Source organism: Aurantivibrio infirmus (assembly GCF_054767315.1).
Genome location: NZ_BAAFSK010000002.1, coordinates 346,028 through 403,698, shown reverse-complemented (window position 1 = coordinate 403,698; position 57,671 = coordinate 346,028). Strand labels below are relative to the sequence as shown.

Here is a 57,671-nt window from a genome sequence, read left to right as displayed (position 1 = left end):
TTATTCAGTTTGACCTTTGATCATTCTATCTTATTAATTTAGCCTTAATTAGTGAGGTAGAGAGTATAAGCCGCAACTAGATTACAAAATTGGAGTTATCGGCCTAATTTTTTACCACTTGATAAGTGCGTAAAAAAACACACCGAAACTCCAAAGCAATCCGCAATCTAATTATTAATTTCAGGACTCAGCCTTCTCCCGCTTCGAAAAATATTAACTGTTCGAATTAACCTTAAGATTGTTTTCAACAGATTTCACTTCAAAAGTATTTTTTGCAATTTGTTCGACCAAATCTTTTTCGGCGCTAGATTCAACAGATCCGTTCAGAACAACGGCTTTTGCTACTGTGTCAACGTCGATTTCAGTACTGTTGATCTCGGTATTCATCAATAGTTTGGTTGAAATAGCTGTTGTAATTGATACGTCGACAAGCTTCGTCATTGCATCATTGTCTTTTTCATTATTCGCTTTAGCGGATTTCTCTACGAATAGTTGGTTGTCGACTTCTTGAATCCCTTCGATACCTTTAGCGAGTTCACTTACCAAATCTTTTTCTACTTCTGAATCAACTTTTCCGGTAATAACCGCAATTTTATTGGTGACATCGGTCTCTATTTTAAAGGGATTTAAATGCCTGTTTAACAAAATTACCGTATCTAGTTTTCCATCAAGCCAGGCATCATTCATCGGACCATGTGTATCGCTTTCTCCGGCAAAGGCTGGTAATGTTGCAGCCGCAAATACGAGTGGTACTAAATTTTTCTTCATCTTAATATTCATATTGGTATCCTCTATTTAGTTTGTCGGTTGCTTTCACGTATATAACTATTCAACCTTCATGCCAATCCAAGAATCCCGATGTTGCAAGGGGTTGCTGAGTGGCATGGGTAAAATGAAAGCCAGCTTCGGAAACTATTACAGGTTCACTTGTCAAAATTACAACCGATGCCTCGCAGACGCGACAGGTTCACAAAAAGAAGCCCAGCCCTATGCCACAACCCTCACTACTTATATATATCGACGACCGTGATTTAGAAAAACAGTTTTTGGAAAACAAGGTTATACGCCAATTCAACACGCAGCGAATCAGCGAAGACGAATCCTGGATTGACGCACTTATTGATACCTCCCCTAGCGCGGGTATTATCCAGGCGGATAATCTTTCTGAACCAGAACTCACTCGAATTGTTAAGAGTAGCTTGCTTTCCAAAACTGATTTGGTCTTCATTAGTCGTGGTGAACCTAATCCCTATATCGATCAGGCAATGCAGCGTGGCGTCAGTTTGCATTTACGAACACCAATTGATATGGAATTTGTGAACGAATTCCTGAGCGAAATTTATCAAGACGTTAGCCAATCGCAATCTTCTACAGAAGAGGTAGTCGCCAGTGACCTTGCCCAATTTGGACTGCTTGTTGGCTCGTCGACGGCGATGAGACGACTTTATAGGTTGATTCGGAAAGCCGCAGAATCAAATGTAAATGTTTTTATTGTCGGTGAAAGCGGCGCGGGGAAAGAACTAGTCGCGAATACAATTCATTTAACTAGCCCTTCCTCAAATCAACCTTTTGTCGCGATAAACTGCGGAGCCTTGAGCCCAGAACTGATAGAAAGCGAGTTATTTGGCCATGTAAAAGGTGCTTTTACTGGAGCTAACAAAGATCGCGCTGGAGTTTTTGAACAAGCAGAAGGCGGAACTTTGTTTTTAGATGAAGTCACAGAGATGCCAATTGATCATCAGGTCAAGTTATTACGAGTACTTGAAACAGGTGAATTTAAACCCGTAGGTAGCGACCAAACGAAAATTGCAAACGTTAGAGTCGTATCAGCGACCAATAGAGATCCCTCCGAAGCAATACAAGACGAGTTATTCCGAGAAGACCTGTATTTCCGTTTAGCTCACTTTCCAATTTGTGTCCCACCATTACGGGATCGCGATGGTGATATTGTGGGTTTGGCTAAACACTTTCTCGCCTATCGAAATACTGAAGAGCAATTAGCTAAAACAATAAGTAAAGATACCATCAGTATTATTGAGAACCATGAATGGCCGGGGAACGTCCGTGAATTGAAGCATGCCATTGAAAGAGCTTACATTCTTGCCGATGATGTAATTACCAACGAGCATTTGATTATCGAAGAAGTTGCCACCAACCTTTCGGCCAACCAAGAACTACGTGAGACTTTGCCACATGGAATACCTCTGGAGGAAGTCGAAAAGGGCGTAATTATGAAAACGCTGTCTCATAACGATGGTAATAAATCGGAAACTGCCGACCAACTTGGAATTAGCGTTAAAACGCTTTATAACAAACTTGAAAAGTACGAAAAATCCGATTGAAATATTTTTCACATTTAGCATACGCTCGTTATTGGCAATCAAATCCTATACTGACACTAAAAAAGCACGCTTAGCGTGCTTTTTTAGTGCTATGGCTAAACATCTAATTACTGAATCATTTAGTTTAAAATTTAGCAATTAGAGTTTTCAGCGCCTGCCGATTCTTTTACGTCTTCACAGGCATCTTCCACTGCATTGCCGACATCCGTCGTTACCTCATCAATTTTCTCACCCGCTCTTTCAGCTGGGCCATCTTTCTCACATGCCACGATACCCGCACCCATAAATATAAGCGTTAAAAATATAAGTAAATTTTTCATGCTATTCTCCTAAATTTTTTTATTTATAAGATCTTCTCTAATCAGTTATTAAATCTATTTGCGTTCTTGGTTAACAAGATGTTCACTAGAAAATGAACGTTAGCGGCATCCTATAATGGCGGTTTACCTTTTAGCGCTCTAGCCACCATTGCCACTACAAATAAAATCAAGAAAACTAAAAACAATATTTTCGCAATACCCGCCGCAGTGCCGGCAATACCACCAAATCCCAACACAGCTGCGATTAACGCAATGACTAAAAATGCAATTGCCCAACTCAACATAACAATTCCTCCGGTCCTTATAAAATTTAGCTAAAAGATGAAATTTTAGCGTTGGTATTTCTAAACTTTCATTGGAGATAATGCGATTTGCATGCCAAGTACTAAAAACATCCATCAAAGCTTAGTGCGGTGCGGGCTTAACGGTATTTAGGGGAGAATGAATTTTCGAAAAAATATTGCGAGATTGGGAATATGTTGAAATTTTTTCACAACGGTCGGTACTATTTCCATACCTTTTTAGCCTCAATTTATATCGATTTCTTTAAATCCTCAATTTTTCGTTACAGCCAAATTAAATCTTATCTTCTGTTTTATATTGTTGAATACCGCCTCCTTTAACTATTGGTTCATCGTGTAAATTTTACGTATAACTTGCATTTTCTACTCACTTAACCATTTATATATAGTAAGTGTGGAGAAAACGATAAAAATATAAATTTCATAATTTCCACCGTGCACCCCGGAAGACGTGTTCTTTAGCTTAGTTCGTATATTGTGTACCAACGCTTGGCACAGCGCTTGCTTTGATATATTTAGTAGCAAAATATTATTTATTATATTGCGAAAAGTTTAACTTAGAATTTCTATAAACCAACAGGGAGAAATTATGTCTACTTCAACTAACTCAAAGAAAGCAGAACAGGAACTTGAAGATTCCATTAAATGGTCAGCCAAAGCGGCCGCTGTCGCTCACGAGGCCGTGGATAAGGTTGCACTGAAAGCCGCAGCGTCGGAAAAATCGATTCGTGAGGTAGCAGCAAGCTCTACTGACTCTCTGACAAAGAATAAGGACAAGTTGCAGAAACAAGCTCTTACGTCTTTTTCGAAGGCCAAAACGATGGCAAAGAAGAACCCTTTAGCTGCCGCTGGGATTGCGTTCACTGCCGGTGTATTGATAACTGCAATGTTGCGACGAAAATAGTGAGCCTATTGTATCTAGCCAAAATAGGCTCTATTTAGGCCGATAAGTATTGGTCATAACTGTTCCACATGGCCAATACTTCGTATTTTATATAGGACAATTTTTATGATCGATTCTAAACAACCGTACCCCATCCCCGATCAATTCCTCTACATTGACAAAGCCGAATCTGACGATACCGATCAGGATTTTAGTTTTTTAGATGAGGTAACGAATTTACTCGTAAGATATCAGCAACAGTTAAGCTCAGTATTTAAACTTGCAATGCTTGAATGGAAGCTGTCATTAAGAAGTTTGTATTTTGTTCTTCTATTGACTATCTGTTTCGCTCTCGCTTTGGTGGTGATGTGGATTGGTGTAAATCTTCTTATTGGTTTTACATTGGTCAAGCTAGGACTCCCAATCTTTCTGAGCTTGGCTTTAGTCGTAGTAATGCAGACCTTCTTGTTTTTTGGATTATGGGCCAACATTATGAGTTTAACGAAAAAAGTTGGTTTTAACAGAACGCTCTACGCATTGGAACATGCTTACAACACAACAAAACATTAACACGATTGAAAAAATTAAGAGGCAAAGAGCAATGCTGAATCGATTGTTACTTGGTAAACAAACGGACAAGATTGACGAGTTATCTGCGGACATAGAAAAAAATATGATTGGCATAAAAGCGGGTAAACGACGCATAAAGAACTACTTAGCAGAAAGCTTATGTAGCCCCAAAGGCATTGCCGCGAGCTTTAGCGCCGGCTGCTTGGTAGAGTTTACAAGAAACAACGGAGATAGTTCAGAAAAAAATATCCCGTGGTCCGCAATTACTAAAAACTTAATTATGCTCTTATAAACAAAGGGTCAGCTAAATGTTAGCTAGTTTTTATCTGTTTTTTGGATGAAAAAGAAACTGAAAATAATGGGATATTTAGTACTAATAAGCCCGCTATAATTCCTGCCATCCCTTCATAAATATCGTTGTGCCAACCGAGCATTCGCCAGGCTAAAGCGACTATAAGACCTACCACAACAGCAACAACACTGACCACCTGACCCGGCCGCTTACCAAGACATAACATCAGTAGTAAAGGAGCAAATGCGCTAGCCATACCTGACCACGCCATAATAACTAAACTGAAAACACTTTGGCTGTTTAATACGGCCCAGGCTAAGGCGCCTAAGGCAATGGCAACGGTGATAAGTTTAAGCACTACAGTTTTTTCAATCTTAAATGGTAAAAGGTCGTGACTTATGGTTGCTGAGCAACTCAAAATTAATGAATCAGCGGTGGACATCGTCGCCGCAAAAATCCCCGCCAAAATCAATCCTGTAAGCGCAGGTGGCAATAATTGTTGAGCCATCGTCGGTAGCGCAAGTTCAGCATCAAAACTGCCGTTGTCGACCAAGTAAATTCGAGACAATAAACCAACAGCTGCGGCCATCGCATAAAAAACACAATACCAAGAGTAATACCACGCGCGAGCATTGCGCATTTTACCGGCATCATCTAATGCCATAAATCGAACCATGATATGCGGCTGACCAATAATTGAAAAACCCGCAAACATCCAGCCGACAACAAATAATGCAATGCCAGAAATTCCGGGCAGGAGTAAATCTGCAGGAAATACATCAAGAAAACCTTCAACACTTTGCATTTTTTCAACTGCAGCACTGGGCCCACCAAGCGCTTGCGTTGCGACAAATAACAAAATCGCCATCGCTACGATCATAACTAAAGATTGCGCCGCATCCGTCCAAATAGATGCTCGAATACCTCCCGCAACACAGTACAGAATCACCAGTATTGCACTTAAAATCGCACCGGATGCTATAGGCCAACCAAACAAAGCATTCAACGCTTTACTGCCCGCTATCAATTGAGCACCGGCATAAGCCAACAAAAATATAACCGCGACCAGGGCAAGAACGCGTCGTAAAATAATAAATTTATTACCAAACCAGTGGCTAAGAACGCCCGCGTAACTCACTTCGCCTGTGGTTTGCGTGGCTAAACGCAATCGCTTATGAACCATAGTAGAAGCTATATAGTCTCCCGCGATCCACCCGACCATCAGCCACAAAGACGCTAATCCCACGCTGTAGGTATAGCCGATGAGACCAATGAACATATAGCCGCTATTATTCGTCGCGACGGCAGACAAACCAACCAGCGCCGGACTCACTGAATTGCTCGCCAGGTAATAGTCTTTCTTCGTGCCCCGACTTTTAAGCGCAGAGCTAACACCGATGATGACAAATAAACCGAGAAACACTAAGAAACTTAATACCATGAAAGACAGCCTATGAATTATTTTTATTTTAATTAATAACGATTTTTCAAAACGGAGAATTGAACTCGATCAGCTGAAAAAATTAAGCTGCTAAAATATTTTGGCTTAGGAGGTTTTCACCTGAAGGTTTTTCACTACCTCGAAATCTTCAATTGGTTCTAGGGCTGCGTCATTACCAATTTTTTCTCGATAACTATCAGTACGCGCAATGGCTTGTTTCAAATACCCTATTGATTCGTCATAGTGTTTCAGCGCAGCATAGGCGCAAGCCAGCTGATAAAAGGCGTGGCTATTTTCCGAATCAATAGTCAAAGCTTGATGACAAAGATTCGCCGCCCATTGTGGCTCACCCAACTCAAGGACTGCGTCTGCTTTGTAAGTTAGTGCTTCGCAATCATCACCGCGAAGTTTTAGGATTTGATCGTAAACGACAATTTGGTCTGCGGGATTACTTTCCTGCGCCGCCCGTAACCAAAGCGATTGAATTTCTTGAGTTCGTTCGATTTCTTCGCGATTCTCTTCAATATGTTGCGTTTTTTGATTCATTTGCGTTTCGATACTAGCTAAACGCTCTTCATATTCCGAAACCAGCTTCGAAATCTCTTGGTCAGCCAAAGAATGGACACGCTCTTTCATTTCGCGAATAGATGTCCAGCCCACCAAAACAAGTATTGAGCTGGCTGCGGCGATCAAATAAAAGAAATAAGTAATAGCATTGGTCGCGTAGTTAACGCCACGATCGGCTGAATTCAATTCTCTATCCGCTAACTTTTGCAGGAACTCAGCGCGTTGCGCGCCCATATCAGTACGCAACTGTTTTAATTCGTCGAGCACATAGCGCTCTACGAAAGGGTTGTATAGTGGATCAGTTAAAGCATCAACTTGTTGTTGATTAGATTGATCTTGCGCAATTGGAGGTGAAGGTTCCGGTGATTGTTGTGCAATCGCATTTCCCGCGTTAAGGAATGCAATCAAACCTAGAAAAAAAAATACTAAGATGCGAGACATATAGCTCTACCATGATCGTGAACTTCAACCAAACAAGAATGTAAACTTTTAATCGCTTTATCGTAATCTTCTTCGCAGACCATGAATTGCATATCTACCTGGCGCATCGACTGATGAACCGCCAAGACACTAATATTATTTTCTGCCAATGCACCCACGGTCTTCGCTAACAAGCCATGAATCTTCATATCGCTACCGATCGCCGAGACGATTGCTACTTTGCGCTGATTGATTTCAGCATCGGGGAATCGTTTCGCTAAAGCATTGCAAATGCGCTTAACCGTTTTCAAGTTGGTAGATAGATAATGAGTCACGGTATTCGCATTAATATCTTTAGAAATAATGTGCGCTTTAAAACGTCGAATACTAGAAATAATTTCAGTGTCATATTCGTCAATTGATCCAGCCATTTCCTGATCAAATAACTCGAGAGCATATACACCTTTACAACCGGCGATGATTTCAACACAAGGCTCATCGCTAATATAGTTGCCCGTAATCAGGGTGCCATCATGCTCAGGCTGAAAAGTATTTTTCACACGTAATGGGATATCCAGGTGACGTAAACCTTTGGCAGCTTTAGGATGTATCGCTTCCATACCCAGATTGGCTAGTTGATCAGCAACGTCATAGTTCGTCCTACCAATCGGTACAACATTATCTTCGCCAACCAAACGTGGATCTGCACTACTTAAATGAAACTCTTTATGAATTATTGCTTCAACAGCTTCAGTGAGCACCGCTATTCGGCTAAACGTCATTTCGCTATAGCCACGATTAAATGCAGTCATTAGCCCTTCTCGACAGTGAGCGTAACCGGTCACAATAGGTAGTTGCGTTGCCAAATCAATACTCGTGAACGCCGAAGAAATACGTTCATCTAGACTTACCTGCTGCTGAGTTTGCCAAGCGGTTAAATCCGCGAAGCATGCATTTACCCCATCTCGCTGTAGTAACCTCGACATATTCCAAGCACTGTGCGCCTCACCTAAACTCGCCAACATTTCTCGCACACTAGATAAATGCTTTTCTAGAGAAAAATGTCCATGTCGGCACAGGCTTTGTAAATTATCAAGGCAACGCTCAACATCATCTATTCGCGCACCGATAAACTCATCAGCCTCTACGCGTAAATCTTTCTGATCAAACAGCATTGCGTTGATTGAAAAAACCTCTTTCTTATAAGCATGTAATGCTGATCTCCAAGACTCATCCTCTACCGCACCGGCAAACATCGCATAGACACCCGCCTGACCGGTCTTCTTACACTCAAGTAGTTTGTCGGTTAGTCCGCCATAAGCAGATACAACGAAGATACGCTGATACAAAGTATCGCCGTGCACAGGTTTAAGTATGATATTGTCGCGTACCGCTGAATATTGATTCATCGAGGTACCGCCAATTTTTTCAACCGTATGAATAGCCATTACGAAATTTCCTGAATCTCCTGATGTGCCAATAAAACTTTTGATTGTGTATCCAATAGATGCAAAGCTAACTAATCTATAGTTTCTGCATCGAGCTCGTAAGCCCCTTCTGAATTGTGAACTTCCTTGCCGTTTAGCGGAGGATTAAATACACAGGCCATTGTCATTTCCTTAAAAGCGCGCAAAACATGTTTGTCATGCTTATCTAGAATATAAATTGTACCTGGACTTATTGGGTATTTTTTACCGTCAGCCAAGGTCTCTATTTCACCTTCACCAGAAACACAGTAAACCGACTCCAAATGATTTTGATAATGCATTTGAAAATCCGCACCAGCAAATATCGTAGTGATATGGAATGAAAACCCCATGTTGTCATCTTTCAGTAGCAAGCGTGTACTGTCCCAATTTCCATCCGGAGAAACAATATGACGATTACTATTTTTCGCCTCTTTCAACGTTCTAACAATCATGTAAACCTCTAAAATATATTTATTTTTCGCAACTAACGTGCTGCGTTATTGATTCTCACTTCGCCAGTTGCAGACATTTTTTCAGACACAAAATAATCTTTCTCTTCCGGGATTGAATCTTCATTAGCACAAACTTCTCTGATTGCGTTCTCAACAATATCGATGCCTTTTTTCAAATTCACATCACTAATAATCAAGGGACACAGAAATTTAACAACTTGATCATCAGCGCCACTGGTCTCAATCACCATGCCATTTTTAAAAGCGTGGTGCGTAATTTTTCCAGCGATATCACCGTTGACACAATTAATACCCTGAAACATTCCCCGACCGCGAGTTGTAAAATTTCCCTCTCCATATTTATCCACAATACTAGCCAAACGTTTGGAGATATATTGACCTTTACGTACAATTTCTTTTGAAAATTTATCGTCAGACCAATAATGATCAATAGCCGCTTTTGCGGTAACGAAGGCGTGGTTGTTCCCACGGAAAGTGCCATTGTGTTCGCCGGGTTTCCATAAATCATGCTCTGGACGCATTAACACGACCGCAAAAGGCAAACCATAACCGCTGAGAGATTTAGACAAGGTAACGATATCAGGGTAAATGCCTGCGTTTTCAAAACTAAAAAAAGTGCCGGTGCGGCCACAGCCTGCTTGAATATCATCGACGATCAATAACACACCGTGTGTTTTGCAAATGTCAGCAAGATTACGTAACCAATCGAAACTTGCGACGTTAATACCACCCTCGCCTTGCACAGTCTCGACAATTACCGCTGCGGGCTTATCAACACCGCTACTCGAATCACTCAATACTTTGTCGAGATAAGCGGTTGTATCAATATCTTCTCCTAAATATTCGTCGTACGGCATGCGTGAAGTTCCGGTTAGAGAAATTCCTGCTGCACCACGGTGATGGGAATTTCCCGTTGCTGACAAAGACCCTAAACTCACGCCATGAAAACCGTTGGTGAAAGAAATTATATTTTCTCGACCGGTGATATTTCTCGCTAACTTTAGCGCCGCTTCAACGGCGTTGGTTCCGGTGGGCCCGGTGAACTGCATAACGTAATCGAGTTTTCTCGGCTTCAGAATTTTTTCGTTGAACGCATCGAGAAATTCACCTTTCGCCTTAGTATGTAAATCTAAGCCATGAGTAATACCATCATTGCGAATGTAATCAATGAGCTTATCTTGGAACAAGGGGTTGTTATGGCCGTAATTCAGTGTTCCCGCCCCTGCCAAAAAATCTAAATATTCATTGTCTTCTTCGTCGTACAAAAATTCCTTAGTTGCGCGATTAAATACGCGGGGGAAAGCTCGCGCATAACTCATAACTTCGGATTCAATTTCTTCAAATATTTTCATTTAACTTCAACCTGTTTAATTTGTCAGTTCCCTTAAAAAATGCTCTGCAATTTAGTATAAGCACTACCGAAGTGGGCCAATCCGGTACAAAACTTCCGTGTCGTGATGTTTATTAAAATGTGTTTCTGCGTCGAACATCGTGGAGGTTGCTACTTCCGTTTCAAACGTCTTCGCAATGCCTTCAAAAAGTCGTCTAGAGGCGATATTAGATGGCGTAATTGATGTTTCGATAAACAACGCTGATCGATTTATTTTTCTATCTAATAAATTCAAAATCATTTTGGTCGCGAGACCCGTTCCTCGCGCACTCTCTGCCACTGCTACCTGCCAAATAAATAAGGTATCTATGCGAGAGGGGATTTGATAAGCCGATATAAAACCGACTGGATTGGAATCCAGAGATGCAATAACAGAGGTCTCAGCAAAGTGACTACACTGCAACAAATTACAATATCGGGAATTTGTGTCCAATGGAGGACAATTTCGAATCAACTCAAATACCGCAGAACCGTCCTCTGGTACTGGAGGTCTTAATTCAATATCCACTTCTTTAGATCTCTTCATGCCATTAATTAAGAAATATTAATTAAAAAATATAATTACACTTCTATATATTAATTGGGTCATTTGATGCCACCTAAATCAGTTATTCTGCGGATATTTTGACTTTTTGGGGTGCCAGATACAAAAAAACAAGCAATTATTGCTTAGATGTCTAAACATTATAGACTAAAACGCTAACTTCAACAAATGAGCCAATTCACACATTCAAAATGACGCTGAGCCGAACGAGACCATGAGTACGAAAATGACAGGGCAGATTTGTTTAGGTGAGCTTAATAATAGACCGCCGCATCTAGAGGCTTGAATTGACGGTTACATAGATGAGTTTTTACAGCAAAAAACTGTATTTAATAGTTAAACTCTTAACCTATAATGGCCAGCTGAATCAAAAGATAGGAGCGCGGTGATGAATCGCATCGAAGGCGTTCTCGTTGCCCTCAGACGTGTTATTAGAGCAACGGACTTACACTCAAAACATCTTGCTAAAACCACCGGGTTAACGGCACCGCAAATATTGCTACTGCAGGCGATCGAATCTAAAGATCAGGCCACTATTGGCGAACTGGCAAATGATATCAACTTAAGCCAAGCAACCGTCACGACAATAATTGACAGGCTAGAAAAACGTGAGCTTTTGGTACGAGAAAGATCTGCGACAGATAAACGAAAAGTTCACGCACGCTTAACCAAAGCAGGTGTCGCAATTTTGAAAGATGCGCCTATCCCCCTACAAGAACATTTTGCAAAACAATTCGACGAGCTACAGGAGTGGGAGCAAACGGCAATAATTTCTGCCCTGCAACGTGTCGCTTACATGATGGACGCGGAAAATATTGATGCCTCTCCGGTGCTTGATGTTGGTATTTTGGATAGGCAGAATACCGTGGTAGAAAATCAAGACTCTTATTTAGAATTAAAGAAGCCAGTAAAAAATAAGAAAGAAAATCGAAAATAGATTTACTTTTTTTAGTTACCCCTACAAATCTAACTGCTGACTTATTTCACCTACTCTCACTTTCATCGAAGCCGTGAGATCCTTTGTAGTTAAGCGAGAAATTATGTTCCTGAGTACACGCTTTTCGTTTTCATCTACCATGCCGTCTCGCAGTGCGATATCTAAAATTTGGTTTAATTCATCGACATCTAGTCGGCCATCATTGGCAAAACAATCGATACTTCTAAAAGTCATTTCTAAATAATCGTTACCTTCCGTCATTATCGTCTCCTTGAAGTTTACTTAGCTAATAGGAATTGCTTAATAATTTTTTTCTTGCTATGTGAGCGCATCCACTCTTTAAACTGATCAATTTTCTCATAATCATCTTCGCCAAGAATTTCTACATAACGCGCTTTTTGCAAAGTTAGATAGCGTTGCTGACGCAGATCTTTTTGCCACACATCGGTAACAATCCGAGAAAGCTGCAAGTGTATATCTAACTGTTTCAATAGCGACCACTCGCCTTTATCCAGCCAAATTTCATCACAACTGGCACATAGATCAACTTTATTTACATGTTGCAAACCGATTTGGTATTTAATCATTAGGTGATCGCACTTAGGGCAAATTAGAGCATGATCGTTGTCGTCTACGACTGAAGAACTTATGTCACGCGGTTCAACCGTCGGCTCACGATCTACCCAATAACGGTAATTTAATAAGGGCAATAAAACCCCTTCGCAGCTATCGCATGCCGCGGCGACGAGCCCTTTCTCTAATTCTAGGCCTTGTAACGCGGGGCTTTTTTTACACTTCGGGCAATGCATTTTTTTCTCGATTTAAACTATATTGATGACTAGGAATATGTCGACCATAAATCTTCAAACTTTTCTTGAAATATTTTTATTAACTTATCTTCGTTATTAACAACAATATTTTCTTCATTATTTTTAGTCGCGCTACGTGTCCAGTTGAAACTGCCATTAGCTAACCAAAGGCCATCAAAAATCGCGAACTTATGATGCATATGATACGGCGAGGTATCCATCACGATAGGAATGCCTTCTTCAATGAGGTGTTCGACATCACTCCCTAAATCTGAAGACTTATCGTTGTCTGTGACTATTCGAATTTTTATATCACGATTCGCGGCCTTGAGAATTGCCGACGTCAACTTGTCATCGGATATTGTAAACACACATACATCGATAGACTTGCGCGCTTGGTGACACAGATCCATCAACTTATTGCGGCAAGCTGTGCCGGGGCTAAAATGAGCGCTGTGTATAACATTCGCTGATCGCTGGCTTTGATCGATCAGCTTTACGACCTTTTCTAACCAACTTAAGGTTCGCACCGAGTCTTCAGGGTCTTGTTGACGCGAAATTTGCTGTCGCGCAAGGTCAAAGGCGCGATTACGCATAAAACTAGATTTTTCAGCATCAAGACTGCTCGCCAAATCCCTTAGCTCATCTCGCTCTTCGGTCGTTATCTTTATATCCGCGACCACCTCTATTAGCTGCTCAGTAATTTTATTCAAGCTTGCCACGTAAGATCCTTATTTTTCTTTGTTAGGCGAATTCTTCTTAGTCGATTTTCGAGTTGGCTGTTTAGCTGTGGTTTGCTTTTTATTTTTATCGGCTTGAGAATTAACCGTGGCAAATGAAGATTCTAGTAAGCGTAATTGATCGGATACATCCTGCATCTTATCGTGGGTTCGCAAATCTATTTCAAACTTTTTATCCATGGTTTTTATAAGAGGATAAATACTGTTCTCCATTGTCGCGGTTAGTGCCGACAATAGTTTGTCAATTCCGGGAACCGGTTGATTTATTACCTCCACCTTACTTTGGGCTGACTTAATAAGCTTCTCTATGTCAGCCAATGTTTGACTAGAAATATTTAATTCATTTTTAAGCTTATCTTTACTACCACCGCCAGCCTCTGAACGCGAGGCATTTTCCAAACTAGAATTCAAACGCTCAAAACCACTGACCATGTCAACAAGTTGCGCGACAACTTTCCCACCCACATCTTGATCATCTCCTCCCATTGCTTTGTTGCGCATAAAGTCTTTTTTGATGGACTCCCAACGGGCGCTTTGCTCGTCAGTCATAGTACCGCGCAATGCTGCAAGCTTGAGTAGATTATCTTCAGCACCGGTGGTGAGAAGTTGAGCCTCACCCAAATAATGATCGTTTATCATTTGCTGCATTTCAGCGTCATTCATTACTGCGCTAACTTTTTCTGCCATCTTATTCATGTTGCGGTAGCTGCCTTGCAACTTGAACGGTGGCTCCGTTCGGTATTTGTCGTTCTGCGCGGCAGAGGCAATATATTGCTGGTTAATTTTAAGCACTACATCCTGCACGGCAAAAAGTTTTTTCAACACACCAACAATTTCATTGAGTTCCGCGCCGCTGTACTGGTGACTCAAATCTGTCGTAGGAACATTTTCGCCTTTGGCGATCTTCATTAATTTGTAAAGGTCTTCCATCTCTCTTGTCGCTAACGGAGCAAGCACAGAATTCGATGTCATCGAGTTCTCGATATAGCTCATCGCGAATTGTTCATCCATTCCACCGAGAACATCGCCTAAGTTATAAATATCAGCGCGGTTCGCTAACATATCGGGAATTTTAAATAACTCACCTGATTCAGTGTAAGGGTTCCCCGCCATAACCACGCAAAACTTTCGCCCGCGCATGTCGTAGGTTTTGGTTTCACCTTTCCAGACACCTTCAACCCGTCTAGTGCCATCACAAAGCGAAATAAATTTTTGTAAAAACTCTGGATGTGTATGTTGGATATCATCCAAGTACAACATTACGTTGTTGCCCATCTCTAAACCCAAGTTGAGCTTTTCCAATTCTTGTCGGGCCGTCGCATTGGGTGCTTGTGCAGGATCCAACGACAACACATCGTGACCCAAGGACGGGCAATTGATCTTCATAAATACCAAGCCCAGTCGGCTGGCCACATATTCCATCAGGGTTGTCTTACCGTACCCTGGTGGCGAGATCATCATTAGCAAACCCATTAGATCAGTTCGCTTTTCATCCCCCATTGTGCCCATCTGCTTAGCAAGGTTATCGCCAATAATGGGTAGATAAGCATCGTTAATTAATTTGTTTCGAACGAAAGAACTTAGTGGCCGCGCTTTAAATGATTCAAGCCGCAATGCTTTCTTTTCTCTACGAGTAATTTCCTGTCTCAATTCGATATAACGACGATAAGCGGGTAGCACTTCGTGTTTGTGTATCTCTAACCGCTGTAGAAATTCATCTAGCGAAAAGTGCAGGGTTCTATTATTGATCCGAGGATGATCTCCCAATAAGCCCTCAACTGATAACTCTAGATCAACCTCGGTATTTCGCTTGTCTAAGCGCTCTTCACTATTAATTATCGCGCAAGCTTCAGGAATATAACGCGACAAAAACGCGAGTTTTTTATCTTCGACTAGAGCATGCAACCAGGCATGGGTAAGCTTCCAGCGTTCCGCTGGCCAACCGAGCATCTCCTCTAAGGCTTTCTGGTAACGACGCCACGTGACTTCGTCCATTGATTGCTTAAGCTCTTCGGTTAATCGAACAGCATACTTACTGACAATAAATTCAATACGATCACGGCTTAGCTCTGCCACTAAATACTCTGCGGCGGTGCGGATTTCCAAGCTCGACACATTTATCGGATTTGTTTCCAAAAATTGAGTAATAGATTGCTCAATCTCGGATGCGAGTAGTAGCTTAGCTTCCGCGCTCGCGAACACTGATTGCATTTGCTGTGCAGACTGCGCTCTTGCTGGCCAAGTTTTATAAGACAACATCGCGCCACTAACTCGCTCATCGTTATTTTTTTTATCGCTTTTTTGGTTTCGAACTTGCTTTATGGTATTCGCCCAAAATATTTGCGCGATCCCGCGGCTCAGCGGATTAAATGCCAATAAGTCTGCGCTCTGAATCGCAGGAAGCAAGGTGCGCAAGAGCAAATGAGTATCATGATCATGTACGCCTTTTTCATAACCTTCTTTGTAGCGAGGCGCGGAATAATCTTTAACAACATCTAAGAGCTTGTCATCATCCAATACCGCAGTATGCAATAACTCCATGCTAAGATCATTTTTTTCCCTAGCCGCGTCTTCCAAAATCAGTGATGCCAAATATTCAGAACGATAAACATCGTCGGTTTCTGACTCGAGACTCATACCCCAATATTTGTTCAGGCCCGACAATTCCGGATCATCAATTATTTCGTAATAGTCAGTACCCGTTAGATGGACATTCAGCTCACCTTTACGCGGTATCAAGGTTAAATCCAATTCTTGCGTATTGACCGAAAATTTATGTCGCGGTCCCAACTTAATAACTTTACCGCCCTCTTCAAAAATATCTGTTTTATCACGTAAGCCGCGCTGTGCTTGCTCCCGCGCGGCCTTAAATCGCGACTCAATCTCATCTGCTTTTACAGCGCTATCCAGCTGTCGCAATTGCTCAACAAAGTCTCTCGTTTTTAACGCTAAGGCATCGGATGCAAAGTAGGTATTCAGCTCGTCTAATTTAGTAAATTTTAACGAGCGTTTTTCGATGCTCTGTAAAATTCTATCGGCGGCATCGGCAACCGCTTGCGCTTTACGCTGCTGATCATCTAGTAATTGTTGCTTATGAGCTTCAAATGATTCGTAGATTTCCTCTCGCTTATCCATAATATCGTCGAGGAATTGTTCGTAATCACTGAACTGACTTTCTAACTCTTCTAGCTGTACCAATAGGCGAGATAATTGTTCATCACACCGATCCGGCGTGGTCGCCAAACCCAAAGCGTTAGTAATAGTCTGAGAAAATAATTTAAATTGTGCACCGAACTGAGCAATGGCCTCTTCTGAGCCTAAACTTTTTTGTTTGTGTTTCGCTTCGGCTTTGCTTTTATTTAGTTTTGAATATACTTCTGAAATCGAATCGATAATCCGCGTGCGTACGGTTGCATCAGATACCTTGAGCGTCCCCATAAGCTCCGACAACAAATCTAAACCCTCCGAAGTGGTCTCGATAGTTTCCACTAAAGGTTGTAACTCGGCATTGGTATTAACCGCCGCCACTTCAGCGTCCAAGCGAATAATCTTTTCATGATAAGGATCTAAAGCACTTTCTGACGATAAAAACTCAACAGTTTTTTTACTCAGCTCCTCTTCTTCTTTATGTAATTGGTCTTCAAGAACATTAATTCTTGCCAAGTCAATATAGCGATATTCTTTTATCGTGGTGAGGTGCCCACGCTGGCGACGCATGCGACCAAGTGTAGTAACAAACTCTTCTGCCGTATCACCGCTGTTTACCCGTACCGCACGAATAATTTCATCTTGCTCAGCTTCAGCTGCAGCCATAGTCTTTGCCGATTGCTGACGAATACTTTCTACTTTTTCAAATTCGTCTATTACTAGCTCGGCGGTATCTCCAATCTCTCGCAACACATCGGCGATAGCTGAGGCTTCTTTTTCTTCCAACCAAAAGTGAGCATCAAACAATTTTTGCGGACTTTGACTTAGCTCTTCGTATAAGCGAACGGAAACCGATTGATTGTCGATTGCGCGACAAACACTAAATATATCGGAAACGCCACGAACAAGCTCAGCATTGCCGATTCGCCCATAAAAAGTTTGGCTCGCGATTGTTTTACTTGCGACTTCATCACTGAGGTAAGGTGTCTGCCAAATTTGCATCGGGTGAACACGAGTGGGCTCTGGCTCAGCAGAAAATATAACGATATTTCCTTCATCCGATAATGCGTAGCCATGGCCAATGATAGGATTTTGCAAAGACTTATTAATTAAGTTGTATGCAAGCAAAGCGACGACGCCAGCAATTGGATCATAAAATACATACAAAACATCTTCGCCATTCGGGGAGCGAATATGACGCTTGAACTTTAAACCCTTAGCTTCGCCATCAAACGTTTTGTGCTCTCCTGTTTGCAGGTAATAACCACCTGGAAAAATAACACCGTGATCCTCAGGTAACTGAACACAAGATTGACCAATAGCATCGATACGCAATACTTTTTGATTAAAGGAATTGAAGATTAGATAACGCCATTGTTCTTCTCGATACGGCAATATCTTAAGGAGAATTAAGCCACCTACTTTCGCGTACTGAACTTCGACATCGTCAAGTGATTGGGTATCATCTTCGACGGGTTCACGATAAACACCTTGACCATCTTCAGTATTGTTCTCTATTTTTATCGTCAGATCGCCCGCAAGGGTTTCAACAAATACCGTATCAAGTACATTGATATGGGCGTGGCGTCCATGAACGATATCTTCACGCTGAGAGACCTTCCATTCGAAATCGAAAGATGGCGGTAGCTGAATATCTCTTTCGCCACGATTATCGATATATTTAACATCTTTGCCATCGGCGGAAATAGACCAACGAAACACGCGTACATCTTCTGGTCGTTCGCCAATTTGAAAGCCAGCAAGTAACTTTCCATGATTGATAGTAAGTTCAACTAAACGCGTGTGCTTGTAATAACGATACAATTCATCGAAATCACTAACGAAACTTTGATCAGCAAGGAATGTTCCTCCCCGAGGTACGGGCTCCATTTCATAATCATCGCCTTTTTCTTCCAAAGCGAATAAGGCAAAAACATCATCAACTTTGGTTTCTTTTTTAAGGCCGATAAAGACATTGAAACCGAACAGTAAATACGGACCAACCTGAACAATATCTCGTGCAATACAATTATTTTCAGTTCGCACACGAACGCGTGCGAGAACGCTCATATCAGAGCTGCCAAATTCCTCTAGGCGACCTTGATTTAATTGATTCGCTTGCTGCTTGAGCTGCTTACCTTGTTCAACTAATCGCTTGCGAATAATATCGTAGGCGCCGCCCTCCGAGACGGCGTTATCAACTAAGGCATTTGCCTCGCTGATATCGGGCTTTTCCTGTTGTGCCATGATAATTTCCTTCCAGCATTTGAAGACAAAAAATTGGAACGCTAAATTAAAACCTTAACGTTCCGTTTTTGGTTGCTAACTAACTGTCAGCTTCTTCTTTGCTTTTGGTATCGGAATTTGGCATTTGAGTTACTTTATTAACTAAAGCGGCGACGGTGCTACTTTTGTCCGCCAAACCGTCGATGGCTTTACCAATCGATAAGGACTTCGCAAAATTGTTAAAGAAGTGATCTTCACCACCGACGATATCAATCTTCGCTCTTTGCAATGCAGTAGCTAACACTTCTGCATTTTCTTTGGCAATTTCCTTGCCCGCTTCGATTGAAGCTAATACTTCTTTGAGTGCTGTCTCTAAGCCCATTCGATATTCTTCATGCGCTCTAGCGTCGTCACTCATGGTACCCATAGCTTCGAACTTATCCATTAAGCCTTCCGCCTCGGCTTTAAACTGTTCGCGTGTTACGTCAGCACCAGCCATACCAATTTGTTTCTTAGCCTGCGCTTCCGACTCTCCTTTCGCCGCAATAACATCTGCTTCAGAAGTTCCAACCACTCGATGCGCGCTACCTGATGCTTCACCTTTTGCCTGAATCACGTTTGCTTCAGCAATACCTTCTTTCTCAAGAGCATCCGCTTTCGCTTCCTGCACTTTCGCATCCGCAAGTCCAGGAGCAGCACGCTCAGCCTGCACACCTTCTGCATGTTTTTTCATTGCTTCTGCGTCTTTTGCCGTGGCTTCTAGTTTCGCTTGAGCAATCGTAGTTATTTCTACGGCTTTATGTTTAGCAGAGAGCTCTTCTGCCTCCGCTGCCTTCACTTGCTTCACTTTGTCTTCTTCCGCGATGGCTTCCGCATCAATAACTTTTGTTTGTCTAGCTCGATCAGCTTCTGATACCTCGCGAACCTCTTTAATTTTTTCCTCTTCGATAGCAACAGTTTTATCGACCGCAACGCGTTCACGAATCACATTGGCAATTTCTTTTTTCTCGACTTCAATTGCTTTTTCTGCCTCGATAGTTTGTAACTCAACTTCACGCTCTCTGGCGACGATCTCCAGATCCTTCGCTCGCGTAACTTTTTCTACTTCGATAACTACAGCTCGCTGGCGGTTTTGTTCAGCGACTTCAATTTCACGTTTTTGGTTCTCAGTTTGCACGGCAAGATCTTGGTCAACCGATATCGTCGTTGACTCAGCTTTCTTACGCTCTTCTTCTTGAACTTTTATTGTCTCGGCTTCTTCGCGCGCTCGAATGGTTGCTATCTCCCGCTCCTGCCTCGCTTCAGCATCTTTTTGTTGACGCTCTAGCTCCAACATTGCCTCAATGGTTTCAACATTTTTCTTTTTGATTGCCAGCTCTTCGTCACGCTCCAAAATATTGGTGCGAACATTCTGTGTAGCAGTTAATTCAGTAATCTTTTTGATACCCTCGGAATCGAGGATATTACTAGGATCAAGAGAGTGCTTAGGCGTTTGCTCCAAATAATCAATCGCTACATCTTCAAGAACATAACCATTTAAATCGTTGCCGATAACTTCGATAATCTTGTCGCGAAATTCCTGTCGATTTTCAAACAACTGAACAAAATCGATTTGTTTTCCAACAGTTTTTAAGGCTTCTGAAAATTTCGCATTAAACAACTCATTTACGGCATCACGATCAGATGCACGATTGGCTCCCAATGACTTAGCCACTTTCAATACATCTTCTGGTGTTTCATTAACTCGAAGATAGAATGCAACGGTAATATCAGCACGCATATTATCTTTACAGATCAAACCGTCTTTAGCCCTTCGATCGACCTCCATGGTGATCAAAGAAATGCGCATCAATTCTTTTTTGTGAATAACGGGAATTATCCACGATCCGGTAAAGAATACTTTTGGCCGTGTGCTCAGGTCATTTTTAATAAGAGCGACACCTTGCTCTACTTTGACGTAAAACGCTTTAAAAAGCGCCGCCATCACCACCAAGAAAAGAAAAAATCCCCCAACAAAGACTAAAAGCCCCATAAAACTCGGCAAATAATCAGACATAGCACTCTCCTTTTTACATTTTAATTTTTAAATTCTGATTCCGATATTACTTTGTACACATGTTCTTCTTTAACATATTCAATCAGCGCGACTCTATCGCCACGCGCGAAAACTTCATCGCTGTACGAGCGTACCTTAACAATTAAACCCGCACCGCCGTCTTCGACCGAAGCCTCTCCAAAGCCACCGTCAACCCTTGTGGTTCGAACAACAGCTATTTGACCAACTATATTTTTTTCAACTTGCTGGTCCGCTGCCTTGAACATCGGCCGCAAAGGCTTGGCAATCAACGCTGTTATAAATGCTGCGGCATATAAGGTACCGATAAGAATAGGGATTCCCACCAGAAATTCGATAATACCGTCGGGAACGAAGGGGAAAATAAAATAGACCGCGTAATAGCATATGAACCAACCAATCAAGGTAATTAAAAAAATTACGAATGGAATTGGTATGCCATTAAGCTTTAGCTTTACTAACAACCCAGACAATACATTGAGATTAGAAAGATTATCGCCGGCATCTATATCCAAATCGGCTTCGGGAATATCAAAATTAAGAAAATCCAGATCAACTAAACCCAAAACCGCCAAGCATCCATACATAAAACAAAGGATAAGGAAGAAGGAGAAAAATACCGTAGGAAACGACGTTACGTTTTGATAGAACGGATCCATCGCCTCCGTTAAGAAAATTGCAAACATAAGCGCCCCTTTTATTTGTTATCGTTTTTTAAAATGGTCGCCATCCGTGGCGACCTACTTCCCTGATCGTTTTTTCTTTAATCTCTCTAGCACATCACTCGCGCTATGTGCGCCGGCTGCGATACCAGCTTTTTCTAACTTCTGCTGAAGAGAATCTTCTCCATCGGTGTGCGCCAACTCACTTGCTGCATTCATTTTCGCTTCTTTTAACGCCTGCTTTTCTTTTATTCGCTCTAATGAGTCCATCGCAGTACGTAAACTTGAATTGGTGCCGCTATGTCTTTCCGCAACAGCAGCTTGTGCCCTCTGTACATTTTCTGTCGCCTTAACCGTATCTACCTGCTGCTTGAGTCTTTTAATTGTACGCTCAGATTGATGTATGGTTTCGCGAAGCTTGCTAACGTGAGCGGCAAATCCAGAACCGGTTTCTTGCTCGGATTCCAATTGGTTTTCCATATCAGCAATTTTTCTCGCCACATCGTTTGCTAAACCTTCATCACCCATCTCGAGCGCTTTTAATGCGTAACCTTCATGCTCAACGATATCTTTTTTTAAGGTTTTTGATTTTTCTTCCGCAAGCTTTTGTCTAGCCAAAATATTGGCCAAGCTATCCTTGGATTGTTTTAGCTCTTCTGACGCGTCACGAACTTCCTGATCTAAAATTCGTAAAGCTTGACTATCCACAATTGCTTCGCCCGCTTCGTTAGCGCCGCCACGCAATGCAGTCATCATTTTCGCTAAAATATTCATTTCATACTCCTTTAAGCTTCGATCGCTATGTTGAGAAATTCGCTATAGGCCTCTGTCGCCTGAATAACGTTACTGGCGAGAGTTTCAATTTCAAAAATCACGTTTGGCAAAATAGAGGAGGAACTTAAAGCACCAAACATGTGATAGTAATCTTTTCCGTCACCAACAATATCTAGACTAATTGTGGAGAGCGGAAAGTATTTATGGGTTCTCAAAATCGCCTCATTAAAACGATTTACATCGTTAACAGCTGAGACAGACCACAACACCGCCTCGACAATAATTTGCTCCCCCGACACGGTTAGAAATACGGGAAGATCGCCATACTCAAACATCACAATGTGTAGAGCAGGCTCGACACCGTCAATTAATTCCACGGAAGCCTGACCGCTTTTGAACAATTCTGCGTCTTGCAAGGCCCCAAATAAACTTGTTGTTGTCCACACTTCATTGGTCGCTGTCATCGTATTTTCTCCTTTTGGCCATTGTGACCCTCTGGATGTTCTCAGTTCTTTTTCGATTTGAGCCAACTGCTTGGCGTTATCTGGCCGAATCCAAACCTCTTTTTTCACCAGGCCCTGCTCCCGCAATCGCTTGCGGAACTCCCGTTGATAATGTGCTGATGATTTTGGCTTCATGGTGCGAAACTATAATTTGTTACATGTAATCCGTCAACTTATTACATGTAATTTTTTTGGATTTATTTTAACTTATTGTTATTTAAGACATTTATTACAATTTTCGGCGAGCCATATTTAGATTAGCCCAATGTAAACACGCTGGTAAGGTGTAGATACTACGCTAAAACCGCCTGGTCTAAAGGAATAAATACGACAAAAATATCTGATTTTGAGTGGTAAACACTAATTTTTGAGAGGAGGAGGATGAATGTGCACAAATCAACGTAGGCTGTTCAATTCAGTAACAATGCCATACAAAATACCTTACTTATTACTCGCCACCAAGCAAGTCCTTGCTTAAGAGCAATCACTAAACCATATATGCAGTTCCATCCTTGGTTGCCTCGCGCAATTCCTGTCGCTTAGCATCATCAAGATTTTCAACGAAATATTCTTCGCCGAATATTTTTTTATCTTTAGAATTCTTATCGGCCTCAATTTTATTTATGTAATCTTCAACAGACATAATAAATTTTGCCGGATTACCTCCAACTACCGCTCCAGGAGGCACATCTTTAGTCACTATAGAACCTGCCGCAACAACAGAATTTGGGCCGATAGTTACACCAGGCAATACCGTTGAACCTTGCCCGATAAAAGATTTCGTTTTTATATGTATTTTTGCAATTTTCGTGTAACCCAATAAAAATGCTGTGCTCGCATCATGGGCTAACAAAGTTGTATTTGGCGCTAAGGTGCAGAAATCATCAATAGTAATCAAATAACAATGGCCTGGGTCAAGATAGCAATCTTCATGAATGTTAATTTCCTTACCGAGTGTTAAGCCTTTTTTTTCCAAACTGCGAATGTAATGCTGCGTTTTAAATTCGAGTAGCTTCCAATAAATCTCTCGTAGCTTTGATAACATTTTTAATTGTCCAATTATTTAAGATTTATTCTCAAAAACATGCGTATTGATAGGATAGTCGGTGGCTTAATTGACTCTTAACAATACCGATAGAAGGAGCCTTTTCAGCAACGAACTCGGGCACCCAAATTGGGCGCGCATGTTACCACGTATTTCTTAAATATCACCAAGGCAATTGAAGAGATAGCTTCTCGATATTGTCGTATGTGTCTCACTTCACTTTTTCTTTTTGGGAACAGTTACGCCCATGAATGCCAACTCTCACGCAAAATACGCAAGATCTCCGAAAACCTTTCAAATGAAGGTTAATATTGTGAGTTAGATACCGCTGTTATTCTTAGGCACGACTATAAATAACAGAGTATTCGCTAGGTATTTGCACTCGGAGTTTTTTTGAAAATGAAAATCGTTTCTATTATCAGTACAAGTATATTTTTGTTGTCGATCTGGATATCCGCCGCCGCATCGGGAGCAGAATGTGATAATTGGCAGAGCTCACATCCAGAGTGGATCTGGTGCGATGATTTCGAAAGCATGCAAGCCCTAACAACACGCTATGAGGATGTGTCGTCTCTCGGAATGAGCCAGTCAACTGAAGATGCTTACGCAGATCAAAGCTCACTGAAGCAAACCTATACCACAGGGCAGGTCGACGCTGGTTGGGTTATTAAGGTTAACGATGCGGGTTTTCCGGACCATATTTTTTATCGGTTTTACCATAAATTCCCCCAAGGCTACTCGGTATTCCCACCGAAAATGTCGCGCCTTGGTTATCGTCAACGTGGATCCACTTGGCAAGCGATTTTTAGCGTCCAAACCTGGCTTAAAAGTGATGGCGAATTGACGCTGGATGTTCTAGCTAAGAATAGCTCCCAAGCCAACGGCGGTGGCTACTTGGGAGTCAGAAACAGTGGATTGACTTTGGCTGCGTACCTGGATCAGTGGGTAGCAATTGAAGTCGAAGTTAAGCTCAACACACCATCGATGAGCGATGGCGTATACAGGATGTGGGTAGACAACAACCTAGTCATTGAAGCCTTAAACGTCGACTTAAGAGGTAGCACAAACGACAAGATTAATGAGGTAATGCTAGACACCTATTGGAACGACGGGGCAAATGCTCCCTTGAACCGCTATTACGATAATTTTGTTATTTCGACTCAAAGAATCGGGCTGGCTGGCTCACCTCCAGTGGTTGTCACTCCACCTCCAGTCACACCCTCACCGATGTGCTTTATCTCACCGCAAACACCGATCATTCAGCAATCGAATTCATAAGCGTTTTTTTGAATTCGTAGACTGAAACCCAGCAACAGCCTTAGCTATGGGAAACGCTTTGAACCGTTAGAACCTATAAACTCCTGCCTTATCAACAAACTCGCCTTGAACCTGGCTTTGCCGTATGAGGTTCCGCATAATACCCGCCTTAATTTCCTACTCTCAGACATAAAGCCCACGGAATGATCAAAGTATTACACTTACGGAGCAGTAACTCGTTTCTCGGGGCTGAACGTGTCGTTATTGAACTCTCGAAACGGCTCCCTTCCTTAGGGTACGAACCCATTGTCGGCGTGCCGATGGATGAAGGCGACGAGATCCCCGAACTCTACACTGTAGCGCAAGGCTTAGGATTCCAAGCCGAGCTTTTCCGAGGCAAGGGCCCTTATGACTTTTCAGTGATTGGCAAAGTCAGAGATTACGTTAAGCGCGAAGGCATCGGCATCGTTCACTCCCACGGATATAGAGAAGACCTCTACGCGATTGGATCTCGGAAGTACTCGGCTTTATTAGCCACTAATCATCTCTGGAAAAGAACGGACTGGAAGTTAAAACTCTACGCTTTTTTGGATGGGCATCTATTAAAAAGATTTGATTCCGTGGTCGCAGTCTCTCAACCCATTGTTGACGACATGCTTGCAGCGAAAATCAGCGCTAAAAAAATCACCCTAATCCCAAACGGTATCGAAACCGAACGCTACACCGATATCGGCTCGGAAAATTTAAATCTACGTAGTGAATTTAATATCGATAAATCCAAAGTATTGATGGTTACTGTCAGTAGTTTAACCGGCGAAAAAGGTATCACTTATGCAATATCAGCATTGGCGGCAGCGTTAAATTCCAATCCAAACTTGCATTTACTCATCGTTGGTACCGGCGAAGAGAACGATGCCTTACAACAACAAGCGCGAACGCTAGAAGTAGAAAAGAACATTAGTTTTGCTGGACGCCGAAATGACATCGACAAGATACTAAAAAGTAGCGATATTTTTTTATTACCTTCGCTTAACGAAGGTCTCCCCATGGCAATGTTGGAAGCCATGGCCGCAGGCAAGGCAGTCATCGCCACCGATGTAGGTGATGTTGCCCAAGCGCTGGCGAATGAAGCGGGCATTATTATCCCGTCACAAGACGTCGATGCATTAACAAAAAACATATTATTGCTTAGCGGCAACCCCGAATTAATTCAACGCTACGGTGATAAAGCACAGTCAATTGTTGTTGAAAAATATTCTGCACAAAAAATGGCTCAAGAATACGCCAAGCAATATCAACAAATAGCTAGATCGAAAAACTTATGAAGATTTTGTGGATTTCTCATCTCGTTCCTTACCCACCTAAAGCAGGGGTATTGATTCGGAGCCATTATTTAGTTAAAGAACTTGCAAAACATCATGACGTAGACGTAATCGCCTTCAATCAAAGGGGATTAATTGAACCTTACTTTGCTAGTTACGAAGAAGGCACACAAAAATCTATGCAGGTGCTGAAAGAATTTTGTGGCAATGTCGAATTTTTCGATTGCCCGGTCGACAAGTCGTCACTACATCGTTATTGGTGTGCGCTAAAAAGTTTAGTTTCGAGACACCCATACAATATGAACTGGTTAAAAAGTGACGAGTTCCGAAACGCTGTCAATAAACTTCATTCAGACAATCACTACGACTTGATTCATTGTGACACCATTAGCTTGGCTCCTTATATAGATGACATAAAAGACGCCTGTTTAAGTCTCGATCATCATAATGTTGAATCGCATATGCTGATTCGCAGAGCGGATCAAGAAAATAATTTAATTAAGAAATTTTATTTTTGGCAGGAAGGCAAGAGATTAGAAAATATCGAAAAGCACTATTGCCCAATATTTAATACCAATGTTACCTGCTCTGAACTAGACAATGATCGCTTTAGAACTTTTATCGATGATGCCAGATTTGTTTGCATTCCGAACGGTGTCGATACCAGTGTTTTTAAACCAAGTGGCAAAGAACCGTTAAATAGCCGCTTGATTTTCATCGGCACCTTGGATTGGTACCCCAACACTAAAGCAGTTTTATATATTGCGGAAAAAATATGGCCGCTTTTGAAAGCGAAAATACCGGACGTAACCATCGATGTTGTGGGTGCACGCCCTCCCGAAAAACTCATTGCGCTTTCGAAACAAGATCCTAACTTTAGAGTTCATGGTTTCGTCGACGATCTCGACCAATGCTTAAGTGACGCAACCGTTTACGTATGCCCTATTGACGATGGTGGCGGCACCAAATTAAAAATCCTCGATGCCCTCTCGGCAGGGAAAGCGATTGTCGCAAATCCAATAGCCTGCGAGGGCATTATGTGTGAAGACGGCAAGAATGTTTTGTATGCATCCTCGCCTGAGCAATATGTCGAGCACATAGAAAAAATATTTAGCGATCAGGGTTTTCGTAAAGAATTAGAAGTTGCTGCGAGAGAACTCGCCGTTTCACAATATGCTTTTGAATCTATTGGTAAAAAATTATCTGATGAGTTCGAAAATGCACGTGACTTCAAACTCAAAAAGCAATAAACATTGCAATAAAATCTATTCAAAGAACAATCAAAGAATCTACCTATTATGTGTGGAATTGCTGGCCTAGTTGGACTTAATCGACCCGACGATGAATTAGAATCAACGCTCCAAGCGATGGGACAATCGATTGTTCACCGCGGCCCCGATAGCAGCGGCACTTGGATCGACTCCGAAACACGACTTGGATTCGTTCACCAGCGCCTCTCCATCCAAGATCTGAGTCAACTCGGTCATCAACCGATGCATTCCCAGAACGGCCGTTTCACTATTATATTTAATGGTGAGATATTTAATTTTCTTGAATTACGAAAAGAATTAGAAGCGTTAGGGCAGACTTTTAAAGGCCATTCCGATACCGAAGTTCTAGTCGCGGGCATAACTCACTGGGGTCTAGATGACACTTTAAAAAAATGCAAAGGCCAGTTTGCAATTGCACTATTTGATAAAAAAAATAAAACCTTACAGTTGGTCAGAGACAGGCTCGGTGAAAAACCCTTGTACTATGGCTATCTAAACAATGAGTTCATTTTTGCATCCGAATTAAAAGCGATTACCACGGCGCATGCCGGTAGCAAGCCTAAAATTAATTTATCAGCCCTCGGCTCCTATCTTCGTTACGGCTACATAAGTGCTCCACAATCCATTTTTGAAGATATCTATAAGGTTGAGCCCGGTACGATCGTTTGCTTTCGCTTAGACAAACTCTCTGGCCACGAATTCGAAAAATCCCAAAACAGCTTTTGGTCGCTACGCAATACATACTCTGAGTTTTCAGCGCACACAATTCAAGATGACCAAGAAGCAATATCTGAGCTGGACACAACATTAACACGCATTATTAATCAACAAGCAATCGCAGACGTGCCACTCGGTGCTTTTCTTTCCGGCGGCATTGATTCTTCATTGGTATCCGCTTGTTTACAAGCAAACAGTAGCAAGCCAATCGACACTTTTACTATTGGTTTCCACGAAAAAGATTTTAACGAAGCTGAACACGCAAAAAAAATTGCTCAACACATTGGCTCCAAGCATCATGAGCTTTATCTAAACGCGCAAGACACTCTTGATGTGGTACCAAAATTACCAACACTCTACGACGAACCTTTTGCTGACTCCTCTCAAATTCCGATGTACCTGGTAAGTCAGCTCGCCCGCGAAAATGTTACCGTGTGCTTATCTGGTGACGGAGGCGATGAATTATTTGCTGGTTATAACCGTTACATCCAAACTCAAAAAATGTTTGAAAAATTCAAGTCTGTACCCGCACCTATTAAAAAAATAGTTTCTATTGGCTTGAATAGCATCGCACCAGGACAATGGGATAACTTGTATAGTAATGCCAATAAAATATTGGGGCGAAAAGGTGGAGCGAACACTGGCGTAAAGTTACATAAGTTAGGCGCACTACTGTCCAAACCCGATCTAGAATCTTCGTACCAATACCTCTGTGGTTACTGGCAAAACCCACAGGATTTATTACGCCAAGCAATTGACGAACCGAGTTTGACAAGCGAATTAAATTTCAATGAGAAATTTCTTGACGCTGCCATGTATTGGGATCAGCAGTGGTACATTCCAGGTGATAACTTAGTTAAAACTGACCGCGCTAGTATGGGCGTTAGTTTAGAAATGCGTTTACCACTACTCGACAAAGAGTTAGTTGAATTCGCCTGGAGAATCCCTAATTCAATGAAAGTGAAAAATGGCGATTCAAAATGGTTACTACGACAATTACTGTATCAGTATGTACCCCAGTCCTTAATTGACCGCCCAAAGATGGGATTTTCCATTCCTATTGCTCACTGGTTACGAAATGAATTGAGAGACTGGTGTGAAACTCTAATAAATCGAGATTTATTAGAACGGCAAGGGATATTTAACGTTGACGTGTTGATGACGACTTACAATCAACACTTGAGCGGAAAGTTCGATCACGCAAACAAATTATGGACGGTATTGCAGTTTCAAGCTTGGTATTTAGCGATGGGATATTAGCTTCTGCCTGTCTAAGGCATTTTTAGATACGCCAGATTTTTTATGGGCCCTTTAACATTTATACAGGCTTTTGCGTCATGATCACTATCCTTCGTGGAATAGAATCACGATTTAAACATGGAAATAGTAATAAGAAAAACCATTTTTGGGTTTATGTTTACGATGAATATTTCTTAAGTATTAATACCGGTGTCGACACGGGCAATAGTTCACATAATTAGTGGGTTGTTTGGCACAAACTAGAATTTTTGTGGTCTTGTCGTCACCTAAAAAAAGTTATCTAGACTAGTATCAATACTGACAACTGCCCCTAAACCCAGCTTAGTATTCACGGGTGTCGAGCAGATAGTTCAACAATTGCAGCATGTGTTAGAATTTCTCGATTTTGAAGAAATCTCTGTATGCAGGAATTTTAAATGGCGGGTAGTGATAGATAGCTTCTCGCGCTGTATAGATCCTACTTTTACAATCCGAGGGTCATACCACTAGACATTGGTTCTGATGAATGAATAGAAGATTTTTCCTAAAGGGTCTCGCTTACGCAATTACCTGCGGCGTCTACGCTAGACCATTGGCGCAGGCATTTCCGATAACTGGTATTGCCCTACCACTCCTTAATATCCTGCTTCCTACACCTGGAAGAATTGGATTCTATATGGACTATTCGGAGCTTAGCGCGACGGGTGAGCATGTCTTCTTGGTTACTAGAACACACGGCACTAGTGGCGCTGTATCCGTTCAATATAGCTCTCATGGCGACCCTCATGATTCTGTCTCTGGAACATTGTCTTGGGCTAATGGTGATCAATCAGTTCAGTCTATTCGGGTTAATGTACCAAGCAAGTCGCCTGGCGATCATCGAATCTACATGCAACTTTCAAATGCGACAGGCGGCGCAGCCCTGCATTTTTCTAATCATACTCGAGCTTATGGCGTCATTGACGACGGTACGGTCGCAGCAGATTCCGAGGCTGTATTCTTTGATGCCAGTTTGGGCTCAAACGGAGCGGGCACCCAGAGCAGCCCTTTTAATAACATCTACGACGCACTCGCCTCAGTCGGATCTAAACGCTATATCTATGGACGTGGAACCGTCGTACCCGACGGAACAAATTCAAATGCCCCATATGCCATTAGCGGCGTTAGGTCAATCAACGTTCCCGCCTCACGTTCTGACGAAAATTCGCGAGTTTATATACGCAATTGGCCGGGAAGCTCTTTGACCATTAATGGTAATGGCAGCCGTCGAACTGCAGGTTTCTATTCAAATGGGAATGATAGCTATCATACCTACCGAGGAATTAACTTTATAAATTTAGATGCATCTGGAACGGGTGCTGGAGCACCTGGCTTCGGAATTTGGTACCACTACGGCACTGCTTCCGGAATTAACGTAGAGCTCTGTAACTTCAATGGCATTAACGGCAGTGAGAATAATGGTGGTGTCAATTATTACGGGACGACCGGTGGTCGCGTATGGCGTTGTACTTTCGCAAACATCGCTAAAGACGGGGATACTAAAAACGGCAACACTGGTGGTGTTTATAGCTACTCAGGAAACTACATATCAATTCAACGAAGCGAATTTGCCTCTACAATGAGTAAAGGAACTTTTCACAAGCGCACCGATTCGGGAAAAATAAGCTTCAACTGCCGTTTCAATATATATCGTGATTGTGTTTGCTACTACGGACAATCCGGTGGTGGCAATCCTGGTCATTTTGGTATTGTGGTTTCCAACAATGCCTTCATTGGTCCCTTTGCGACCTTTAAGCATTTAGCGATTAGCCCAGTACTTAACCTTGGTCAAAACCAAGTTTCCAACAATTATTTTTATCAGTCTGGCAATAATGTTGAGGGTGCAGTAGCAAATTGGGGCGGAGCTGATCTGCTAATTTTTAACAACGTTTTCGACAATTGTAAATATGTCTACTCTGACGAACAAAGTTCGTTAGCCGATCTACCAGCCTTACTCGACTATAACGTTGTGTATAACACTACGGATTCATTTGCTTCCAATAATTTCGCCTCATACAGTGCCGCGTCTTTCGCCTCAACTTTTAATATAAATTTCTCACAGAATCAACGAACAGGTGATCCGAGACCAGCAAACCCAGGGGCTGAAGATTTTAGCTTGCAAAATGGTTCTTCTGCGATTGCAGCAGGCATAGGTGGTGCAGATGCGGGAATTTACCTTACGGATCTCGAAACGATTGGTGCAAATGCTATTACTATTATTAATCCGAATCCTTTTCCAGCGCCAGGCCCCAATCCATCCCAGTGCACGCCTCCCCAAATAAATAGCGGTCAAAAAATTATTTTTAGCTAATCAAAAATCGTAGTTAAAATTATTTTCTGAATACAAAAAGTAAAAACTTATTGGCATAAATTTTTTGGGTTTTCAATTGATTCAACAATCGGACTCAACCCGGCAAAGAGTCTTTCCGCCATGAGTGCGCTATACAACTCATTGGGATGGCCATCATTTTTAATAATTAGGTTTTCGTTGTAGTAAGTTTTTATTTCATCACCTTGTAATTCGGGTCGAAATTCTTGTGGATGTATTTGAAAAACAAAAACGTTTTCATAGGCATTTGATAGCTCTATTAAGTTACTTAAAAGCGCGCCTCCCGATTTCGTTGCATCAGCATTTCTAACAAAAAATACTAGTTTAAACCTGTTATTCTCTGCTAATTTGACTAATGACAACAAATAGTTTTTTTGATTATCGAAATGCTGTTCAAAACGCGATACCGCTTCGCTTAGTGGCAACCCCTCATCGACGTGGGTACGCTGATATTTTTGCTTAAGCGACTGCAATAAATACATTGTTTTTCTTAATGAATATGAAATAAAATTATCGAAGTTAAGCAACTTCTTTTTCGCTGCATCTCTATCAACCCAAGCTGCGCGCTCCCCATCATCTATTGTCACGGGATAAAATGTGAAATCGCCGAATGATAACGGAATCAAAATCACGTCAGGATTGAATTTGACAGAGTTTAACTCAACAAAATTAAACCAATGATAGGGACCCCAGCCTGGATTTGCTGAATTAAAAACCTCCGCGTCGACCCCCTCGCTAATGAATTTCCGATTTAACAGTGAAGACCATACCTCTTCGTCCTTCAATCCTGACCCAAATGTGCTGGAGCTCCCCGTAGCCAAAATCCTGACCTTGTCACAAGATAATTGCTGATCTTTTTGCCGAGTTCCTATGCTACTGATATGTACCTTGTTTGAGCGGCGGCTCATGCCATTGGTCCAGACATAGCCTTCTTGATCGCTTTCCATTTTAAAAAACAATACTTCATGGGTACTTTCATGTAGCACAGTTCCAGAATGCAAAATCGAAAAGTCAATCTTTCCAATAACAAAAAAAATAACCCCGATAATACATAAGTGTCCAAACAATTTAGCTATCATCGTAATGCCTAAAATTGAAAATATATAAATCCCTGTGATTCACTAGCGCCATAAACAAATATCAAATACACAATTATTGCAATTATTACATCTCTCACATAGACAGGGAAATCAAAGATAAAAAGCAGGTTGTTTTTGAAATATTGCCATATCTGGAATACGACGATCGGCCACACGTACATTAAAAGCTCGCCGCCATCGCTTAGCAATATTTTTGATTCCACCGTCCAATTGGAAGCCAGGTTTTTAGTCAAAATCGTAATCTGACTTAATGAGTCAGCCCTGAAAATTAACCAGCCATAACACGCAAAAATATACATGCACAATATCGAAATAGTGACCCAGAATATGTTGCTTTTATTTGGAAGAAAACGACTAAAATACCGGTGAGCACAAAGTAGTGATCCCTGATAAAATCCCCAGACGACAAAATTCCAGGCGGCGCCATGCCACAATCCACCTAGGACCATAGTTGCCATTAAATTACAGTATGTTCGTAACTCACCTTTCCTATTTCCACCGAGCGGAATGTATAAATAATCTCTCAACCAAGTAGATAAACTAATATGCCATCGTCGCCAAAAATCTGATGGGTTTCTCGCAAAATAAGGTAAATTGAAATTGAGTCGCAGTTCAAAACCTAATAACTTAGAAATCCCCCTCGCAATATCTGTATAACCGGAAAAATCGCAGTAGATTTGAAATGAAAACGCTACCACTACAATGATTATTTCTGGAGCTGATAAAGTTGCATAATTTGCATACCCTCTATCTACCAAAATTGCCAAGTTATCGGCAATAAACACTTTCTTAAACAACCCCCAAAAAACAAGCCACGCACCTTCTTTAGATTGCTGATGAGAAATTTTTCGCGGATTAAGTATTTGAGGGAGAAGACTCGACGCTCTCTCAATGGGGCCAGCGACTAGTTGGGGGAAGAATGATACGAAAAGAGCAAAATCAAAAAAATGTCTTGTCGGTTTCAATTGCTTCCGGTAGATATCAATCGAGTACGTCATCGTTTGAAAGGTATAGAACGAAATGCCGACAGGCAGAATAACATTTAGTTCAAACCAAGAGGGCGCGTAATTAAAAACCGAAAGCAGATCTGTAAAAGATTCTGAAAAGAAATTGAAATATTTAAAAAACCCCAAAATACCAAGATTTACGATTATGCTAAGTGTAACGAATTTCTTTTTTGCTTTATCGTCTTTAGACTCATGTATTTTAATTCCACAGTAATAATCAACACATGTTGAGACAATTATTAACGATAAAAATCGCCAATCCCAGCAACCGTAGAAAAAATAACTAGCAATCAGAAGCATGTAGTTCTGAGGCCGGCGGGGTAACATCCTGTACAGGAGATACACAACACCAAAGAATACAAAAAATTCAAACGTATTGAATAACATAGACTTCTAAATCTGCCCTGTTTCTATCCCTATAACTCATAAGATCATGAGGAGAGCCGTTTTATTAGTTCATCAAACCAGGAAACGAGCACAATAATTAATCAAGCTTATATGCTTCCCTGCGTTAGAAAATATCGTTAGTGATACAGCCACAAAGTAGGTTGCTCATCACCGAGAAAGACTTGCTCGTCTGTTCCAGCCCAATGCAAAATAGACGCTATGCTAACATTATCATTTATTCATATGCTACCATCGCGCTGACATACGGTACGCTGGCTTTAGCGACTAGCCCAAATTAGGAAACCAAAATTTTACTTAGTTCGAAAGCATGCCAAGCGCTATCAAAATCATTCGTACGCGATAAATGCGCAGCACACATATACCTAAGGTTTACTAAATAATGAAATTTCAGATCAATCTCAAATCTAACAAATCGATTTACTATCTTTTTATTATTAGTGTCCTAATTGCAGCCATAATTGCCGTGAAGCAATATCATGAAAGTAAAGGGTACATTAGTAACGACTCTACTCAATATTTAGCTGGCGCGGAATCTTTAATATCTGAGGGAAGTTTTTCCACGAGAATCCTCTATTTTGACGAACACTACACAACCGGAACAATCCCGGCTCCACAAACGGTTTGGCCGCCAGGTCTTTCCATGGCAATTGCCTCACTAAGTTTATTCGGCATAGATATCGACACCGCTGGACAAATCGTCTCCATGCTCGCCTTCGTATTATTGGTCGGCAGTGTATGCCTATTGTCTTGGAAACTGGCACATTCAATGACGGCATCAACAGTCGCCGTCATTTGGCAGCTCATTTGCGTTGATTTTTGGCGCTACAGCGGTGGAATTGGCAGCGATCTTATTTTTACCGCCCTATCGACAATTTGTATGCTTATATATGTTGCCGCTGTTGAGAAAAATAACGCTTATCAAAGAAGTTTTCACATTTCGTTTCCAGCATTAATGGCACTAAGTGTTTTATCAGGAATTGGATTTATTTTTCGTTATCCAGGAGTGTTTCTCATCGCTTGGGTTATGCTTCTAATCTTGGTTGAATTTGTAGGCCGTCTGCGACGAAATCCAAAATCATGGGTGAGGGACTTTTTTTATTCGTCATTGGCTGCGCTCCCCGCCCTTTTATGTTTCGCGGTACTTATCGGAAGAAATCTCATCATCACAGGCGGGATACAAGGTGGAAACAATAAAACAGTATACAACTCCGTTTTTGGCCTCGGCGCTGACACGATAAAATCATTTGTAACCGTACTAACAGGTGTCAACCAATCCAATTTTTTCGAAGCTTCTTTATTTTTGGGGATACTTGGCGGCTTAGCTCTTTTATTTTTATTGGCAGGTATCGCAATTTCGGCTTACAAGATTGGGCAATCAGTTTTACAAGAAAAATTCAACAATTGGAAAACTCAATGCCATATAGCTATACTCGTTTTTATTGGCATCTATATAGTGGGAATTATTATTGTTAGCTCGCGAACCTTTGCAAGCTTCGGATCTCGATATTTGTTATCGGCTATGCCATTACTCATCGTCGTAGTAATTTCTTGCTGGAATAAATTTCGATGGGCGACTTGGCTGGGAGTTTTCTTAGTAGCGGGGACGCAATTCGTATTTTATCAAGCTTATCTGATCCCGCCTTCATCACCTAAAGCAGACCATGAATCTGCTTACAGTGAAATGGCAACATGGATAGATGAAAATACCAATACCAAAGATACAATTTTGGTAGTCGGAGACGGGCAACGCATTGGGTATCATAGCAACAGATCTGCTGCCACCGTTCCTATCAGACATTTTTCTGCATACGTTTGGGATGAAAAAAGATTTAAAAAAATAATCAATGACTACAATATAAAAATTATAGTGGCGAGCAAAAATGATACTCTCAATGATTACGAAGAATTTTCTGCACAACTAATGCAAGGGCAGGAAAACAATTGGGTATCACTTTCAGCCAACACTGGAAACTCTTTTATTTATACTGTTAATAATTAGATTACAGTGTACTTTTAGTTCTCAAATGACGACAAAAATCATCAGAGACCGCCTTTCTTTCTCTCCACTATTTTTAGTGTTATATACCTCTTGATAAAGAGGTATAGCTTCCCGTACTTAATTACTGAATAGGCCATTTTTAAATTGATCTTCAACCAATGATAAATGTCTGGATTCAAAGAAAATTCATGACTATCGGTTTTAATAAGATACAAACGATTAATTGACCAGCGTGGCGTTCCGTCAAAATCGGGAATATGGCTCCACTGCACGCCTTTGGCAATTGTACCATCGGCATTTTCCACTTCATGCCATTTGCCAATCTTCTTTCTTCTGGCTTTAGCATACTTAATGATTTCATCAGGAGTCATCAACGAAAATCCTTTTTGCCTTTTTAACAGAACATCAAAATATAGTTTTTTCTCGTAAAGATTCCACGCGGATTTATTGTGATTTAGCACCTCCAAACTTACCTGTGTGCCCTTTGGAATGACGTCTTGAAGAAAATATTTCAGCAGTAATTTTGCTGGACTGAGTTGATTAGCGACAGGAGGGATTTCCAGTGGAGCATCTGTATTATTTTTTTTTGAGCGGAATTCTTCGCGCACATACATGCCTACCATATGGTAGACCTCTTCAGATATTTTACAGCAAACTATCGTGCCAGCAATTTCCGAATCAACCAACAAGATATCCATACGCGCATAAGCGTTCGGCAACACTCGCTTTTTGAAGATAACTCTTTTTCCATCGACAATATCTTCATGATATAAAATATCTTCGATTCGCCCTCCGACAAGTCCTAATAAGCGAGCTTTCTCTCTAAAAGATGGAATGATGGCATTGATGATATCGTTATCAGAATTTTTGTTGGATTCATTTTCAGTCAGCATAGTGAATTCTGAGTCATTAATTGGCCACGTCTCGATTAGCATCTACCCTATCGAACAAATTTTTAACATGAGCTGCATAATGCTTCAAAGTAAACTCATTCTCAAATCGTCGCAATCCTTTTTCAGCAAACTGCCGTCTTGCCGCCTCTGATTTCATTAGATTCCGAAGATGCATTTCCAGCTCGTCTATATTTTCTTTTTCAAATAGCAGACCATCTTCTCCATCATTTACAACTGTCGGAATCCCGTTAACACGCGACGCAATACGCGCTCGGCCCCTGGCCATTGCCTCTATGAGAACTCTGCCCATAGCTTCTGTTCGCGACGGTAATACAAAAATATCACAAGAATCCATTAATTGCGGAATTTCAGCAAAAGGGACGGGTTTACGAATTTCGATATTTTTATTTCCGGCAGCTTGCTCGTTCATCTCCTTTACTTCTTTAGAAGTAAACCATCCTACGATGAGCAATTTCCACAAGGGAAAGTCGGTAGTCAATCTTTGGAAAGCGCCAATAAGTACGTCCACACCTTTAATATATGCTGGAAAACCTAGGGTTAACAAATAATGATCTTGATTTTCACGATAATCGCCTGCTGTTATGTTGGAATAGTCAAAAAAACAGGCTTCGACAGTATTTTTTCTCAGGGAGAATCGGCTGATTTGACCTGGGAATAGCGTTTTTACCCCATCAGAAAACTTTAATACCCGTTGCTGTATTTTTGGATATAAAAATTTTTTAAACTTTAATTTCAAATCGCTTCTGAATTTATATATTTCTTCCGAATCATATACACCATTTACTTCACAAATCATTTTAGCGCCGCTGACAATCTTAATAATCGACGCAGTAACACCGGTCGCAAATGGATCATATGAAATGACAATATCTAATTTCCTTTGTTTTCGCATTAACAAACTTTCTTTGATGGCTACAAACATAAATTTCAAAGTCGCCCAAGAACCATACCCGTTCGATCCATCAACCAAAACAATTTTATAGTTACCTATATAGTGAACTCCTGGATCTGGAGACATTGATACCAACGTGCCCGAACTAAATTCTGATAAAGCCAATAGCTTTGGCTTTATCAAATCATCACAGTTAAACGTCGGGCCTTTAGTGATTTGTAAGGTGGAATATGTTTTCATGAAATAGGATAGCTATTAATAAGTAAGTTATTTTGATAATTACGTCTCTGATTGAAAATCATTTTCAAATACCCGTGTTGGTTTCAATTTCTTCTGAGGTTTCTCGTTGTCGTCAAAGCGCTTAACAATTGCGTACATCGTCACCCATATATAAATATGGGGATAGTAGGCAACGGAGATAAATGCCCCAGAAACAACAAACACTCCCATTGACGCGATTAAAGCCCGCGACATTAACTGTACATGTGAATCGTTCACGTCTTCTTTTTTCTTTCTCCGTTGCAAGCCGTAAAGCTTTAGCGGCAAAACTATCATGATAAATAAATAAATAATCGCGCCAAAAGTCCCAGTTTCTGAAAGTACTTGAAAATACAACGAGTGAACCACCTTACCCTGATAGTTAATTTCAAATCCTGTGTACCAAGAAGTATAAACTTGGTATTTATTCATATTATATTTTTGGTTATATACGCCAACCCCAAACACGGGGTTATCTTTATACATTTCCCACGCCGTCTCCCATAATCGCAATCTCTCTACTCGAGTGTCGTCCTCCGCATTATTAATAGACTGCATTTCATCCAAATAGCCTTCCGGTAAAACTGATATTAAGATGCCGGAAAGTGCGACAGAAAAAACAATAGCGTATAGCGCTATTTTGATTCTTCTTCTAGAGAACCACCATATGATAAGTAACGATCCGACAAGACCAAGAAATCCACCTCTGGAACGCGTAACGATGACCCCCGCGATAACGACAACCGCAGCTAACAATATCAATAGCTTGGTTCTCTTTGAGATATCTGGTAAAAAAGCAGAATAAAAAACTATCGGCAAGCCCATCCCCAATGCAAGTGCGGCATCATTATTATCCCAAGAAAAATCTCCCGGACCTGTTCCACCATCTTTGATGGTAATCAATGACATAAGAAAATATATTACACACCATAATTTAAGTAGCAGAGTGGCTCTAGGTAGTGAGTCAAATAGAATATAAAGGGCGATACACTGAGGTAAAACCTGGGTAAAAGCTTTCAAAGTGTATCGATGTGCGCCGACATTAACAGCACCAAATGCTGAAAACAGATAGGCCAACGCTAACAAAACGATAAAATATATTGGCGTTTTTAGTATTTTTCCACGAATATGCAAAATACCCCATATCGTGAACACCCAGATAAGCGCCCCAGAAATTGGTAACGCGTTCAGTCCTGGTATGTGTTCCTGAGGTCTTACGTAGTAGAAAAATAAATAAGCGATTGCCAGCCAAGTACCGTACTTACGATCGGCATCGCCTAAGCTCCAAGTATTAGTGACGGTTGGCGCTGCTATTTCTACACTTGTATTCATGTTCTTCTAAGTAAACCTGTTAGTTCTTGTAAATGTTGTTTTGCCCAAACTAAGTAGCATAAACAAAATGTTATGGCACCTGCTGCCATTTTTAAGAGTAGAGCAACTAGCAGCATAGGTAAGAACAACGACTCCCAATTTTTATTAAGGCTAGAGACCCAGGAAGGCAACCGCATCTCAATTTCCATAAGCTGTAGTGCATAGAAAAAGTCGTTAGATAAAAGGAGCACCAAAACCATCGCGAGCGTGCATAACAACGTTATTTTTATTGATTCCAAAAATTCTAAGAACGTCATATTCAAGGTAGAAAACAAAACTTTTAATAAATAAATATACCCAATTGGAAAAGTAATAGCCCAACCTATTAGCATCCAATTAAGGCCCCACTGCACACCTATCAGCATTGAAACCGTACCCGTCGCCAAGAGTATTCCCTGGTAAACAAGACCTGCAGTGCTATTACCTACGCCCTCCAATACCCGCGGAATAAGTTGAGCGCTCACCATAAAGATATTAAGCACGCATAAAATTCTAATTGGCCCAACGATAGTTACCCACTTTTCACCTAACATAATTGGGATAATTAGATCTGCAGTCAAAGCTATGCCCGCAAACATTGGGGCAGTAATCATAAACAAGATACGGTGCATCCGTAGAAATACTGATTTGGTGCGACCAAGATCGTCTTGAATTTGCGAAAACGCAGGAAACCCGATCTTGTGGAATAGCTCACCAATTTTAGTCATTGGTATCGCTGCTAGCATGTGGGCCATTTGATAACTACCTACTGCGGCTATTCCTAAATAGCCACTTGCGATCACAACCGCGAGCTGATTACTGGCAAAGGAAACCAAGCCTGCCGACAACAGCTTACTACCATAAGAAAACATTGGTATGACCGACGATAATTGTTTTGGTCTTCCCGGTACATACCGCACCACAACAAAGAATGCTATCGCGGTAAACGCTTCTCCTGCCACCGTGGAAATAATTAGCGACCAAAACCCCCATCCGCGATGCGCCAAAATCAATACGAGAGCAATGATAATGAAATTTGAACCGATTGAAATCAGCGCAGTAGCTCGAAACTGAAGCTTACGCATCAGAATCGCGTGAGGGACTAGGCCAAGACTTGACAGTATAACCATCAATCCGGCAACGCGAATAATTAACTCTAAATCAGGAAGCTTATATAAACTCGCGATAACCGGAGCCGTAGCGTACAGAACCAAATAGATAACAACCGACAACAAATTACTGAGCCAAAATATATTGGCGAGATCATATGACTCAAGAATTTTCTTATTGATTAGGGCCTTGTATAGACCCATCCCTGCAATCTGTAGGCATAAGCCAGTAAAAATACCTGACACGCCGACTATCCCATAATCCTCCTGAACGAGAATATGAGCTACCCAAAAGGTAGAAATCCACGACGCTATCTGAACAATTAAGCGCGCAGAAGCTTCCCAGGCAAAGCCGCTTATGACCTTATTTCTAAAATTTTCCAAGGTATTCCTCGTACGCCACTCTCAAGATCCATCTCAATAATTGATCTTAGCGGAAAAGCTTTATGCTCTTAGTTGGTTTTTGAACGATTCGATCCAGGTGGAATACTGAATGATGTCAGATTTGGTGTTTGGAAACGCAAACCTAGGTAGGCAGAAAAGCTTATCTTGATCACCGAGGTCAACAACAGGTGGCGTCGCGCTGACTGCACCAGTGAACCCCAGTTGATGGCAGTATTGTATTTCGCGATGGCCAAAATCCTGATTTCGGCCAACCGGGTAACAAAACACATTTGAGGGAGATATCGCATTTTTTTTGACATCATCTCGAGATCTCTTTATCTCAAAAAAAGATGTTTCGTCGCTCTCTTTGGATAATATTGGATGGCTGTAAGAATGTGGGGCTATTCGCATACCTTTTTTTTCTATCTCACGTAATTTTTCCCAAGTCGTCGACTTGTATTTTTCAGGTGCTAAAACAGGGATTTCTACCTCTATGAGCTTAGCTAACTGCTCAACCCTTATATTAATTTCTGCAAATGGCTGCTCGGCTAAGTTAAATACAATTTTCTCTCTCGCGACCGCTTTAGATACACCCTCTAACGTTAAATTTGGAAATAGTGTTTTGAGCTGCCCATAGTTAGAATCTTGCATTTCGTCCAACAAATACTCGACCTTTGCATCCCAAAACCAAAGCTCTTTCGCCACGAATCCCGTAGTCACAAAGTACGTCGTGGGACATTCGTACTCTTCAAATAAACCCGTAGGTATTTCTACATGGTCCCAATATCCATCATCTATGCTAAATGCCACTGATCTAGGAGGCAGCGCCGTTTCATTTTGTACCGCTAGCGCGACATCTTCAACACTAACAAAATTAAAATTTTTGCTCCGCATAAACTCCAAAGCATATTTCAACAAGCTGGGATCGTGGCCTTCTATACCAAGATCAGGGCATGCGAAACGGTGCAGCATGAAAACGGGAACGTGATTTCCATAGATTCTATCGCCAACGGCAGAAAGGGGCGCACTATTAAGGGTTTTCACAAATAAGTGTTTTAACAGCTCTTTCATTTAAACACATGACCTGATGATGAATTCTTTTTGCCAGAGATCAAGCTCCAGCTCCGGGATATACTCTTTTTAACGAGGTAATAGAGTATATATCCTGCTAGTCGATAGACTTTTATTCAAGGACTTATTCAAGAATCCGCCTATTTTACAGATACTCTCCCACGATCAATATGAGTATTTAACGGTAAGGCCGAGCCAGTGTCGCCGTGTTCCGTCGTATGCACTTGCCATTTGTCACATGTATATATCCGACGCTCATATCTCGCCAGACAAACATGCTCTTGACCATACAGTTTCAAGTTATTCATCCACTCACAAACCTTACGGCGCGACTGAACACACCAGTCTGGTCAAATGTTATTCTGCAGCCAACTCTCTCTTGTGTCGGCCTTGAAATCAAACCTCTTCAACAAGCTTATGGTTTGGGAACTTATGACAGTTGTCGAATGTTTATTTAGCTCTAGGACGACCAAACTCAATCTATAACTGCTCTATTGAATCATTTTTCTGCAGCGGAAAAAGTCCATAGCTTGTGAACAACAAAAGCCATTAAAGGCAATAACATTGCTGTCATAACAATTTTCAAATATGGATGCGCGGCGACTATTGAAATGCTTACCAACAAAGCTGCTGATAATGCTATCAATTGTACGGTAAGAAATTTTAATGCTCTAGGTACTGATAATTTCGAACGAAACACTAAAAAAGATTGGACAATATATGAAAAAATAAATGCGACGCCAAACCCTAATAGGTTTGACCATATAATTGAATCATTGATAAATCGAATAAATGCTATCGCCACTAAAATATGAATTAACGTCGAGATGCCGCCAACCGCGCCATAGCGAACCAACTGAAAAAACAATCCAAAATGGCGATGATCTCTAACTTTTCGAATGAACATTTTTATGCGTGCTCAATATTCCCTTAAAAATATATAAATCTAATCGATAACAGAAACAAGTCTTTGTCATGTTAACGTACAATGTCTGGAATTTTTTCATTATCATCCATCTCGCTCTCAACCAAAGATGACTGAAATTCATTTTCTATAATGTAGTTTGGTCGCCGTTTAGATTCTATATATATCCTACCAATATACTCTCCCAATACGCCGATCCCAATAAGCTGCACACCACCCAAAAACAATGTTACTGTTAGCAACGATGCATAACCAGGAACATCTATCCCGAATAAAATTGTGCGGATAATTATAAAACTGGCATACAAAAATGAAATCACAGAAACTGTTAGGCCTATATACAACCATACTCTTAACGGCGCAGAACTAAAGCTGGTAATCCCCTCGACCGCAAAGTTCCACAATTTCCAACCATTAAAACTTGTATCGCCCGCGGCTCTAACTTCTCTTGCATAGTCTACGGTAGTTGTTTTAAACCCAACCCAAGCAAAAATCCCTTTCATAAAACGTTGTTTTTCATCAAGCTTTTGAATTTCTTTCAACACTTTACGCGTAAATAATCGATAGTCGCCAACGTTAGGCGGAATAGCGATTTCTGAAATTTTGTTATGAAAATCGTAAAACAACTTGGCCGACAAACGTTTTGCTACAGTATCTGAAGAACGATCGATTCGACGAGCTAAAACAACCTCATACCCTTCTTTCCAACGCTCAATAAATGTTTTGATTAACTGCGGGGGATCTTGCAGATCAACATCAATAGGTATTATCACTTCGCCTAAAGCTTTATCAAGACCGGCAGTCATCGCCGCCTCTTTGCCAAAATTCCGAGATAAATTCAGAACTCGGATTCCTGAAAACTGCTCCTTGGTATCTAAAAGTATCTGTAGCGTGTTATCTCGACTCCCATCGTTAATAAAGATAATCTCATACGAAAGATCAATCTCTTTTAAAATTGGTAGAATAGCATCCATAAATAACGGGATAACTTGTTCTTCGTTATAACAGGGACAAATAATAGAAATGCTCACCGATTTAGATGTCGACTTAGATTCGGTACTCATAGGGCTATTCCCAAAGGATTAAAATCCAATTTTTCTAATTGGGTCAAAAACATTTTTTTAACTCTATACGCTAGCGTTCAAATTCAGTGCCTGATAAAAATTTCGCTATTTTTACTCGTGCCAAAACACCATGAGGTAATTAATAGTGCTTACAGGCATACACAAAGCCTCAAATTATACTATTAAAACTCCATCACTTTTTTTAAATACCACCAAACGGTCAATTAAACGTCCAAGTGGAACTTATTGGCTGGACCACTGAAATTCCGGTCTATTGCATCCACCAGCCGCTTGAATTCCAATTGTTGCCAAAAAATTACTCAGACTTTGATTTCTCTTTGAATGACACCAGCTCTCTCGTCAATCGATAGCGAGAAAAACAATCAAAACTAAGAAACCCACTTGTCCGACACTTAGTTAAACTAAAATTGAAATTGGTAACCGAGCTCGAACACGCGGTCATCTGTGAAATCCATCGGCAACTTGCCATCGGTATAGCTCACGAAAAGGCCTTCGTCCCCACCTAGCGTGATGGTGAAAAAATCAAAACGGTCTAAATCCGCATTTTCAACAGCCGGTGCTGCATCGATTTCTTTAAAGTATCGATAGTTCATCGCTATATACACGGCGCTTTCGCCCACGCGTGCGATGGGTGTTTTGAAGGACAACTCGGCTTCAAAGCGATTAAAGTCTGAATCATCGCCAGCGTTTTTTCGGGGGTCATCATTTTCTGGACTAACTCGTGATAGACCTAGTTGCAGAACCGGTAATGACGTACCGCGAGGTTTAAAACAATCAGAAAATTTGTTCTCGCACAGCTCGTAGCCAGAAAGCGCTCTTATCAAAGCAAATGGGTAATCGAAAAAATTAAATTTGGAAAAAGCGCTTTGTTCAGACCAGCTTTTTACTTCTACTGCCGTATGAAAACCATAGACCCATTGCTTTTGACTAAAGCGTTGATTGGACTCCAAAGAGGCATGACCACCAAATTCATAATAGAACTGATTCGTTAAGTTTGGTTTCACCAAAGCGATTAACTCTTGAACAACTGCTTCTTCATCTTCCTCTGTTTCGGCGTTCGCGAAAGCTGCGTCCAGTTTTAAGATCTGCTCTGACATCGGTCTTGACAGTGATCCACCCACTGATCGAAAAAAATCAAATTGCAAAGAGCTAGACAAAAAATCATTTGGGTTTTTATCTTTATCAAATGCAAAATTTCCTTTGCTCGAAAACGATAAATCCAGCCCCATTACGCAGCTCGCATTGCTATCGCAGGATAACTCATGATCTTCAATGCCCTTTCGATAATCATAGGAAAAACCCAGTGCACTATCAGGCTGATCATCAACATCAAAAGCTTTAAATTGAAAGTTTACATCTTTTAGAAACTGCCACCCTGACGACGACTTCAAATAGCTGTTGAGTATTTTGCTTTGTGAAGTGGGTGATTCAAAAGAATTTTTAAGCGAGTCAATCGATTCACGAAATCCGCTTCCGGTATTTTTATCTGAAACACCACTCGACAGGATTCCGATAAGCGTATCGCTGAGATCAGATTCTTCCTGAGCAAAAACCTGAAGAGATAGCAAAGCTAGACCAATAAAGAATATCCGAAGGGATTTTTTTTTCGCATTCATTGCAATTTTTCTCCGAAAAAATCATAGCAAGTATCAGCAACTTCCGCCAAATCCTGGATAGCCTTATCACCAACAATAAGGATTTTTGTCATTGTATTAATACTTTTTACTGCACTATATCCTGATTCGAATTTTGATTCGAAAGCATCGATAAATAAATTATTGAGCCTCGTTGCTAATGATCGTGCTTTTGTTTTGCGCATATTGGCAGAATCGCCTTCCACCCAAAAATCGAGTTTTCTAATTTCTTGAGGGCCGGCTGAGGAAAATTTTCGTTTTGTTTCGGTGAGAATACGTAGACTTAGGTAGGTACGACGGTGTGCTAAATTATTTTTTGACCAAGTTGCCATTGCTTATCCTCCTTGTTAAGAATTATGACCCTGATAGCTATTAGGCTCTTTTACATTTAAACACCTGCATCTTATTGAAATGAAATGATTTTTCAATAAAATTTTGCTCCCATTTTTCTTCCTCAGTCAGGTTAAAGTGTCCCACTCTGTTCATATTCTTCTCATAGCGAAGGTAAACCTACCAACGATATCGCACACCTAACCACAAACCTCTTGGCTCATTTGGACTCAGAAAGCGCGTATTCTCTTCACCTAAACTGGGAATAACTTCATCTGGCTCTCCATATAAACCAAAACTTTCGAACTCCGTATCGAAAACATTGTTGACCGTTAATGACATTGAAAATTTAGGGTTAAATATGTAACGCAACTGTGAGTTAACGGTAAAACTCCGATCAGTTTTATCGTCTAGATTTGCTTCATCACCTCGCAAATGCACACCACTCTGTAAATGGATATCTGCATCAAAAATCCAATGGGTGCCCATCGACCAGGTAACTGCGCTGCTAAAACTGTGGTCTGGAAGACCGGGAATATCGTCGCCAGATTTTACGACTACCTCCCCATTTATTTCACTAGGATGGTTGGGACTACTAACTGCAAATTTGTCTTCAAATGTGGCTCTCATCCACGTGTAGGAAAATTCCCAAGAAAACGATTCGCCGTCAAATATATAGTTTGCGGAAACCCCCATTCTTAAGGTATCGCTGGCGTTTGAAAAGAAACCTTCGTTAGATGAAACACCACCTGTGCTCTGAAAAAGTATATCGTCACTAATAGCGCTATAAAAACCATTTAATTGCCACGAATGCGCGTCACTTTTTTTACGACGAAGGCCTAGTTCAAAATTTCTGGCGACTACTTCATCTAAAGGAGGGTCCGCCAAAAAAGTATTTGGTAAAGTACAAGGCGCATCGGGATGAGAGCACGCTAGCTCAATGGGTGTTGGTACTCGAGACGACTGATGTAAACTCGAATAAAATTGAAGTCTATCGCTTACGTTAACGGTAACACCCACTCCAGAATTCCATCCAGAATAAGTATGATTACCGTCGAGCTCTGGAGCCTCCCCGCTTTCATCATTAGTAATTATTTGACTATGATTATATCGAATTGAAAAATTGAAACCTAAGGTTGAATTCACAGCAAAAGAATCTAACCAGTAAACGGCATAGTTACGCACTAAAGACTGCAGCTCAGTTTCACCTTCGTCGTCAAAGAAACCAGAACCCGAAGTAGATCGATCTGCCTGTAAACTCGCAAATTCTACTTGCGATCTAAATTCTGTTTCTCCTTGGTAAAAGTCAACACCAAAATAATTGCTATGCGTTACACTGCCTAGATTAATTGCTTTCGCATACTCTATGGTACTTCCCCAGCTTTCCTGCTGTCGATCACTGGTATTGTTGATTGCGTCAAAATCCCCGTCGACGAGATTTCCAAATTGGTCATTCACGAACTCGTCATCTTCACAAAGAAAGCCATCAAATGGCGGGGCACACTCTTCGAATTCTGAACCATCGCCATTAAAACTTTCGGTTTTATTCCGGCGATAAAATAAACTGGTATTAATAGTCGAGTTATCACTCAGATAAAATTTATTTCTACTACCAAACATTAATAAATTGTTTTCAGTAATATCAGGATGTGTAAATACGGCATCTCGGTCTTGCTTTAATAATAGTTCTGGCGCTGCGCCATTCCCGCGCAAATTGCTATCGCCTAGCCAGGCAAAAAAATCCCATTCAAGATTATCTTTTCGAAAATTTAATGAGGAATAAAAATTTGTCGCTTTAGATGCAGAAAAATCTCGCCAGCTTTTCTCATCGAAATTATCCAGCGCGACATAATGTCCCCATCGCCCATTATTCTCGCCATGACTTGCCGCCAAGTTTCGCCTTTCAAATGAACCATAATTCGCCGCAACGGATGAAAGATCATCATCGAAACCAGTTTTGGTTGTCGCAATTAAGCTACCGCCTAATGCGTTTAAGCCATAGGCGGCATTCGCGCCCGACAGCAAGCTTATTTGTTGAATACTACTACCACCAATCAGATCCCAATTTACGGTATCTGCGAATGGCTCGTTAATTCGAATACCGTTTAAATAAACCGCTACACCTTGCGGTGCACCCAACAGTGGCGATGCTGAATAACCTCGCACTTGTACATCAGGCTGCAGCGGATTATTTTGCGCATGATTTATTGAAACGCCATTCGCCTGCCTATCAAGCAAATCCGCAATAGAGTTGAATTGTCCGGATTGAATATCTTTCGCGTTAAACGACTGGACTTGATAAGGAAGACCTTCATCGACAATAGCACCGGACAATTGCGAAGAACCGCTAATGGTAATCTCTTCAATATCGACGTTCGGATTTTGGGCATGGGCTATTGAGGATATAAATATGGAAGCTGTAATGGATATTATAATAATTTGAATATTCTGATGCACCGAAAGACCTCAAAGAACACGAATTGGTGTGGCGCATTATAATCGCAGGTTCTAAACTCACGCATCTGTATTCCCCAAATGCCAGCAGCCTTTATTATTCTTTACTTTATTTGGCGAAATACCACAATGTAGATATTTGGAACCAAAAAATTTATTCTCTTCTCGAAGCCGATAGTGTTGGCTTGTGTTCTACTAAAATTTTATACGAAAGAGTTTTTTCCATTCCACCATTACACTAAAGAATATCTAGTTCCACACAAACCCACTCGGAGTTTATTTCAGTTATTTTTTATTGTTTCGCCTTAATATTTAAGCACAATAGTTTTTGTTAGATTTTTTAATATGTTCTATCTTAGGCTAGGCGGAAAATACCGCTACTATCCTTTAGATTCAAGGCCAAATTTAACTTCGCTCAATAAGCTGTACCTGCACTTGTTGCGTCGTGGGATACACCAGTGGACCAAATTGATTGTAAACAGCAACGTCGGCGGCATCGCGCCCGTAACCAATCGCTACGTAGCCGCCATTTTTTATGGGTTGTGTTGCATCAAAGGTGTACCAACGCCCAGCAATATATGCTTCGAACCATGCGTGTAAATCCATCGGCTTAAGCTCATACAAATAACCTACCACCATCCGAGCGGGAATACTTAAGCTACGACATAAGGCTATTCCCAAGTGTGCCAGATCGCGACAAACACCGGATTGACGTACATTCACTTCTACCGCAGATATTGGGATATCGCTGCTGCCTGGCTCATAGCGAATAGTGTCCTGCAACCATGTTTCAATGGCTGCAACTTGGTCGTAGCCCAGCTGATAACCCGTGGTGATCGATGCGGCCATATTCCCAAACCGCTCAGACTCACAGTAACGACTCGGCAACAGATAACTCAGTACATTATCTGGCAGGTTCTGTATCTCAACAAAAGGCGCCCCTGGATCTTTATCAACATAATCAGTAGTTTTTATATCCGCAGCAGTATGAATTTCAAAATTCCCGGGAGGGGCAACTAAACGCTGACAAAGATTTCCATAAATATCGGTAAATTCGTAGGCAGGGACACTAGGTACAAGCCTGTATTCTTCTTGGGCGACCCATTGTTGAGCCCCACTACGTGGCCGTAGCATCAAAATAAATGGGGTAGGTTCAGCGATATCAAATATCAAATCACAACTTGTACGTAGCCACATGGTTTAGACCTTTGGAAGTAACACTGGAAACTTAAGAATTACGGAGGATAGTTAGAGCGAAGAGTATGGTCTTCTCTTAGTAAAAATGACACTACTCTTTTAAGAGTTCTGTTTTTTCAAAGTATTTTTAGACGCTTGATAATAGCTAAAAGTAACTCTTAACAAGGCATCGAAATATTCAGGCAGGGATTTGGCTTGTAGCGTAGGTATGTTTCCTAAACATAACATCCGAGGGGGTTAACCCCCCTCAATGTTTTTTCTAACATTAATACTGCACTAAATCAAACTCGCTATTCGCCGCACCTAAAACTTGCAAGATACAGTTCCCCCAGCTTTCTGGAATCTCGTAGCCAGCGTCCTCATTGAAAGCCAGGAATACGTACTTTTTACTGCATCTCAGTTTTAGTTCGTTCAATACTGATCCTTTGTTATCTATGGAGAATTCTTTCTTGAATAACTTTATTGACCAAAGACCATGTTGATCTGTTTTCGCTGTCAAACTAAAGGCTTTTTCATTATTCTTTAGTTCAATCATTTGATCATAGGCAGCCTTAAACTCTTTCACGGCTTCTTCACCGTGTTTTCTTTTAATTAAATCGTAACTTCTGATCGCCTCTTCAAAGTGATTAGTTTGGGCCTGAATCACAAACAACTGCTTTCGTACTGAAAGTATTAAATCTTCCGGCAAAAATCTACTGTCGTCATCGTAGTCGCCCTCGAACAATAACGCGCTGTTTAGGTACTGCATTTGCTCTAATTTCGTTCCATATAACGCTGCATAATTTGCACGATCAAAATTCAAGTAGGCTCGCTCATAATTATTCAGCTTGCTGTCATCTTCGTATTTTTTTATAAATTTGCTTGCCTCTTCCTCGTTCTTATCATTAATTGCTCTAACAAATTTTTTATGATTTCTTATAAAAGCCCTTCTTGCTCCGCGCCAACTTTCACCCAATGAGAATTTAAACATCATGGTGCTACTACCTTCTACTGCCTCTCCATTAATACTTGCTGGTTCATATTTCGACCTTTTCAATACATCCAAAGCAGCTTTTTCAAATTTTCTGGATCCCGTGGATCCAATAACCGTAGGTTCAAATACCTTGCCTTCGGTATCAACCATAAAATTAACGGCGACCCAACCTTCTGTACCTTCATTAGCTTCAACTACTGGATAAATTCCAGAAGGGCTTTCAAGCCTCTTAGGGCCATCATACACCTCTGGCTTTTTTTCAACCTCCTGCGCCATTATTGAAACTGGAAGTAGCAAGAATACAAATAAAAATATTCTGTGGCTTATCATATTGCGGCTCCTTTGCTGTAGAGTTTATTTTTTTATACTACGACTTTTACATGGAACGACTGCTCCACTGAACACCTAGCCTGACGGTAGAGCCAGGATCAAGTAGGAATAGATTTTCAATCACTTACCAAAAGTTTGTTTGGATAAATCCCGCGAGAAAACATTTATATCATTGAACTCACGTATATAATTTTCTCAAGATTCAAATGGTATTTTTGATACTTTAATGATTTTTCGTATTGATTCTAGTAGTTATGCTAATCCTAATATATTCTGTCGTCGAAATTTGTTTTTCTTATTTTCTGAAATACCCTGACTAAGGTTTGCTAGTGAAAATCTCTAGATTTTAATGCCAGGTTTTCCAATTGATCACTACAATCAATAACTTCCCCTGCTATGACATGAATCACGGTATTTTTGCTTTCCATAATACCCTTAATGAGTAACACACGGCCAGTCATGATGGCTTTGCGGAACCGCTGTTGCAGATCTTTCCAAATGACTACATTTATATTCCCAGTTTCATCTTCTAGGGTCATAAAGATAACACCCGACGCTGTACCAGGACGCTGCCTGCCAGTGACAAGGCCAGCAATCCGCACGAAACGACCGGAATTTAAATGGAATAAATCAGTGGCACGCTTGCAAAATTTGAAAGGTTTTTCACTTCGCAATAAAGCCATAGGATGTTGGTTTAAGGTTAAGCGGGTGCTTTGGTAATCCATCATTGTGGTTTCTGCATCACTCGGGGAATCAAAAATAATTTCTTGTCCCGCTCCACTTTCTTTATTAACACCGCCTCTATCATTAAGACCAAGCAAAGGCATTGGTGCCGCAATAGCTTGCGTATTCCAATGTGCTTGGTAACGATGCCCACTTATTGACAGTAATGCATCGGCGCTAACGATGCTGGATAGCTCTTGTTGATTTAACTGCGCACGCTGAATGAGTTCGTGACCGCTCGAAAATATTTTTATTTTTCGAGTAGCAACAATACGTTCGGCGGCATTTTTATTAAAACCTTTAACCAATCGAAAACCTAAACGCAACGCGGGCTGCGCTTCCATTATGGGGTAATTATTATCAATTACTAAATTGTGATCCCACTGGCTGTGTAATACATCGATGGCTAGTATCTTTACACCATGACGCTTTGCATCTTGTACAATTTGCGAGGCAGAATAAAATCCCATCGGCAAACTATTTAACAAGCCACAATAAAAAGCGGCAGGATAATGGCACTTTAACCAGGCAGAATAATAAGCCAGTAAAGCAAAACTCGCAGAATGGGATTCGGGAAAGCCGTATTCTCCAAAACCTTGAATCTGGCGAAATATTTGTTCGGCAAAACCTTCGTCATAACCGCGCTCTAACATGCCATTAATTAATTTTTCACGGAAACCACTTAAGTCACCGTTCTTCCCCCAAGATGCCATTGCTCTACGTAAAGCATCAGCTTCCCCACCGCTAAAACCCGCAGCGACCATGGCTATTTTTATGACTTGTTCTTGAAATATAGGAACGCCGAGAGTGCGCTTTAGTACGGCTTCTAATTCAGGACTTAAATAAGTCACCGGCTCTTCACCATCACGCCGTCGCAAAAACGGATGCACCATGTCGCCTTGTATTGGACCAGGGCGAACTATCGCCACTTGAATCACCAAATCATAAAACGTTTTTGGTCTTAAGCGCGGCAGCATCGACATCTGCGCTCGCGACTCCACTTGAAACACACCCACGGTATCCGCCCGACATAACATAGCGTAGGTTTTTGGATCTTCAGCAGGGATTTTCGCCACACTCAAGTTCATATCACTGTAGCTATTAATTAAGTCAATAGATTTTCGAATTGCGGTTAGCATACCAAGAGCCAGCACATCAATTTTTAATAAACCCAGAGATTCAATATCGGTCTTGTCCCACTGAATGATTGTGCGATCGGGCATAGCGGCATTTTCAATCGGCACTAAAGTACTAATGGGGCTCCGTGCAATTAAAAACCCACCGACATGCTGGGAAAGGTGGCGAGGAAAGCCCTTTATCTCTTTTAACAAATAAATGTATTGTTTAGCGATTGTTGTCGCGTTGGCTAAGTTAGCTTCTTTTAAACGTTCAACTAATTGATTTGACCTATCCCACCAAGCCATACTCTTTGCTAACTTATCAATAAGAATATCGTCGAAACCAAAGGCTTTACCAACATCACGAATTGCGCTGCGCGGGCGATAGGTAATAACTGTTGCTGTTAGCGCAGCGCGCTTGCGGGAATATTTATTGTAAATATATTGAATCACTTCTTCGCGACGCTCATGTTCAAAATCCACATCGATATCCGGCGGCTCATTACGTTCTTTAGAAATAAATCGTTCGAACAATAAGCTGCTTTGCGCTGGATTCACTTCAGTAATAAACAAGCAGTAGCAGACTGCCGAGTTAGCGGCAGACCCTCTACCCTGGCAAAGTATTTTTTGTTCACGAGCGAACTGAACAACATCGTAGACAGTTAAAAAATAGTGTTCATAGTGCAGCTCAGCAATAATTTTCAGTTCGTAATTTATCTGCTTTTCTACTTCAGGAGATATTCCGTTTGGCCAGCGTATTTTTACCCCAGCCATCGTCAGCTCTCTCAAGTAAGCACTTGGACTCTTCCCTTTGGGAACCAACTCTTCAGGATATTCGTATTGAAGCTCATTAAGAGAAAAATTACACAGATCAGCAACATTACCTGTCTCTTCTAACAGCTCTTGAGGGTAAATACTTTGTAACACATCAAGAGAGCGTAAATGACACTCGCCATTCACTAAACGCTTCTCACCCAATTCCTGAATTGAGGTATTTAAGCGAATGGCAGTTACAACATCCTGCAAAGGTTTTCGCTCAATGTTATGCATATGCACATTGTTGCACGCCAGCATCGGAACCTTTAATTGCAAGGCTAATTGCTGACAAGCAGAGTAATGTTGTTGATCATCATCATCTTGCAGCAACTCCACTCCCAACCATACTCTATTTTTAAAATATGCTGTTAATATTGATAATAATCTTTCTTCTTGTTCATCAAATACTTTTGGCAACATTATTGCCAGGCATTGTTGTGTACCGAACTGGAGATCTTGAACAAATAATTTATAAGCTCCTTTTTCGCTACGACGCCGAGCTCGGGAGATAAGTGATGATATTTCTGAATAGGCGCTACGATTAGGAGCAAGTAAAACAGTTTTTATACTGGATAGTGTTTCACCATTTTTATCAAACAAATTAAACTCGCTACCAATGATTAACTTTATCGATAACTGTTTCGCCATGACATGGGCTTTCACAATCCCCGCAAAAGAACATTCATCGGTAATGGCAATTGCGCTATAAGCTAATTCTGCGGCACGCATAACCAACTCTTCAGGCCGAGAAGCCCCCCTCAAAAAGGTAAAATTACTTAAAGCATGAAGTTCAGCAAAGCCCGGCATTTTTTACCCATAAACCCCATGTACAAACCATTGTTTAGTCTTTAAATCTTTAAAGACCCAGTAATAGACACCATTCTTATGGTGAGCAATAAAATAATCTCGCTGACTTCGCTCTCGCCACCAATGGCTATCTAAGCGCTGCGGACTAGAGACCACTTTCATAAATGCTGGCTTGCTGTGTGCAATTGTCGCAGGCTCATGGATTGAATCAGGAGTTGGCATTAGCCATAGAGGTTTTGGGAAATTTGGCTGGCGATGATTATCAAGATTAATAGAGCTGATATCTTTTGAGTACTTCACTTTGATTGATCGAATTGTATCTGCATCAAGTTCTTTGGTTTGTAGTTTGTATTCCGGTAAATGTTCATCATTAAGCACCAACGTTTTTACCGCACACTCCCCCATACGTTGAGTTAATTTATCCAGTAGGAATTGATAGTCCTTGAGCTGATTATTTGGATGGGATATCTCGGGAAATAATTCCTGACTTGACTGTGACGCTGGAGAAAAATCGTCACAAACAAGCTCTAAGTTCTCAACAGGGGCTTTAAGGGTAATATTTTCTAACTTTAACAAGGTTAAATCGATATAAGCGTTCATGCCGCCATGGAGAGATGAAGTTGTTATCTCAATATCGTCGCATGGGATACCGTAATAATAAAAACGCCAATGGAAACTATTAGGATGATACTGATGAAACAATAGATATTGGTAAAACTCTGCCATCATTTGCCGAATGGGGATTCTTAAAGAATCCAATGTGTCAACACCATTAGCAAACGATTGTTCTATTTTGTATTTATCCGCAAGTTGATAATCACCGCGATAATCTCGATCTTCGCCAGTGATTTTTTTGAGTAAGGCCACAAGGTCTTTACCAAAGCGTCTTCCGATCTCCGCCCTCGGCAGGGTAAGTAATTCACCTAAGGTACCTAGACCTAGATTTGCCAATTGCTGTTGTTGTTTTTTATCGATATCGAGAAACGACAGGGGTATTTTTTTGAGTAGCAATAAAAAATGTTCTTGGTCATATTTTTTCCAATCATCTTTCGCATACCCGTCTAAGCCCAAAAAATATTGGCTAAGCAGCCAGGCGGCCTGCGGTGTATGCCCAAGACCTAAGCGATGAGCAAAGCCAAAACCTTCCAGGTCATCTTTAACTAAACTTAATAGGTTAGACAAACCAGAAAATAATTTCAAACAACCACCAACTTCAAGCAGCAAACAAAAATTTTTATAGCGCGATACGCTTGGTGAAAAATGGTAAGCCCAAGATAGCAAAGACTCCATGGCATTTTGTTCTGCGCGCTCATTTCTTGTTTTAATAATAACATCAGGCTGCAATACATATACCGAAGCCAGCTTCATACCAATATCAATACCGGCTTCTAGCGCAACGGGACAGGCGAAAGCAATTTTTTGTTGCTTATCAGAAATTGCATAAATAGCTTGGAGGGTTTTTATGTCTTCAAAAGATTCATTACCAATTATTTTTTTGTTTTTTTCGCTAACAAGTAAATCAATGGGTAATTGAAAAAAATCTAAACACAGCCATAAAATACTGGGCTTTTCATGTTGAGTCTTCATTATGAAAGCCCCCTCAACGTAGTGACGCTGGCTTTTTTAGCTATGTTATTTTTATTGGGGGAGCCTGATCGCGAATGCTTTTCTGAGAAGTGCATTAATACTTGCGAAGGCAAAGCTAATTGCTCTGGGCTATATTGTTGCAGCGAGGTTAAATCCGGCGTGAGTGTTAACTCAAGCTGCTGACCGCTCCAACCTCCACGCTGTTTTAAAATCGATACGGCCAAACCCAACTGTGAACAATCCAACTCAAGGCGTAATGATGAAGGCGAAGCCTCTCGCTTTACAGATCGATTGCGGTACAAGGTGTGCCAACATTGCCCACGGTGAGCGGCTTGTTGTAAACGGCGCAACTGGCGACTATTCAATGTCAGTTTATTGGCCCAGGTTAATACCGCCCCACAGCAACCAGACTGTAATGTCTGTTCGGCACACCACAATAAATCTTTGGTGTTTTTCGGCTCAAGAATCAATACCGCATCAGGATCAATACCGCCCTGTGCCAGGGCAGGCCCATAGGGAATGTAAGGGGGAGCAATAAAAACCAGCCAGGGTCGCTGTTGTAGCACTCGGCGCAAACCTGGCAATAATAAGCGGAATTCACCTATACCAATTTTCGGCAGTAGTAATTCCGTCGTCGCGTTATCCGGCCAGCCACCATCGTGCAAGATTGCATCCAGCGCTTCGTAACCTGTTGATATGACAGATCTTGTCCGGCAAACCTGAGAGGCCTGCCAAACCGACGGGAGCTGTAGTATCTCTGTCAATTTCGGATTCATGGCACTTATATAGGGGCTTCGTGCTCATCAGCATGTCGCCAATAGCAATATTATGTATAAACAATGGGTTGATCCCGGCGTATTACGGAAGGCCAATACTACTGTATTTAAATACAGTATAGCAATAGAAATGTATCTCGGAAGGAAAAAATGAAAACAGAAGAAAGAGTGACTAAGACTAGCTATTCAGCCAGAAATCTAATGTAGCTTTCGCCACTGTATCTGGGGATTCTTGCGGAGAACAATGATTTAAGCCGGGAAAAACTAAACGTTTTGCGTTTGGAAAAATTGCCGTCGCCTTCGGGACTATCGCCTGATAA

Annotated in this window: 48 protein-coding genes (1 of these 48 cut by a window edge); 11 read left to right on the top strand and 37 right to left on the bottom strand. The window is 41.2% G+C overall.

From position 1 onward, the window contains the following. Positions 1-213: 213 nt before the first annotated feature. On the bottom strand, positions 214-780 hold the full coding sequence (locus ACYUCY_RS05520; RefSeq protein WP_460225456.1) for a BON domain-containing protein: 567 nt from the start codon (positions 778-780) through the stop codon (positions 214-216). Positions 781-989: 209 nt separating this feature from the next. On the opposite strand from ACYUCY_RS05520, the gene ACYUCY_RS05515 reads away from it, so the two are divergent. Beyond that, positions 990-2,342, top strand: a complete 1,353-nt coding sequence (locus ACYUCY_RS05515) for a sigma-54 interaction domain-containing protein (RefSeq protein ID WP_460225455.1) — start codon at positions 990-992, stop codon at positions 2,340-2,342. Between the two features lie 131 nt (positions 2,343-2,473). Here ACYUCY_RS05515 and ACYUCY_RS05510 read toward each other — a convergent pair whose 3' ends face one another. Further along, on the bottom strand, positions 2,474-2,662 hold the full coding sequence (locus ACYUCY_RS05510; protein ID WP_460225454.1) for a hypothetical protein: 189 nt from the start codon (positions 2,660-2,662) through the stop codon (positions 2,474-2,476). A gap of 110 nt (positions 2,663-2,772) precedes the next feature. Continuing rightward, entirely contained in the window at positions 2,773-2,946 is a 174-nt protein-coding gene (locus ACYUCY_RS05505; RefSeq protein WP_460225453.1) for a DUF1328 domain-containing protein, read from the bottom strand. A gap of 607 nt (positions 2,947-3,553) precedes the next feature. Between ACYUCY_RS05505 and ACYUCY_RS05500 the strand changes: the two genes are divergently transcribed. The 3 genes from ACYUCY_RS05500 (at position 3,554) to ACYUCY_RS05490 (ending at position 4,709) form a co-directional block, all read left to right on the top strand. Next, positions 3,554-3,868, top strand: a complete 315-nt coding sequence (locus tag ACYUCY_RS05500; RefSeq protein WP_460225452.1) for a hypothetical protein — start codon at positions 3,554-3,556, stop codon at positions 3,866-3,868. A 105-nt stretch (positions 3,869-3,973) separates the two neighbouring features. Next, a complete protein-coding gene (locus ACYUCY_RS05495; RefSeq protein WP_460225451.1) occupies positions 3,974-4,417 on the top strand; it encodes a hypothetical protein in 444 nt (147 codons plus the stop codon). Between the two features lie 31 nt (positions 4,418-4,448). Beyond that, positions 4,449-4,709 (top strand): hypothetical protein, encoded by a 261-nt coding sequence (locus ACYUCY_RS05490; RefSeq protein WP_460225450.1) that lies wholly within the window; start codon positions 4,449-4,451, stop codon positions 4,707-4,709. A 19-nt stretch (positions 4,710-4,728) separates the two neighbouring features. Here the strand turns inward: ACYUCY_RS05490 and ACYUCY_RS05485 are convergent, their stop codons facing one another. The 6 genes from ACYUCY_RS05485 to ectA form a co-directional block, all read right to left on the bottom strand. Further along, positions 4,729-6,150: a sodium/proline symporter gene (locus ACYUCY_RS05485; RefSeq protein ID WP_460225449.1), complete on the bottom strand. Its 1,422-nt coding sequence runs from the start codon at positions 6,148-6,150 to the stop codon at positions 4,729-4,731. Positions 6,151-6,255: 105 nt separating this feature from the next. Further along, the gene (locus tag ACYUCY_RS05480; RefSeq protein ID WP_460225448.1) at positions 6,256-7,158 is read right to left on the bottom strand and encodes a TPR end-of-group domain-containing protein; all 903 of its coding nucleotides are present in this window, start codon (positions 7,156-7,158) and stop codon (positions 6,256-6,258) included. Next, on the bottom strand, positions 7,143-8,585 hold the full coding sequence (locus tag ACYUCY_RS05475; protein WP_460225447.1) for an aspartate kinase: 1,443 nt from the start codon (positions 8,583-8,585) through the stop codon (positions 7,143-7,145). Before ACYUCY_RS05475 ends, ACYUCY_RS05480 begins: the two co-directional genes overlap by 16 nt. Positions 8,586-8,656: 71 nt before the next feature. Then, positions 8,657-9,058: an ectoine synthase gene (locus ACYUCY_RS05470; protein ID WP_460225446.1), complete on the bottom strand. Its 402-nt coding sequence runs from the start codon at positions 9,056-9,058 to the stop codon at positions 8,657-8,659. A gap of 32 nt (positions 9,059-9,090) precedes the next feature. Next, entirely contained in the window at positions 9,091-10,431 is a 1,341-nt protein-coding gene (ectB, locus tag ACYUCY_RS05465; RefSeq protein WP_460225445.1) for a diaminobutyrate--2-oxoglutarate transaminase, read from the bottom strand. A gap of 63 nt (positions 10,432-10,494) precedes the next feature. After that, positions 10,495-10,977, bottom strand: a complete 483-nt coding sequence (gene ectA, locus ACYUCY_RS05460; protein ID WP_460225444.1) for a diaminobutyrate acetyltransferase — start codon at positions 10,975-10,977, stop codon at positions 10,495-10,497. 424 nt (positions 10,978-11,401) lie between these two features. Between ectA and ACYUCY_RS05455 the strand changes: the two genes are divergently transcribed. Continuing rightward, on the top strand, positions 11,402-11,950 hold the full coding sequence (locus ACYUCY_RS05455; protein WP_460225443.1) for a MarR family winged helix-turn-helix transcriptional regulator: 549 nt from the start codon (positions 11,402-11,404) through the stop codon (positions 11,948-11,950). A gap of 21 nt (positions 11,951-11,971) precedes the next feature. Here ACYUCY_RS05455 and ACYUCY_RS05450 read toward each other — a convergent pair whose 3' ends face one another. The 9 genes from ACYUCY_RS05450 to ACYUCY_RS05410 form a co-directional block, all read right to left on the bottom strand. Next, positions 11,972-12,211, bottom strand: coding sequence for a hypothetical protein (locus tag ACYUCY_RS05450; RefSeq protein ID WP_460225442.1), 240 nt, complete (start codon positions 12,209-12,211; stop codon positions 11,972-11,974). 17 nt (positions 12,212-12,228) lie between these two features. Then, on the bottom strand, positions 12,229-12,759 hold the full coding sequence (locus ACYUCY_RS05445) for a TFIIB-type zinc ribbon-containing protein (RefSeq protein ID WP_460225441.1): 531 nt from the start codon (positions 12,757-12,759) through the stop codon (positions 12,229-12,231). Between the two features lie 29 nt (positions 12,760-12,788). Further along, positions 12,789-13,481, bottom strand: a complete 693-nt coding sequence (locus tag ACYUCY_RS05440; RefSeq protein ID WP_460225440.1) for a phospholipase D-like domain-containing protein — start codon at positions 13,479-13,481, stop codon at positions 12,789-12,791. Between the two features lie 9 nt (positions 13,482-13,490). Beyond that, a complete protein-coding gene (locus ACYUCY_RS05435; protein WP_460225439.1) occupies positions 13,491-18,893 on the bottom strand; it encodes a DNA repair ATPase in 5,403 nt (1,800 codons plus the stop codon). Between the two features lie 79 nt (positions 18,894-18,972). Next, positions 18,973-20,928 carry a flotillin family protein gene (locus ACYUCY_RS05430; protein ID WP_460225438.1) on the bottom strand — a complete coding sequence of 652 codons (1,956 nt, stop codon included), beginning with the start codon at positions 20,926-20,928 and terminating at the stop codon, positions 18,973-18,975. A gap of 20 nt (positions 20,929-20,948) precedes the next feature. Then, positions 20,949-21,632 carry a DUF1449 domain-containing protein gene (locus tag ACYUCY_RS05425; protein ID WP_460225437.1) on the bottom strand — a complete coding sequence of 228 codons (684 nt, stop codon included), beginning with the start codon at positions 21,630-21,632 and terminating at the stop codon, positions 20,949-20,951. Positions 21,633-21,686: 54 nt separating this feature from the next. Next, positions 21,687-22,382 carry a PspA/IM30 family protein gene (locus ACYUCY_RS05420; RefSeq protein ID WP_460225436.1) on the bottom strand — a complete coding sequence of 232 codons (696 nt, stop codon included), beginning with the start codon at positions 22,380-22,382 and terminating at the stop codon, positions 21,687-21,689. 11 nt (positions 22,383-22,393) lie between these two features. Further along, positions 22,394-23,020 (bottom strand): biofilm formation regulator BacA, encoded by a 627-nt coding sequence (gene bacA, locus ACYUCY_RS05415; protein WP_460225435.1) that lies wholly within the window; start codon positions 23,018-23,020, stop codon positions 22,394-22,396. Positions 23,021-23,372: 352 nt separating this feature from the next. Beyond that, positions 23,373-23,930, bottom strand: a complete 558-nt coding sequence (locus ACYUCY_RS05410) for an acyltransferase (protein WP_460225434.1) — start codon at positions 23,928-23,930, stop codon at positions 23,373-23,375. Positions 23,931-24,329: 399 nt separating this feature from the next. Between ACYUCY_RS05410 and ACYUCY_RS05405 the strand changes: the two genes are divergently transcribed. The 5 genes from ACYUCY_RS05405 (at position 24,330) to ACYUCY_RS05385 (ending at position 32,086) form a co-directional block, all read left to right on the top strand. Further along, positions 24,330-25,208: a polysaccharide lyase gene (locus ACYUCY_RS05405; protein WP_460225433.1), complete on the top strand. Its 879-nt coding sequence runs from the start codon at positions 24,330-24,332 to the stop codon at positions 25,206-25,208. Positions 25,209-25,390: 182 nt separating this feature from the next. Then, the gene (locus ACYUCY_RS05400; protein ID WP_460225432.1) at positions 25,391-26,512 is read left to right on the top strand and encodes a glycosyltransferase family 4 protein; all 1,122 of its coding nucleotides are present in this window, start codon (positions 25,391-25,393) and stop codon (positions 26,510-26,512) included. After that, a complete protein-coding gene (locus ACYUCY_RS05395; RefSeq protein ID WP_460225431.1) occupies positions 26,509-27,759 on the top strand; it encodes a glycosyltransferase family 4 protein in 1,251 nt (416 codons plus the stop codon). Before ACYUCY_RS05400 ends, ACYUCY_RS05395 begins: the two co-directional genes overlap by 4 nt. 48 nt (positions 27,760-27,807) lie before the next feature. Then, complete coding sequence (asnB, locus tag ACYUCY_RS05390; RefSeq protein ID WP_460225430.1) at positions 27,808-29,757, top strand: asparagine synthase (glutamine-hydrolyzing); 1,950 nt, start codon at positions 27,808-27,810, stop codon at positions 29,755-29,757. 505 nt (positions 29,758-30,262) lie between these two features. Next, positions 30,263-32,086 (top strand): hypothetical protein, encoded by a 1,824-nt coding sequence (locus ACYUCY_RS05385; RefSeq protein WP_460225429.1) that lies wholly within the window; start codon positions 30,263-30,265, stop codon positions 32,084-32,086. A 47-nt stretch (positions 32,087-32,133) separates the two neighbouring features. On the opposite strand, the gene ACYUCY_RS05380 is transcribed toward ACYUCY_RS05385, so the two are convergent. Continuing rightward, positions 32,134-33,183, bottom strand: a complete 1,050-nt coding sequence (locus ACYUCY_RS05380) for a hypothetical protein (protein ID WP_460225428.1) — start codon at positions 33,181-33,183, stop codon at positions 32,134-32,136. Positions 33,184-33,191: 8 nt separating this feature from the next. After that, positions 33,192-34,511 carry an MBOAT family O-acyltransferase gene (locus ACYUCY_RS05375; protein ID WP_460225427.1) on the bottom strand — a complete coding sequence of 440 codons (1,320 nt, stop codon included), beginning with the start codon at positions 34,509-34,511 and terminating at the stop codon, positions 33,192-33,194. A 487-nt stretch (positions 34,512-34,998) separates the two neighbouring features. On the opposite strand from ACYUCY_RS05375, the gene ACYUCY_RS05370 reads away from it, so the two are divergent. Continuing rightward, on the top strand, positions 34,999-36,618 hold the full coding sequence (locus tag ACYUCY_RS05370; protein WP_460225426.1) for a glycosyltransferase family protein: 1,620 nt from the start codon (positions 34,999-35,001) through the stop codon (positions 36,616-36,618). Positions 36,619-36,659: 41 nt separating this feature from the next. Here the strand turns inward: ACYUCY_RS05370 and ACYUCY_RS05365 are convergent, their stop codons facing one another. The 17 genes from ACYUCY_RS05365 to ACYUCY_RS05285 all read right to left on the bottom strand — a co-directional run. Further along, positions 36,660-37,511, bottom strand: a complete 852-nt coding sequence (locus ACYUCY_RS05365) for a GNAT family protein (RefSeq protein ID WP_460225425.1) — start codon at positions 37,509-37,511, stop codon at positions 36,660-36,662. A 16-nt stretch (positions 37,512-37,527) separates the two neighbouring features. Further along, positions 37,528-38,550, bottom strand: coding sequence for a glycosyltransferase family 4 protein (locus ACYUCY_RS05360; protein ID WP_460225424.1), 1,023 nt, complete (start codon positions 38,548-38,550; stop codon positions 37,528-37,530). Between the two features lie 153 nt (positions 38,551-38,703). Further along, complete coding sequence (locus ACYUCY_RS05355) at positions 38,704-40,014, bottom strand: O-antigen ligase family protein (RefSeq protein ID WP_460225423.1); 1,311 nt, start codon at positions 40,012-40,014, stop codon at positions 38,704-38,706. After that, a complete protein-coding gene (locus tag ACYUCY_RS05350) occupies positions 40,011-41,525 on the bottom strand; it encodes a lipopolysaccharide biosynthesis protein (protein WP_460225422.1) in 1,515 nt (504 codons plus the stop codon). Before ACYUCY_RS05350 ends, ACYUCY_RS05355 begins: the two co-directional genes overlap by 4 nt. A 60-nt stretch (positions 41,526-41,585) precedes the next feature. Further along, positions 41,586-42,596 carry a polysaccharide deacetylase family protein gene (locus ACYUCY_RS05345; protein WP_460225421.1) on the bottom strand — a complete coding sequence of 337 codons (1,011 nt, stop codon included), beginning with the start codon at positions 42,594-42,596 and terminating at the stop codon, positions 41,586-41,588. Positions 42,597-42,736: 140 nt separating this feature from the next. Then, positions 42,737-42,904: a hypothetical protein gene (locus ACYUCY_RS05340; RefSeq protein ID WP_460225420.1), complete on the bottom strand. Its 168-nt coding sequence runs from the start codon at positions 42,902-42,904 to the stop codon at positions 42,737-42,739. Positions 42,905-43,095: 191 nt separating this feature from the next. After that, entirely contained in the window at positions 43,096-43,503 is a 408-nt protein-coding gene (locus ACYUCY_RS05335) for a GtrA family protein (protein WP_460225419.1), read from the bottom strand. 71 nt (positions 43,504-43,574) lie between these two features. After that, positions 43,575-44,585 (bottom strand): glycosyltransferase family 2 protein, encoded by a 1,011-nt coding sequence (locus tag ACYUCY_RS05330; protein ID WP_460225418.1) that lies wholly within the window; start codon positions 44,583-44,585, stop codon positions 43,575-43,577. Positions 44,586-45,007: 422 nt separating this feature from the next. Then, positions 45,008-46,222 (bottom strand): hypothetical protein, encoded by a 1,215-nt coding sequence (locus tag ACYUCY_RS05325; RefSeq protein WP_460225417.1) that lies wholly within the window; start codon positions 46,220-46,222, stop codon positions 45,008-45,010. After that, a complete protein-coding gene (locus ACYUCY_RS05320) occupies positions 46,219-46,572 on the bottom strand; it encodes a hypothetical protein (protein ID WP_460225416.1) in 354 nt (117 codons plus the stop codon). Before ACYUCY_RS05320 ends, ACYUCY_RS05325 begins: the two co-directional genes overlap by 4 nt. A 178-nt stretch (positions 46,573-46,750) precedes the next feature. After that, positions 46,751-49,027 (bottom strand): TonB-dependent receptor, encoded by a 2,277-nt coding sequence (locus ACYUCY_RS05315; protein ID WP_460225415.1) that lies wholly within the window; start codon positions 49,025-49,027, stop codon positions 46,751-46,753. 402 nt (positions 49,028-49,429) lie between these two features. Next, positions 49,430-50,221 (bottom strand): transglutaminase-like domain-containing protein, encoded by a 792-nt coding sequence (locus tag ACYUCY_RS05310; protein ID WP_460225414.1) that lies wholly within the window; start codon positions 50,219-50,221, stop codon positions 49,430-49,432. A 265-nt stretch (positions 50,222-50,486) separates the two neighbouring features. Then, on the bottom strand, positions 50,487-51,524 hold the full coding sequence (locus ACYUCY_RS05305; protein WP_460225413.1) for an energy transducer TonB: 1,038 nt from the start codon (positions 51,522-51,524) through the stop codon (positions 50,487-50,489). A 326-nt stretch (positions 51,525-51,850) separates the two neighbouring features. After that, positions 51,851-54,988: an error-prone DNA polymerase gene (locus tag ACYUCY_RS05300; protein ID WP_460225412.1), complete on the bottom strand. Its 3,138-nt coding sequence runs from the start codon at positions 54,986-54,988 to the stop codon at positions 51,851-51,853. A 3-nt stretch (positions 54,989-54,991) separates the two neighbouring features. Beyond that, entirely contained in the window at positions 54,992-56,575 is a 1,584-nt protein-coding gene (locus tag ACYUCY_RS05295) for a Y-family DNA polymerase (RefSeq protein ID WP_460225411.1), read from the bottom strand. Then, on the bottom strand, positions 56,575-57,339 hold the full coding sequence (imuA, locus tag ACYUCY_RS05290) for a translesion DNA synthesis-associated protein ImuA (protein ID WP_460225410.1): 765 nt from the start codon (positions 57,337-57,339) through the stop codon (positions 56,575-56,577). The genes ACYUCY_RS05295 and imuA overlap by 1 nt, the downstream gene beginning before the upstream one ends. A gap of 190 nt (positions 57,340-57,529) precedes the next feature. Continuing rightward, positions 57,530-57,671, bottom strand: partial view of an alpha/beta fold hydrolase gene (locus tag ACYUCY_RS05285; protein WP_460225409.1) — the end only. 818 nt of this gene lie beyond the right edge of the window; the window shows 142 of its 960 coding nt (coding positions 819-960); the start codon falls outside the window, past its right edge — the gene reads right to left on this strand; its stop codon occupies positions 57,530-57,532.

What these genes read in the sequence shown, in the direction of transcription:
- ACYUCY_RS05420 (WP_460225436.1), bottom strand. Translation starts at nt 22,382, where the DNA reads ATGAATATTTTAGCGAAAATGATGACTGCATTGCGTGGCGGCGCTAAC.
- ACYUCY_RS05295 (WP_460225411.1), bottom strand. Translation starts at nt 56,575, where the DNA reads ATGAAGACTCAACATGAAAAGCCCAGTATTTTATGGCTGTGTTTAGAT.
- ACYUCY_RS05505 (WP_460225453.1), bottom strand. Translation starts at nt 2,946, where the DNA reads ATGTTGAGTTGGGCAATTGCATTTTTAGTCATTGCGTTAATCGCAGCT.
- ACYUCY_RS05360 (WP_460225424.1), bottom strand. Translation starts at nt 38,550, where the DNA reads ATGTCTCCAGATCCAGGAGTTCACTATATAGGTAACTATAAAATTGTT.
- ACYUCY_RS05320 (WP_460225416.1), bottom strand. Translation starts at nt 46,572, where the DNA reads ATGGCAACTTGGTCAAAAAATAATTTAGCACACCGTCGTACCTACCTA.
- ACYUCY_RS05345 (WP_460225421.1), bottom strand. Translation starts at nt 42,596, where the DNA reads ATGAAAGAGCTGTTAAAACACTTATTTGTGAAAACCCTTAATAGTGCG.
- ACYUCY_RS05340 (WP_460225420.1), bottom strand. Translation starts at nt 42,904, where the DNA reads ATGAATAACTTGAAACTGTATGGTCAAGAGCATGTTTGTCTGGCGAGA.
- ACYUCY_RS05475 (WP_460225447.1), bottom strand. Translation starts at nt 8,585, where the DNA reads ATGGCTATTCATACGGTTGAAAAAATTGGCGGTACCTCGATGAATCAA.
- ACYUCY_RS05490 (WP_460225450.1), top strand. Translation starts at nt 4,449, where the DNA reads ATGCTGAATCGATTGTTACTTGGTAAACAAACGGACAAGATTGACGAG.
- ACYUCY_RS05485 (WP_460225449.1), bottom strand. Translation starts at nt 6,150, where the DNA reads ATGGTATTAAGTTTCTTAGTGTTTCTCGGTTTATTTGTCATCATCGGT.
- asnB (WP_460225430.1), top strand. Translation starts at nt 27,808, where the DNA reads ATGTGTGGAATTGCTGGCCTAGTTGGACTTAATCGACCCGACGATGAA.
- ACYUCY_RS05425 (WP_460225437.1), bottom strand. Translation starts at nt 21,632, where the DNA reads ATGTTTGCAATTTTCTTAACGGAGGCGATGGATCCGTTCTATCAAAAC.
- ACYUCY_RS05405 (WP_460225433.1), top strand. Translation starts at nt 24,330, where the DNA reads ATGAAAATCGTTTCTATTATCAGTACAAGTATATTTTTGTTGTCGATC.
- ACYUCY_RS05480 (WP_460225448.1), bottom strand. Translation starts at nt 7,158, where the DNA reads ATGTCTCGCATCTTAGTATTTTTTTTTCTAGGTTTGATTGCATTCCTT.
- ACYUCY_RS05395 (WP_460225431.1), top strand. Translation starts at nt 26,509, where the DNA reads ATGAAGATTTTGTGGATTTCTCATCTCGTTCCTTACCCACCTAAAGCA.
- ACYUCY_RS05305 (WP_460225413.1), bottom strand. Translation starts at nt 51,524, where the DNA reads ATGATAAGCCACAGAATATTTTTATTTGTATTCTTGCTACTTCCAGTT.
- ACYUCY_RS05500 (WP_460225452.1), top strand. Translation starts at nt 3,554, where the DNA reads ATGTCTACTTCAACTAACTCAAAGAAAGCAGAACAGGAACTTGAAGAT.
- ACYUCY_RS05385 (WP_460225429.1), top strand. Translation starts at nt 30,263, where the DNA reads ATGAATAGAAGATTTTTCCTAAAGGGTCTCGCTTACGCAATTACCTGC.
- ACYUCY_RS05450 (WP_460225442.1), bottom strand. Translation starts at nt 12,211, where the DNA reads ATGACGGAAGGTAACGATTATTTAGAAATGACTTTTAGAAGTATCGAT.
- ACYUCY_RS05375 (WP_460225427.1), bottom strand. Translation starts at nt 34,511, where the DNA reads ATGCTTCTGATTGCTAGTTATTTTTTCTACGGTTGCTGGGATTGGCGA.
- ACYUCY_RS05495 (WP_460225451.1), top strand. Translation starts at nt 3,974, where the DNA reads ATGATCGATTCTAAACAACCGTACCCCATCCCCGATCAATTCCTCTAC.
- bacA (WP_460225435.1), bottom strand. Translation starts at nt 23,020, where the DNA reads ATGAAGCCAAAATCATCAGCACATTATCAACGGGAGTTCCGCAAGCGA.
- ACYUCY_RS05510 (WP_460225454.1), bottom strand. Translation starts at nt 2,662, where the DNA reads ATGAAAAATTTACTTATATTTTTAACGCTTATATTTATGGGTGCGGGT.
- ACYUCY_RS05310 (WP_460225414.1), bottom strand. Translation starts at nt 50,221, where the DNA reads ATGTGGCTACGTACAAGTTGTGATTTGATATTTGATATCGCTGAACCT.
- ACYUCY_RS05380 (WP_460225428.1), bottom strand. Translation starts at nt 33,183, where the DNA reads ATGATAGCTAAATTGTTTGGACACTTATGTATTATCGGGGTTATTTTT.
- ACYUCY_RS05455 (WP_460225443.1), top strand. Translation starts at nt 11,402, where the DNA reads ATGAATCGCATCGAAGGCGTTCTCGTTGCCCTCAGACGTGTTATTAGA.
- ACYUCY_RS05355 (WP_460225423.1), bottom strand. Translation starts at nt 40,014, where the DNA reads ATGAATACAAGTGTAGAAATAGCAGCGCCAACCGTCACTAATACTTGG.
- ACYUCY_RS05515 (WP_460225455.1), top strand. Translation starts at nt 990, where the DNA reads ATGCCACAACCCTCACTACTTATATATATCGACGACCGTGATTTAGAA.
- ACYUCY_RS05435 (WP_460225439.1), bottom strand. Translation starts at nt 18,893, where the DNA reads ATGGCACAACAGGAAAAGCCCGATATCAGCGAGGCAAATGCCTTAGTT.
- ACYUCY_RS05325 (WP_460225417.1), bottom strand. Translation starts at nt 46,222, where the DNA reads ATGAATGCGAAAAAAAAATCCCTTCGGATATTCTTTATTGGTCTAGCT.
- ACYUCY_RS05335 (WP_460225419.1), bottom strand. Translation starts at nt 43,503, where the DNA reads ATGTTCATTCGAAAAGTTAGAGATCATCGCCATTTTGGATTGTTTTTT.
- ACYUCY_RS05400 (WP_460225432.1), top strand. Translation starts at nt 25,391, where the DNA reads ATGATCAAAGTATTACACTTACGGAGCAGTAACTCGTTTCTCGGGGCT.
- ACYUCY_RS05370 (WP_460225426.1), top strand. Translation starts at nt 34,999, where the DNA reads ATGAAATTTCAGATCAATCTCAAATCTAACAAATCGATTTACTATCTT.
- ACYUCY_RS05365 (WP_460225425.1), bottom strand. Translation starts at nt 37,511, where the DNA reads ATGCTGACTGAAAATGAATCCAACAAAAATTCTGATAACGATATCATC.
- ACYUCY_RS05330 (WP_460225418.1), bottom strand. Translation starts at nt 44,585, where the DNA reads ATGAGTACCGAATCTAAGTCGACATCTAAATCGGTGAGCATTTCTATT.
- ACYUCY_RS05520 (WP_460225456.1), bottom strand. Translation starts at nt 780, where the DNA reads ATGAATATTAAGATGAAGAAAAATTTAGTACCACTCGTATTTGCGGCT.
- ectB (WP_460225445.1), bottom strand. Translation starts at nt 10,431, where the DNA reads ATGAAAATATTTGAAGAAATTGAATCCGAAGTTATGAGTTATGCGCGA.
- ACYUCY_RS05430 (WP_460225438.1), bottom strand. Translation starts at nt 20,928, where the DNA reads ATGTCTGATTATTTGCCGAGTTTTATGGGGCTTTTAGTCTTTGTTGGG.
- ACYUCY_RS05470 (WP_460225446.1), bottom strand. Translation starts at nt 9,058, where the DNA reads ATGATTGTTAGAACGTTGAAAGAGGCGAAAAATAGTAATCGTCATATT.
- ACYUCY_RS05300 (WP_460225412.1), bottom strand. Translation starts at nt 54,988, where the DNA reads ATGCCGGGCTTTGCTGAACTTCATGCTTTAAGTAATTTTACCTTTTTG.
- ACYUCY_RS05445 (WP_460225441.1), bottom strand. Translation starts at nt 12,759, where the DNA reads ATGCATTGCCCGAAGTGTAAAAAAAGCCCCGCGTTACAAGGCCTAGAA.
- ACYUCY_RS05410 (WP_460225434.1), bottom strand. Translation starts at nt 23,930, where the DNA reads ATGTTATCAAAGCTACGAGAGATTTATTGGAAGCTACTCGAATTTAAA.